This window comes from Rubrobacter sp. M3-4, assembly GCF_059772285.1.
Genome location: NZ_JCBAJP010000007.1, coordinates 107,930 through 162,799 on the forward strand (window position 1 = coordinate 107,930; position 54,870 = coordinate 162,799).

The window sequence follows — 54,870 nt, forward strand, 5'->3', positions numbered from 1 at the left end:
CTCGGCCCGCTTGCGGTAGATGCGGCGCCCGGGGCGGCTCATACGCCGCAGCCCGGTTATCGCGGATCTGCCGTCCGGACCGTACTTGAGCTCGATCACGAGCCGCGCCTGGGCCCCGGCACCCTTCTCGGAGTAATCCTTTATGTAGCCTTCCTCCTTGAGGATGCGGGCCAGCTCGCGCTTGAGCCTGGAGTACGGTATCTCCACCGTCTCGTGCCGGGCCATCCCGGCGTTGCGTATGCGGGTGAGGAAATCTGCTATCGGATCGTTGACGGACATCTCTATAAGCCCTACCAACTCGCCTTCTTTACCCCGGGGATCTTCCCCTCGTGCGCCAGCTGCCTCAGGCAGATCCTGCAGAGCCCGAACTTCCTGTAGTAGGCGCGGGACCTGCCGCACCGCTGGCATCTGTTGTACTCCCTGGTGGAGTACTTCTGCGGCTTCCTCTGCTTCACCAGAAGCGCTTTCCTGGTCATCTCTCCAAAAACCTCTCTTCTCCCTTAGCTCCTGAACGGCATGCCGAGGAGCCTGAGAAGCTCCCGGGCCTCCTCATCGCTGTCGGTCGTGGTGACGATCACCACATCCATCCCGCGCGTGCGGTCTATCTCGTCGTAGGGGATCTCCGGGAAGATGAGCTGCTCTCTGAGCCCCAGCGCGTAGTTCCCTCTCCCGTCGAAGGAGTCGGGGTTCACCCCCCGGAAATCCCTCACCCGGGGCAGAGCAACCGAGATCAGGCGGTCGAGGAACTCCCACATCCGCTGCCGCCGGAGCGTCACGCGCACCCCCACGGGCATGCCCTCGCGGATCTTGAAACCCGCGATGCTCTTCCTGGCCCGGCGCACCTGCGGTTTCTGCCCCGAGATGCGCGCCAGATCGTTCATCGCCCCGTCCAGCGCCCGGGAGTCCTGCGCGGCCTCCCCGACGCCCATGTTGATCACGATCTTCTCCAGGTTCGGCGTGCGCATCACGTTCTCTATGCCGAACCTGTCGCGCAGCGCCGGGGCTACCTCGCTCACGTAGTAGTCCTTCAGCCTAGCCATCTATATCCCTCCCGGACCGCCTGGCGACCCGGACCTTCTCCCCGCTCTCGGTGAAACGGTAGCCGACCCTGGTCGGCTCCCCGGAGGCCGGGTCGACGAGCATCACGTTCGAGACGTGTATCGGGGCCTCGAACGTGTAGAGCCCCTCCTGGTTGTTCTGGCTCGGGCGCGCGTGGCGGGTGCGGACGTTGACCCCGCTCACCACCACCCGGTTCTCGCGGGGCAGGACGCGCTCGACCTCACCCCGCTTGCCCTTCTCCTTGCCGGAGATCACCACCACGGTGTCCCCGCGTCTTATCTTCTGCCCCATCGCTACAACACCTCCGGTGCGAGCGAGATTATCCTGGTGTAACCCTTGTCCCTGAGCTCCCGGGCGACGGGCCCGAAGATGCGGGTACCGCGCGGGGCGCCGTCGTTGTTTATGATCACGCCGGCGTTCTCCCCGAAACGGATGTAGGAGCCGTCGCTGCGCCGGGTCTCCTTCGTGGTCCTGACCACCACGGCCCGGACCACGTCCCCCTTGCGCACCGCCCCGCCGGGCGCGGCCTCCTTCACCGAGGCCACTATGACGTCGCCTATCCCCGCGCTGCGCCGCTTGCTGCCGCCGAGGACCCTGATGCACAAGAGGCTTCTCGCCCCGGTGTTGTCCGCAACACGCAGCCTGGTCTCGTTCTGGATCATCCTGCTACTCCGCCCTCGAGATAATCCGCGCCACCCGCCAGCGCTTGCGCCGGCTGAGCGGCCTGGTCTCTATGATCCTGACCGTATCCCCGACGCGCGCCTCGTTGTTCTCGTCGTGCGCGAGAAACTTCTTGGAGCGCCTGATGCGCTTCTTGTAGCGAGGGTGCTCCACCAGCGTCTCGACGGAGACGGTGACGGTCTTGTCCTGCGCGTCGGAGACGACCATGCCGACCCTCTCCTTGCGCCGTCCCCTCCCGGAGTCGGCCTTCTGTACCTGGCCCTGGTCCCGGTCGAGCCTCGGGCCACCCGAGGTGGGGGACGGCTCCTCCACGAGCTCCTGGTTTTCCGGTTCCTCTGTCATCTTCGGCTCACTTCTCCTGCTTCTTCTCGTTCAGCACGGTCAGAAGGCGCGCGATGTTCTTGCGGACCTCCTTGAGCTGTCCCGTGTTCTTGAGCTGCCCCGTAGCATGCTGGAAGCGGAGGTTGAAGAGCTCCCGGCGGGCCTCCGCGACCCGCTGCTCGAGCTCCTCGACGTCCAGCTCCCGTATCTCGGCCGTCTTCATCCTCTGATCAACCTCCCCGGACGACGAAACGGCTCTTTATCGGAAGCTTCTGCGCGGCGAGCATCATGGCCTCCCGCGCGAGCTCCTCGCTCACGCCGCTCATCTCGAACATGACCCGCCCGGGCTTCACGACCGCGACGTACTCTTCCGGACTGCCCTTGCCGCTGCCCATCCGGGTCTCGGCTGGCTTCTTGGTGATGGGCTTGTGCGGGAAGATGTTGATCCAGACCTTCCCGCCACGCCTTATCTTGCGGGTCATCGCGATACGCGCGGCCTCTATCTGCCGGTTGGTCACCCAGGCGGGCTCGAGGGCCTGCAGCCCGTACTCGCCGAACTGCACCTCGGTCTGCCCCTTGGATTTGCCCCGCATCCTGCCCCGCTGGGGCTTGCGGTACTTGAGCTTCTTGGGTACGAGCATCGCCTACCCCTCGCCTCCATCCTCGTGGATACCGTGGTTGATCCAGACCTTGACCCCGATCTGACCCATCTTGGTCCGGGCCTCCTTGAACCCGTAGTCGATGTCGGCGTCGAGCGTGTGGAGCGGCACCCTCCCCTCGGAGATGGTCTCCTGCCGGCTCATCTCGATGCCGCCGAGCCTCCCGGCGCACTGTATGCGCACGCCCTCGGCCCCGCTGCGCATCGCGCTCGTGAGCGCCCGCTTCATCGCCCGCCGGAAGGAGGCCCTCCCCTCGAGCTGCTCGGCGATCGACTCGGCGACGAGGTAGGCGTTGAGCTCGGGCCGGGAGACCTCCCGGACGTTGACCTGCACCCGCTTGTTGGTGAGGCGCTCGAGCTCGGCCCTCAGGGCATCCACCTCGCTGCCGCCCTTGCCGATCACGATCCCCGGACGCGCCGTGTAGATGTCCACCGCGATCTCACCCTGCTCCGCGGCCTTTCGGATCTGGATGTCCGCGATCCCGGCCCGCGTGAGCTTCTTGGTTATGTGGTCGCGGATCTTGAGATCCTCGCCGAGGAGCTCGGCGAAGTCCCTGTCCGAATACCAGTTGCTCTTGAAGTCGAGCTTCTCGCCCCTGCGCCTGACGCCGAGCCGGAAGCCCTCGGGATGTATCTTCTGCCCCATAAGCCTATCCTTCCTCCTCGCTTCCGGGCGTGCCCACGGCGACCGCGGCGGGCTCCCCGAGCACCACGGTTATGTGGCTGGTCCTCTTGCGGATCATGGTCGCCCGGCCCAGGGCCCGGGCCCTGTAGCGCTTGAGGGTGGGACCTTCGTCGACCCGGATCTCGCGCACGACCAGCTCGTCGGGGTCGGTGGCGTGGTTGTTCTCGGCGTTGGCGCCGGCGCTCCTGAGGACCTCGTCGATGATCCTGGCGGCCTTCTTGTTCGTGAACTGCAGGATGGAGAGCGCCTCCGGGTAGCTCTTGCCGCGCACCTGGTCCGCAACGAGCCGGGCCTTGCGCGGCGAGATGCGCACGTATTTCGCTACGGCCTTCATCCCTAGCGCCTCCTCGCGGTACGGTCGCTCTTTATGTGGGTGCGGAAGGTACGGGTCGGGGCGAACTCGCCGAGCCGGTGGCCCACCATGCTCTCGGTGATGTAGACCGGCACGTGCTTGCGTCCGTCGTGCACCGCGATTGTGTGCCCGACGAACTCCGGATAGATCACGCTCGCCCGGCTCCAGGTTTTGAGCATCCTCTTCTCGCCCCGCTCGTTCATCCGCCTGATGCGCTCCATCAGGCGCTCCTCGACGAAAGGCTCCTTCTTGGCGGATCTCGTCATCTCTCCTAACGCCTCCTTCCCTTGCCGCGTCGGCTAACGATCATGGCGTCGGAAGGCTTCTTCTTCTTGCGCGTGGGCTGCCCCTGGGTGATCTTGCCCCAGGGCGTGACCGGAGCCCGCCCGGGACCGGCCTTGCCCTCTCCTCCTCCGTGTGGGTGGTCGACGGGGTTCATCGCCGTGCCGCGCACCGTCGGCCTCACGCCGAGGTAGCGCTTGCGGCCGGCCTTGCCCCAGCGCACGTTCTGGTGCGACTGGTTGCCGACCACCCCGACGGTAGCCCGACACTCGGCGCGTACCATCCGTCGCTCCCCCGAGGGAAGCCGCAGCGTCACGAGCGAACCCTCGCGGGCGATGATCTGCGCGCTGGTCCCGGCCGAGCGCGCCAGCTGCGCGCCCTTTCCGGGCTCGAGCTCGACCGCGTGCACCACGGTGCCGACCGGGATGCGGTTGAGCGGCAGCGCGTTGCCCACCTCGATCTCGGCCTCGGGGCCGCTCATAACGACCTTGCCCACCTCGAGGTTGCGCGGCGCCAGGATGTAGCGCTTCTCGCCGTCGTGGTAGTGCAGGAGCGCTATGTTCGCCGAGCGATTGGGGTCGTACTCTATCGCCGCCACCGTCGCCGGCACGCCGTCCTTGTCGCGCTTGAAGTCTATGAGCCGGTAGCGCCGCTTGTGCCCGCCCCCGATGTGACGCGTGGTGATGCGCCCCTGGTTGTTGCGTCCACCGGTCTTGTGCAGCTTCTTCAGCAAAGACTTCTCGGGCTTCTCACGCGTCACCGACTCACGCGTGAGGACCGAGGAGTTCCTGCGGCCTGCGCTCGTCGGCTTGTAGCGTATTGCAGGCATGTGCTAGACCCCCTCGAAAAGCTCTATGCGGTCGCCCTCGGCCAGCTTCACGACGGCCTTCTTCCAGGTGGAAGTCCGGCCGCGGGTGAAGCCCTGCCGCTTGGGCTTGCTCTTGACGTTGACCGTGTTCACCTTCTCCACGCTCACGTCGAAAGCTTCTTCCACCGCCTTCTTGATCTGGTTCTTGTTCGCCCGGCGGTCCACCTCGAAGGTGTACTGGTTCTGGTTCTCGATCAGGTTGTAGCTCTTCTCCGAGATGACCGGGCGTATGATGATCTGATGTGGGTCCATCAGCTCCCTCCTTCTCCGGCGAGCCTGGTATAGGCGGCCCGCGAGAAGACGACTTCCTTCGCCCGGAGCACCTCGTAGACCCCGTACTCGTGCGGCCCGACGACCGTCACCTCAGGGAGGTTCCTGAACGAGAGCGCCGCGTCGTCCTCGCCCCGGTCGAGCACGAGGAGCACCGGACCCGAGAGCCCCATGCCCTCGAGGACCTTCCTGGCCTCCTTGGTCGAGGGCTTCTCGAACTCGAGCGAATCCAGCACGTAGAGCTCGCCCTCGCGGGCCTTGGCCGACAGCGCCCCGTAGAAGGCGGCCTTCGCCTCCTTGCGGTTTATCCGCTTGCCGTAGCGGGGGCCCTTCGGCTTCGGACCGCCCCAGGTGCCGCCGCCGACGCGCACGGGCGTCTTGATGTCGCCGGCTCGCGCCCGTCCGGTTCCCTTCTGGCGGTAGAGCTTGGCCCCCGAACCGCGCACCTCGCTGCGGCCCTTCGTCGAGGCCGTGTAGCGCCTCCTGGCGTCGAGCTCGGCCACCACGGCCCGGTGTATGACGTGCTCCTTGGGCTCCACCTCGAGGCGGGGGGCCAGCCCGACCGAAGAGCGCTCGCCGCTTCTCGCGTCGAAGATCTGCGCCTCGGCCAACCTAATCACCCGCCTTCCGGATCCTGACTATCGTCCCCCGGCCTCCGGGCACGCCACCGCGCACCCAGATCTCGTTCTTCTCCGGATCGACCCTCACCACCCGCAGGTTCTTGATGGTCGCGGTGCGGTCGCCGGTGTGCCCCGGCATCCGCTGACCGGGGAAGATGCGCGAGGGGTCCGCCGAGGCCCCGACCGAGCCGGGCTGACGGATGTTGTGCGAGCCGTGCGTCACCGGTCCGCGTCCGAACCCGTGGCGCTTGACGGTCCCCTGGAAACCCTTGCCCTTGCTCGTCGCGCTCACGTGCACCCGCTCGCCGACCTCGAAGACCTCGACCCCGATGGTCTGGCCCACCTCGGCCTGCGCCCCGCGCACCTCCTTCAGATGGCGTCGGGGAGGGGTCTCGTGCTTCTCGAACTGCCCGGCGTGGGGCCGGTTCACCTTCCGGGAGGGCACCGTGCCGAAGCCGAGCTGCACCGCCTGGTAGCCGTCCTTCTCCGGGGTCCTGACCGCGGTGACGAAGTTGGGCTCGACCTCGATCACGGTGGCGGCAACCAGCGTGCCGTCCTCCTCGAAGGCCTGCGTCATGTGCTTCTTGCGTCCGAATACTGCCGTAGCCATCAGGTCGCCTTTATCTCGATGCTCACGCCCGCCGGGAGATCCAGCCGCTGCAGCGAGTCCACCGTCCTGGGGGTGGGCTGCTGGATGTCGATGAGCCGCTTGTGCGTGTGCAGCTGGAAGTGCTCCCGCGAGTCCTTGTCCTTGAACGGGCTCCTTATCACCGTGTAGCGGCTGCGCTTGGTCGGCAGCGGAACGGGGCCGAAGACGAAGGCCCCGGTCCGCTCGGCCGTCTCCACGATCGACTTGGCCGTCTTGTCTATGACCTCGTGGTCGTAGGCCTTGAGTTTGATCCTTATCTTCGATACGGCCATGGTCCCCGCTCTACTCTATTATCTGGGTGACCACACCGGCTCCAACCGTCCGGCCACCCTCCCTTATCGCAAAGTTGAGCCCCTCATCCATCGCTATCGGTGAGATCAACTCCACCGTCATCACCGTGTTGTCCCCAGGCATCACCATCTCTACCCCCTCCTCCAGCGTGATCTCCCCAGTCACGTCCGTCGTCCGGAAGTAGAACTGCGGCCTGTAGTGAGAGAAAAACGGCGTGTGCCTGCCTCCCTCCTCCTTGCTGAGTACATACACCTCAGCCTTGAACTTCGTGTGCGGCGTTATCGTCCCAGGATGCGCCAGTACCTGCCCTCGCTCTACCTCGTTGCGCCTCACGCCCCTCAGAAGCGCCCCTATGTTGTCCCCCGCCTGCGCCTCGTCCATGCTCTTGTTGAACATCTCTATGCCCGTAACCACCGTCTTGCGCGTCGGCCTTATCCCTACTATCTCTACTTCCTCGTTGAGTCGCAGCCGCCCGCGCTCCACTCGCCCGGTCGCTACCGTCCCGCGTCCCTGAATCGTGAACACATCCTCTATCGCAAGCAAAAACGGCTTGTCCACATCCCGCTTGGGCTCAGGGATGTACTCGTCTACCGCCTCCATCAACTTGAGAATCGACTGCTCCCCAAGCTCCCCTTCATCCCCCTCAAGAGCCCTCAGGGCACTGCCTACCACTACCGGTATCTCATCCCCAGGAAAGTCATACTCGCTGAGGAGCTCCCTTACCTCCATCTCTACCAGCTCCAACAGCTCCGGGTCGTCCACCATGTCCGCCTTGTTCAAAAACACAACGATCGACGGTACCCCTACCTGACGCGCAAGAAGAATGTGCTCCCGCGTCTGCGGCATCGGCCCATCCGCCGCAGAAACCACCAGTATCGCTCCATCCATCTGGGCCGCACCCGTGATCATGTTCTTCACGTAGTCCGCGTGCCCAGGACAGTCCACGTGCGCGTAGTGCCGCTTGGGCGTGGCGTACTCCTGGTGGGAGGTCGCTATCGTTATCCCCCGCTGACGCTCCTCAGGGGCGTTGTCTATCTGCTCAAAGGCCACCTCGTGGTTGGCCGGATCATCCGGGTAGTGCTTGGCCAATACCTTCGTTATCGCCGCCGTAAGCGTCGTCTTGCCGTGGTCTATGTGCCCTATGGTCCCCACGTTTACGTGCGGCTTGGTCCTCTCAAACCTGCCCTTGGACATCTCGTTCCTCCTTCCTTACTCCGAAGCGATCTCGGCCGCGATGTTCTTCGGCACCTCGGCGTAGTGGTCGAACTGCATGGTGAACGTCGCCCGTCCCTGGGTTCTACTCCTGAGCGACGTGGCGTACCCGAACATCTCCGCGAGCGGCACCATCGCCCGGATGACCTGCCCGCCACCGCGGCTGTCCATGCCCTGGATCTGCCCGCGCCTCGCCGAGAGGTCGCCCATCACGTCCCCCATGAACTCCTCGGGTACGGTGACCTCCACGGCCATGATCGGCTCGAGCAGCACCGGGTCGGCGCGCCTCAAGGCCTCCTTGGCGGCCATCGAGCCGGCGATCTGGAAGGCCATCTCCGAAGAGTCGACCTCGTGGTAGGAGCCGTCCACGAGCTCCACCTTCACGTCGACGACCGGATAGCCCGCCACCACGCCGGACTCGAGCGCCTCCTGGATGCCCTTGTCGACGCTCGGTATGTACTCCCTGGGAACGACCCCACCGACGATCCTGTCCTCGAACTCGTAGCCACCTTCGTCGTTGTGCTCGAGGTTGATGATGACGTGCCCGTACTGACCACGCCCGCCGGTCTGCCTCACGAACCTTCCCTCGACACCCTCGACGCGCCTCCTGACCGTCTCGCGGTAGGCGACCTGCGGCTTGCCGATGTTCGCATCGACCTTGAACTCCCGGGTGAGCCGGTCCAGGATGATCTCCAGGTGCAGCTCGCCCATCCCGGCGATGACCGTCTGACCGGTCTCCTCGTCGGTGCGCACCCGGAAGGTGGGATCCTCCTCGGCGAGCCGCTGCAGGGCCTGGCTGAGCTTCTCCTGATCGGCCTTGGTCTTGGGCTCGATCGCCTGGTCTATGACCGGCTCCGGGAAGGTCATCTGCTCGATGACGATCTTCTCCGGATCGTCGGCTGCGACCAGCGTATCCCCGGTGCTCGTGTTCTGCAACCCGATCGCCGCCACGAGCTCCCCGGCGTACACCTCGTCGCGCGGCTCGCGCGAGTTCGCGTGCATCTGCAGCAGCCGCCCCACGCGCTCACGCACCCCCTTGGTGGTGTTGTACACGTAGGAGCCGGCCCTGAGCGTACCCGAGTAGACCCTTATGTAGGTCAGCTTCCCGACGTGCGGGTCGGCCTGGATCTTGAACGCCAGCGCCGCGAGCGGCCCGTTCTCGTCCGCCTCGCGCACGACCTCCTCGCCATCGGGGGTCTGCCCCCTGAGCGGCGGCACGTCCAGCGGGCTCGGCAGGTAGTCTATGACCCCGTCCAGCAGCGGCTGTATGCCCTTGTTCTTGAACGCCGAACCGCAGAAGACGGGGGTCATCTGGATCGCGAGCGTCCCCTTCCTTATCGCCGCCCGGAGCTGATCGGGATCTATCTCCTCCCCCTCGAGGTAGGCGACCATGAGATCCTCGTCATACTCCGCCGCGGCCTCGATGAGCTTCTCCCGATACTCATCGACCTGCGCCCGCATGTCCTCCGGGACCTCGGTCTCGTCCCACTCGGCCCCCAGATCGTCCTTGTAGATGATCGCCTTCATCTCCACGAGGTCCACGATCCCCGTGAACTCGGCCTCCTTGCCGATCGGGAGCTGCACCGGAACCGCGTTCGCCCCGAGCCTCTCCTTCATCGTCTCGACCGCATGGTAGAAGTCCGCCCCGATGCGGTCCATCTTGTTGACGAACGCGATCCTCGGCACGTGGTACTTGTCCGCCTGCCGCCACACCGTCTCCGACTGCGGCTCCACACCCGCAACCGAGTCGAACAACGCGATCGCACCGTCCAATACCCGCAGCGACCGCTCCACCTCGACCGTGAAGTCCACGTGTCCGGGCGTGTCTATGATGTTGATGCGGTGCTGTTCGGGGATGCGGCTGTGGGAACCTTTCTGGGTCTTACCGTTTCTGGAGTCTCCCTCGATCCCGCCCCAGAAGACGGTGGTCGCGGCGCTGGTTATGGTGATGCCGCGCTCACGCTCCTGCGCCATCCAGTCCATGACGGCGTTCCCGTCGTGGACTTCGCCCAGCTTGTGGGTCAGTCCGGCGTAGAGCAGGATACGCTCGGTCGTGGTCGTCTTACCAGCGTCTATGTGAGCCATGATCCCGATGTTTCGGACCCGGCTCAGGGGTGTCTTTCTAGCTACGGATACCGCCATAGGTCAAAGTACCTCGTCTACCATCTGTAGTGTGCGAATGCCCGGTTGGCCTCCGCCATCCGGTGGGTGTCGTCCTTGCGCTTGACGCTCGCGCCGACGTTGTCGTTCGCGTCGAGTATCTCGCCGGCGAGACGCGCCCCCATGGTCTTTTCACGCCGGGTACGGGCGTAGCCCACCAGCCAGCGCAGCGCCAGCGTGTTCGCCCGGCGGGGCTGCACCTCCATCGGCACCTGATAGGTGGCCCCACCGACCCGCCGCGAGCGGACCTCGAGGCGGGGCTTGACGTTCTCGACCGCGTTGTTGAGGACGCTCACCGGGTTGTTGCCGGTGCGCTCCTCGACCCGCGCAAGAGCGTCGTAGACTATCTTCTCCGCCTTGCTCTTCTTCCCGTCCACCATGACCTTGTTTATGAGCTGCTGCACGAGCACGCTCCCGTAGACGGGATCGGGTGGGATCTTCCTCTTCGGCGGCGCTGCACGCCTGGGCATCTCTCAGAAACCTCCTAAGACTTCTTGGTCCCGTACCTGGATCGGGCCTGCTTGCGGTCGCTGACCCCCAGCGCGTCCCGGGAGCCCCGGATCACCTTGTAGCGCACCCCCGGCAGGTCCTTCACGCGCCCCCCGCGCACCAGAACCACGGAGTGCTCCTGCAGGTTGTGCCCCTCCCCGGGGATGTACGCCGTGATCTCGTTGCCGTTGGTCAACCTCACCCGTGCGATCTTGCGCAGCGCCGAGTTCGGCTTCTTCGGCGTCTGCGTCGAGACGCGGGTGCACACACCCTGCCGCTGAGGCGCCCCGCCCAGCGCCGGGGTGGCCGTCTTCTTGGTCTTTCTCACCCGCTTTTTGCGCACAAGCTGGTTGATCGTCGGCACGACCGCACCTCTCCTTTCTCTCCGTGGAAAAGGGGGTTTGCACAAAGTCACGCGCCGCGGCAGGCACCGCGCCCGCCCTGGAGCGAGCGCACACCGCACCGCGACGCGCTATTTTAGGCTTAAGAAGCCGCTATGTCAAGCTCATCGACATCGTCGGTCCTGTGTCCGTCCACGGTCACGGTGAGCCTGCGGTACTTCGGCAGACCCGTCGCCGCCGGGATGAGCTTGCCGATGATCACGTTCTCCTTGAGCCCGGAGAGCTCGTCCACCTTGCCCTCTATGGCCGCGTCGGTCAGCACGCGCGCGGTCTCCTGGAAGGAGGCCGCCGAGAGGAAGCTGTCGGTAGCGAGCGACGCCTTGGTTATGCCCATGAGCACCCGGTGGGCGCTCGCCGGCCGGCCGCCCTCGGCCTCGACCCGCTCGTTCTCCTTCTCGAGGGTGAAGCGATCCACCACCTGCTCGGGCAGGAAGCTGGTGTCGCCGGGATCGTCGACGACCACGCGCCGCAGCATCTGACGCACCACGATCTCTATGTGCTTGTCGTGGATGTCCACACCCTGCGCCCGGTAGACCTTCTGCACCTCGTCGACCAGGTAGCGCTCGGTGGCGGTCGTTCCCCGGCCGTAGCGCAGGTCGTTCTCCAGGATCGCGTGCGGGTAGAGCGCCGTGTTCTCCGGGTCGGTGAGCGGTGTGTTGGCCCTTATCTCGGCCCCCTCCATCACCTCGGGGTTGAGGAGCTGGCGCTCGACCCGGTACTCCCGGCTCTCGGAGCCGTCGGAGGAGGTGACGACGACCTTCACGGTCCTCTCGCCCTCGTCCTCGATGCTCACGGTGCCGTCGATCTCGCAGAGGATCGCCTCGGCCTTCGGGTGACGCGCCTCGAAGAGCTCGACCACCCTCGGCAGCCCGGCGGTGATGTCCTCGCCCGCGACGCCACCGCTGTGGAAGGTACGCATGGTGAGCTGCGTCCCCGGCTCGCCGATCGACTGGGCCGCGATGATCCCGACGGCCTCCCCGATGTCCACCGGCTGGTAGGTGGAGAGGGCCCTGCCGTAGCACTTGCGGCACACGCCGTTCGGGTCCTCGCACTTGGTCGGCGTCCGGACCGGGACCATCGTCTCCTTGGGCAGCTCCTCACGCCAGCGCGCCAGGATGTCCGGGGTGACGTCCGTACCGGCCTCGGCCACCACCTCGCCCGTCTCTGGGTTGACCAGATCGCGCGCCAGGTAACGGGCCGCCACCGAGTCGTTCGGGTCGCCGTTCTTGAGGTAGAGCGGGATCTCGACGTACTCGTCGGTGCCGCAATCCTCGCTGGTCACGACGATCCCCTGCGAGACGTCGACCAGCCTTCTCGTCAGATAACCAGAGTCGGCGGTCCTGAGAGCGGTGTCCGCCTGCCCCTTGCGCGCCCCGTGGGTCGAGGTGAAGTACTCCAGGACCGAGAGCCCCTCCATGAAGTTGCTCTTGACCGGCTCCGGGATGATCTCACCCTTCGTGTTGGTCATCAGACCGCGCATCCCGGCCAGCTGCGTGATCGCCGAGTAGTTGCCCCGGGCACCGGAGTGGGCCATGATGTGCATCGGGTTGAGGCTCCAGAAGTTCTTCTTCATCGCCTCCTCGACCTCGTCCCGGGCCCGCGTCCACAGCTCGATGATGCGCTCCATCCGCTCGTCGTCGGAGATGAAGCCCTGGTCCCACTGCTCCTCGACCTCGGCGACGAGGCTCTCGTACTTGGCGACGATCTCCGGCTTCTCCTGGGGCACGACGATGTCGTTCTTGCCGATGGAGATCCCGGCCCGAGTCGCCGTGCGGAACCCGACCTCCTTCAACGTGTCGAGCAGCCGGCTGGTCAGGTCGGTCGGGTAGCGGCTCACGTACTCGGCGACGAGGTTCTTGATCTCACCCTTCCTGAGCTCGTAGTTGACGAACTCGTAGGAGGAGGGATCGTAGGAGTCACCGAGGTAATCCCTTAAGGTCTCCTCTATGCTCTCGTTGAAGATGACCCGTCCGAGGGTGGTCTCTATCCGCTCGCCCTCGCGCCGGAAGATGACCTTGTCGTGGACCTTGAGCGCATCGTTCCTGTAGGCGACCTCCGCCTCCTCGTAAGAGGTGAGATAGGCCTTGGGCTCCGCCTCCTCGTAGCCCTCCGGGGCATAGGTGATGTAGTAGAGCCCGAGGACCATGTCCTGCGACGGGACCGCGATCGGGAACCCGTTCGAGGGCTGCAGGATGCTCTGCGTCGAGAGCATCAGGATGCGCGCCTCGGCCTGCGCCTCCGGCGAGAGCGGCACGTGCACCGCCATCTGGTCGCCGTCGAAGTCCGCGTTGAACGCCGCGCACACCAGCGGGTGCACCTGGATCGCCTTGCCCTCCACCAGGACCGGCTCGAAGGCCTGGATGCCGAGGCGGTGCAGCGTCGGGGCCCGGTTCAGGAGGACCGGGTGCTCCTTGATCACGTCCTCGAGCACGTCCCAGACCTCGGGCCTCAGGCGCTCGACCATCTGCTTGGCGCTGCGGATGTTCGGCGCGAGAGCCCGGTCCACCAGCACCTTCATCACGAACGGCTTGAACAGCTCGACGGCCATCAGCCGCGGCAGACCGCACTGGTGCATCTTGAGCGAGGGCCCGACCACGATCACCGAGCGTCCCGAGTAGTCGACGCGCTTGCCCAGCAGGTTGCCGCGCAGCCGGCCCTGCTTGCCCTTGAGCATGTCCGAGAGCGACTTCAGCGGCCGGTTGCCCGCGCCGGTCACCGCCCGGCCCCGACGCCCGTTGTCGAAGAGGGCGTCGACGGCCTCCTGCAGCATCCGCTTCTCGTTGTTGACGATGACGTCCGGCGCCCCCAAGTCCAGGAGCCTCTTCAGGCGGTTGTTGCGGTTGATGACCCGGCGGTAGAGGTCGTTCAGGTCGCTCGTGGCGAACCGTCCGCCGTCGAGCTGCACCATCGGGCGCAGGTCCGGGGGGAGGACCGGGATCACGTCCATGATCATCCACTCCGGCTTGTTGCCGCTGGTGCGGAACGCGTCGACGACCTTCAGGCGCTTTATCGCCTTCTGGCGCCGCTGCCCCCTGGAGGTGTTGATGATCTCCCGCAGGTTCCGGGCCTCCTCGTCGAGGTCGATCTGCTGGATGAGATCGCGGATCGCCTCGGCGCCCATCCCGCCCCGGAAGTACACGCCGTAGCCGTACTCGTCCCCGAAGCGGTCCTTCATCTCGCGGAAGAGCTCCTCGTCGTCCACGATCTGCCGCGGCTCGAGCGTCTGGAACTCCTCCCACGCCCGCCGGACGAGGCTTATCTGCTCGTCGATCGAGCGCCGGATGTCGGCGATGTCCTCCTCGGCCTGCCGGTGCACCTTCTCGATCTCAGCCTCACGCTCCTCCTCGGGAACGTCGGCGTACTCCTCGGTGAGCTCGTCCGGGGAGCTCTCGCCCCGGATCACGCTCTCCCGCTTGGTGCGCAGCGCCTGTATCTGGGTGATCTCCTCCTCGCGCTCCTCCTCGAGCTGCCGGATCTCGTCCTCGACCCGCTGACGCAGGGTGTCTATGTCGTTCGCCCGCGCCTCGCGGTCTACCCAGGTGACGATCGAGGAGGCGAAGTAGAGCACCCGGTCGAGCTCCTTGGGGCTTATGTCGAGCAGGTACCCCATCCGGCTCGGCACGCCCTTGACGAACCACACGTGCGCCACCGGGGCGGCGAGCTCTATGTGGCCCATCCTGTCGCGCCTGACGCGCGCCCGGGTGACCTCGACCCCGCACCGCTCGCAGATGATGCCCTTGAAGCGGATCCTCTTGTACTTCCCGCAGTAGCACTCGAAGTCCTTCGAGGGCCCGAAGATCCGCTCGCAGAACAGCCCGTCCTTCTCGGGCCTGAGCGTCCGGTAGTTGATGGTCTCGGGCTTGGTCACCTCGCCGCGGGACCACTCCCGGATCTCCTCAGCGGAGGCGAGACCGATGGAGATCTTCTCCAGCTTGTTTATGTCTATGTCGCGCTCTAGGCTCTGCAACCCTTACATCCCTCCTCTGGAAACATCCGGGGTGTCGTCCAGGTTACCGGTCGGCTCCTCGCGGCTCAGGTTTATACCGAGCGCTCTGGCCGCCTCGTCCCAGTCTCGCTGATCGGAGTCCTCCGCCGCGGCCTCGGCGTTGTAGACCGGCTTGACCGAGAGCCCCAGCGCCTGCATCTCCTTCAGGAGCACCTTGAAGCTCGCCGGCACGCCGGGCTCGGGGATGTTCTCGCCCTTGACGATCGCCTCGTAGCTCTTGACGCGCCCGATCCGGTCGTCGCTCTTTATCGTGAGCAGCTCCTGCAGGGTGTGCGCCGCGCCATAGGCCTCGAGCGCCCACACCTCCATCTCGCCGAAGCGCTGCCCGCCGAACTGCGCCTTGCCGCCCAGGGGCTGCTGGGTCACGAGCGAATACGGTCCGGTCGAGCGGGCGTGGATCTTGTCGTCGACCAGGTGGATCAGCTTCATGATGTACATGTAGCCGACCGTGATCTTGCTGTCGAACGGCTCGCCGGTGCGCCCGTCGTAGAGGGTCACCTTGCCCCCGCCGGTCATCTTCACCTTCGAGCCGCCGTCCTGGCGGACCTTGTCTATCACCTTGTTTATGTCCTCGACCCGCGCACCCTGGAAGACCGGCGTGGAGACGAAGACCGGCTCGCCCCCGTTCTCCCCGAGGCCCTTGCTCGCGGCCCACCCGAGGTGCGTCTCGAGTATCTGACCGATGTTCATCCGGCTCGGCACCCCGAGCGGCGAGAGGATGACGTCGACCGGCGTGCCGTCCTCCATGTACGGCATGTCCTCCTCGGGCACGATCTTGGAGATCACACCCTTGTTCCCATGCCGCCCGGCGAGCTTGTCGCCCTCGGCGATCTTGCGCTTGGAGGCGACGAAGACTCGTACCATCTCGTTGACCCCGGGCGGGAGCTCGTCCCCGGCATCCCGCGAGAAGCGCTTGACGTCGATGACGACCCCGCCCTCGCCGTGCGGGACCTTGAGCGAGGAGTCCTTGACCTCCTTGGCCTTCTCCCCGAAGATCGCCCGCAGGAGCTTCTCCTCCGGGGTGGGCTCGCTCTCGCCCTTCGGAGTGACCTTCCCGACCAGCACGTCCCCGCTCCCGACCTCGGCGCCGATGCGGATGATCCCGTCGGCATCGAGGTTCATCAACACGTCGTCGGAGGCGTTGGGGATGTCGCGGGTGATCTCCTCGGGCCCGAGCTTGGTGTCCCGCGCCTGTACCTCGTACTCCTCGATGTGGATGGAGGTGAGCACGTCCTCCTTGACGAGCCGCTCGGAGATGATGATCGCGTCCTCGAAGTTGTACCCCTCCCACGGCATGAACGCGACGAGCAAATTCTTGCCCAGGGCCAGCTCGCCCTGATCGGTGGAGGAGCCGTCGGCGAGCACCGTCCCCGCCTGGACCTCCTCACCTTCCTTCACCAGCGGCCGCTGGTTGACGCACGTGCCCTGGTTTGAGCGGGCGAACTTCTTGAGCCGGTACTCGTCGAGCTCCCCGCTCTCCCGGCGCACCGTGATCACGTCCGCCGACACCCGCTCGACCCTTCCGGCCTCCCGCGCGAGCACCACGTCCCCGGTATCCGTCGCGGCCCGGAACTCCATCCCGGTCCCGACGTAGGGCGCCTCGCTCCTCAGGAGCGGCACCGCCTGCCGCTGCATGTTCGCGCCCATCAGAGCCCGGTTGGCGTCGTCGTGCTCGAGGAACGGGATGAGCCCGGTCCCGACCGAGACCGTCTGCAGCGGGGCCACGTCCATGTAGTCGACCTCCTGCGGGGAGACGGTCGTGACCTCCCCGCCCCGGGCCCGCGCCAGGACGTGCTCGGCGGTGATCCTGCCGCTCTCCGGGTCGACCGGGGTGTTCGCCTGCGCGATGATGAACCCTTCCTCCTCGTCCGCGGAGAGGTACTCGATCTCGTCCGTGGCGACCCCGTCGACGACCTTCCTGTACGGCGTCTGGATGAACCCGTACTCGTTGACCTTGGCGTAGGTGGCCAGCTGTCCGATGAGCCCGATGTTCGGCCCCTCCGGCGTCTCTATCGGGCACATCCGACCGTAGTGGGTCGGATGGACGTCGCGCACCTCGATCGGCGCGCGCTCCCTGGAGAGCCCGCCCGCACCCATCGCGTTGAGACGCCGCCTGTGCGAGAGGCCGGCCAGGGTGTTCGTCTGGTCCATGAACTGCGAGAGCTGGCTGGAGCCGAAGAACTCCTTGATCGCGCTCGCCACAGGCTTGGTGTTGACCACGCTCTGGGGCGTTATGCTCTCCTCGTCCTGCGTGGTCATCCGCTCGCGCACCACGCGCTCCATCCGGTACATCCCGATCCGGAACGCCTCCTGCACCAGCTCGCCGACGGTCCTGAGACGCCGGTTCCCGAGGTGCTCGTACTCGTCGAGCAGGTGCCGGTAGCGCTCGTAGTTGATCCTGCCGAACTCCTCGTCCTCGGCGAAGCCCTCCGCGATCTCGATCAACCGCCCGAGAAGCGCCTCTATGTCCTCGTTGGTGAGCGTGCGTACCTCGAGCGGCACGTCGAGCTTGAGCTTCTTGTTGACCTTGTAACGCCCGACCTCGGTCAGGTCGTAGCGCTTGGGATCGAAGAAGAGCCCCTCCACCAGGTTGCGCGCGTTCTCCAGGTTGACCGGCTCGCCGGGCCGCTGTCGCCGGAAGACCTCCAGCAGCGCCTCTTCCCGCGAAGTGGTGTCGTCTCGCTCCAGCGTGTTGCGCACCAGCCAGGAGTCACCGAAGCGCCCCATTATCTCCTCGGGCCCGCCGAACCCGAGAGCTTTCAGGAGCACCGTAACCGGCAGCTTCCTCTTGCGGTCTATCCTGACCGAAACGTACCCCTTGGACTCCACCTCGAACTCGAGCCAGGACCCACGACCCGGCATCAGGCTCGCCGTGAGAACCTGCTTGCTCGGGTCCTTGGGCTCCATGATGTACGCGCCCGGAGAGCGCACGAGCTGGGTGACGACCACCCGCTCGGTCCCGTTTATTATGAAGGTCCCCCAGTCAGTCATGAGCGGGAAGTCGCCCATGAACACGTCCTGCTCCCGGATCTCACCGGTCTCCTTTATGATGAAGCGGACCTTCACGAACAGCGGGGCCGCATAAGTCTTGTCCTTCGAGACACACTCCTCTATGGAGACCTGCGGCTCCTCGAAGTAGAAATCCCCAAACTCCACGGCATAAGACCCGGTGTAGTCTTCTATCGGAGAGATCTCCTCGAAGACCTGCCTTATCCCCTCATCCAGGAACCTCCTGAACGAGCCGAGCTGGATGTCCACCAGCCCCGGCATCTGAAAGTCCAGAGTCTGCGTCCGCGAGAAGGGACGCCGCTTGCGGCGCACAATAGGGGTTACCAAATCGGCTCTCCTCCACGCTGAATCGTTGAAGAACGGCTAAGCACGCGAACGGATATCCTACCCCGCTTCCCCGTATAAGTCAAGGAGATCCGGGGCAGAATATCCCGAACAACAAGTATGGGCGTTGGTTTTGTGTCCAACGCCCGGAAGTTTAGCACACCCTGGGGCTGCGCGCCACAGAGGCTACTTGAGCTCGACGGTGGCTCCGGCCTCCTCTAGCTTGGCCTTCAGAGCCTCGGCGTCCTCCTTGGAGATGCCCTCCTTGACCGGCTTGGGCGCCTCGTCCACCAGCGCCTTGGCCTCCTTGAGCCCGAGCCCGGTCGCGGCCCTTATCTCCTTGATGACCTGCAGCCTCTTGTCCCCGGCCGCCTGCAGGATGACGTCGAACTCGGTCTTCTCCTCCTCGGCCGCGGCGGCCCCACCGTCACCCGCGGCGGCCCCGGCGGCGGGGGCGGCGGCCACGGCGGTGGCGGAGACCCCGAAGCGCTCCTCGAGCGCCTTGACGAGCTCGGAGAGCTCGAGCACGCTCATGTTCTCGATCGTCTCTATCAGTTCCTCTTTGCTTACGGCCATGAACCAAAACCTCCAGTTCTTCTTTTCTTTTGCGTCGTGTACCTGCTACGACTCCTGCGCGCGCTTCTGCTCGGCGATCTGGTTCAGCGCGATCACGAGCCCCTGCACCGTGTTGTTGAGCACGTTCACCAGAGCGGAGATCGGGGCGGCGAGCCCGCCGACGACCTGGGCGATGAGCTGCTCGCGGCCGGGCAGCTTCGAGAGCGCGACGACCTGCTCCGCGTCGAGGACCTGCCCGTCGTCGAGCCTCCCCCCTTTCAGCGTGAAGGTCTCTATCTGGTCGGCGAACTCCGCCAGAAGCTTTGCCCCGGCGACCGGATCCTGCGAGAAGGCTATCGCCGTCGGGCCCGTGAAAAACCCGGAAAACTCACCGTCTATGCCGGCTGCGTCCGCGGCCCTGCGCGCCAGGGTGTTCTTCGCCACCACGAACTCCACCCCGAGCTCCCGGCTGCGGCGACGCAACTCGGTGCTCTGGGCCACGTTCATGCCCTGGTAATCCACCACGAGCGCCGAGCCGCTCCTCAGCTTCTCGGCCAGCTCTTCTACTACCTTCGCTTTCTCCTCGCGTCTCACCTCCGACTCCTCTCCTGAAAAGAGAGCCCCGGGGCCGCGTAGAGGCACCCGGGACTCTCTATCCCGAAATCTTCTCTCTGCGCGGCCTCGGCCGGGTCACCCGCTGGGTTTGAGCTCCTTGCCGGAGCCCCGGCTGTCTCTGGCCTCTCTCTTTTGTCGTTCTTGGGTCCGCGAAAGATACTAATCGCTCGTCGCGGCGGGGTCAACCTTCACCGAGGGCCCCATCGTGCTGGTTATCGCCACCGACTTGAAGTAGCGTCCCTTGACCGCCGAGGGGCGCACCCTCTGCAGCTCGTCGCGCAGCGCGTAGTAGTTCTCGAGCAGAGAGTCGGTGTCGAAGGACTTCTTGCCGATGATGCTGTGGATTATCCCGTAGCGGTCCACCCGGTACTCGATCTTGCCCTGCTTTATCTCGCGCACGGTCTTTCCGACGTCCTGCGTTACGGTGCCGCTCTTCGGGTTCGGCATGAGCCCGCGGGGACCGAGTATCTGCCCCAGCCGTCCGACGATGCGCATCTGGTCCGGGGTCGCCACCGCGACGTCGAAGTCGAGGAAGCCCTCGTCGCGGATGCGCGCGACCAGATCTTCGGACCCGACTATGTCCGCCCCGGCCTCCTCGGCCTCCCGGGCCGCCTCACCCTCGGCGAAGACCGCGACCCGCTGCGTCTTGCCCGTGCCGTTGGGCAGCATCAGCGTCCCGCGCACCATCTGATCCGCCCGGCGAGGGTCGACGTTGAGGTTTATGTGCACCTCGACGCTCTCGTCGAAGTTCGCTCCGTCGAGCCCCTTCAACAGCTCTATCGCCTCCCTGGGCGAGTAGAGCCTCTCCCGGTCTATCCTGTTCTTCTGCTCGAGCAGCCTCTTACCCATTTACCGTGATCCCCATGCTCCTCGCCGTACCCTCTATTATCTTCACCGCACCCTCCAGGTCTGCGGCGTTCAGGTCCGGCAGCTTCGTCTTCGCTATCTCCTCTATCTGCTGCCGGCTAACCGACCCGACCTTGTCCCGGTTGGGCTCGCCGCTCCCCTTCTCGACCCCGGCGGCCTGCCGCAAAAGAAACGCCGCCGGCGGCGTCTTGGTGACGAAAGAGAACGAACGATCCTCGTACACCGTTATCTCGACCGGGATGATCTGGCCCATCTGGTCCCGGGTGGCGTCGTTGAACTGCCGCACGAACTCCCCGATGTTGACCTGGGCCTGCCCGAGCGCCGGCCCAACGGGGGGAGCCGGGTTCGCCTGCCCACCCGGTATCTGGAGCTTCAGCTTCCTTACGACCCTTCTTCCACGTCCTCTGCCCATGATGCTACGAACTCCCTCTTCTTCTGACTGTGCCCGAAACGAACAACGGCTAGAGCTTGGCGACCTGGTTGAAGGAGAGCTCGACCGGTGTCTCCCGCCCGAAGATCGAGACCATCACCTTCAACCGCGACTGGTCGACGTTTATGTCGGAGATCTGGCCGGTGAAGTCGGAGAGCGGACCGCTCACCACGCGTACGGTCTCCCCGATCTCGTAGTCCACCGTCGTCTTGACCTTCTCCCGGGTCTCCACCTCGCCCGGATGCAAAAGCCGCTCGACCTCGGCCCGGCTGAGAGGGACCGGCTTGTCCCCCGCCCCGACGATCTGCGTGACCCCAGGCGTCTGCCTCACCACCTGCCAGGTGTCGTCGTTCATCTCCATGTTCACCAGTATGTAGCCCGGGAACTGCCGCTGGACCGTAGGCACCTTTTTGCCGTTCTTGATCTCGACGACGTTCTCGGTGGGGATCCTGATCTCCCCGAAGTACCGTCTGAGCCCCAGGGACTCTATCCTGCGCTCGAGCGTCGTCTTGACCTTGTTCTCGTGCCCGGAGTACGTGTTGACGACATACCACTTCTTCAAAGCAACCAACTCCCCAGCCGCTACAGCACTAGAAGAAGACCAGCCGCGTCAGGTTCTGGAAGATGTAATCCCAGAACGTGACGTAGATGCCGAGCACGACGACCACGATGATCACGACCGCCGTACTCTGCTTGAGCTGCTCGCGGTCGGGCCAGCTCACCCGCCGTATCTCGGCCCGGGCCTCCTTGAGGGAATCGACTACCCCCGACCCGGCCCTGCGCCGCTTGCCGCTCTGCTGGGCCTTCTTGCCACCGGCCCGGCGCTGCTGAGCCGTAGAGCCCCGTCTCTTAGACATCGTTTCCTCGCCTCGCCTCGCAGATGAAAGCAGGGCAGGAGGGACTCGAACCCCCGACCTGCGGTTTTGGAGACCGCTGCTCTACCAACTGAGCTACTGCCCTCTGCTTCGCCGCCATTTATCTTACTACCTGGTCTCCCTGTGCGTGGTATGACGGCGGCACCACGGACAGTATTTTCTGAGCTGAAGACGATCGGGCGTGTTGCGCCTGTTCTTGCGGGTGTGGTAGTTGCGCCTCCTGCAGTCCTCACACGCCAGTGTTACCAGCTGTCTCATCCTTCTCCTCTGAAACTACCCGGGGAGAGGCGGGATCCACCCGCCTCTCCACACGCCAAGTATCGGCTCCTACTCTATTATCTGGGTGACCACACCGGCTCCAACCGTCCGGCCACCCTCCCTTATCGCAAAGTTGAGCCCCTCATCCATCGCTATCGGTGAGATCAACTCTACCGTCATCACCGTGTTGTCCCCAGGCATCACCATCTCTACTCCCTCCTCCAGCGTGATCTCCCCAGTCACGTCCGTCGTCCGGAAGTAGAACTGCGGCCTGTAGTGAGAGAAAAACGGCGTGTGCCTGCCTCCCTCCTCCTTGCTGAGTACATACACCTCAGCCTTGAACTTCGTGTGCGGCGTTATCGTCCCAGGATGCGCCAGTACCTGCCCTCGCTCTACCTCGTTGCGCCTCACGCCCCTGAGAAGCGCCCCTATGTTGTCCCCCGCCTGCGCCTCGTCCATGCTCTTGTTGAACATCTCTATGCCCGTAACCACCGTCTTGCGCGTCGGCCTTATCCCTACTATCTCTACTTCCTCGTTGAGCCGCAGCCGCCCGCGCTCCACTCGCCCGGTCGCTACCGTCCCGCGTCCCTGAATCGTGAACACATCCTCTATCGCAAGCAAAAACGGCTTGTCCACATCCCGCTTGGGCTCAGGGATGTACTCGTCTACCGCCTCCATCAACTTGAGAATCGACTGCTCCCCAAGCTCCCCTTCATCCCCCTCAAGAGCCCTCAGGGCACTGCCTACCACTACCGGTATCTCATCCCCAGGAAAGTCATACTCGCTGAGGAGCTCCCTTACCTCCATCTCTACCAGCTCCAACAGCTCCGGGTCGTCCACCATGTCCGCCTTGTTCAAAAACACAACGATCGACGGTACCCCTACCTGACGCGCAAGAAGAATGTGCTCCCGCGTCTGCGGCATCGGCCCATCCGCCGCAGAAACCACCAGTATCGCCCCATCCATCTGGGCCGCACCCGTGATCATGTTCTTCACGTAGTCCGCGTGCCCAGGACAGTCCACGTGCGCGTAGTGCCGCTTGGGCGTGGCGTACTCCTGGTGGGAGGTCGCTATCGTTATCCCCCGCTGACGCTCCTCAGGGGCGTTGTCTATCTGCTCAAAGGCCACCTCGTGGTTGGCCGGATCATCCGGGTAGTGCTTGGCCAATACCTTCGTTATCGCCGCCGTAAGCGTCGTCTTGCCGTGGTCTATGTGCCCTATGGTCCCCACGTTTACGTGCGGCTTGGTCCTCTCAAACCTGCCCTTGGACATCTCGGCCGTTCCTTTCTCTCTGAAACCTCAAAACCCGAGGTAGCGGTGGCAGGACTCGAACCTGCGACACGCGGATTATGATTCCGCTGCTCTGACCAACTGAGCTACACCGCCACATCAACTTCACCCGACACCCGGGCAGAGGCCCGGACGCCGAGAGCCCCCGACCGGACTTGAACCGGTGACCCCTTCCTTACCATGGAAGTGCTCTACCGACTGAGCTACAGGGGCACGTCGTCATGGGGGCGGGAGGATTCGAACCTCCGTAGGCAATGCCGGCAGATTTACAGTCTGCTCCCTTTGGCCGCTCGGGCACACCCCCGACACGCTTTTTCGGTGCTCTCTCGAGCACCTCGCTATGGTAGCAAACCATAACGAGTTTTCAACGCGTCTTCGGTCCTTCCGCTGAGCCCGGAAAGGGATTCGAACCCCCGACCTGCCGCTTACAAGGCGGCTGCTCTACCGCTGAGCTACCCGGGCCTCTCCCGGGGATTATAGCTCACCCCTCCCTCAACTCACGCCGCCGGACCTCTTCCAGGGAGCGCAACGTCTCGGCGGAGAGCCGGTCGGAGAGGCGCATCCTCCTCCCCCTGCGAGGGCTGCGCGCCAGCGCCGGTAGCTCGTCGAGCAGGGCCTGAAACTCACGAGGCGTGGCGCGGGTGGCACCGCGGATGAGGGCCGTACGCTGCAGGGCGAAGTCAGCCGTGAAGACCGTCGCGGGCCCATCGAGGGTCTCTATGAGCCGTTCGATGACGTCGTCGGCGGTCTCGCCGGCGGAGCTGTAGATCACGCGCACCGCGCCACCGGCGAGCGTTTCTTCCCTGCGGGGCTCCGGGGTCCCGTGGGCATCGAAGACGACGATGACGACGCGGTCGGTCCACCCGGCGGCCTTGAGGGCGTCGTTCACCAACAGATCGCGGCGCTCCTCGAGCCCGGCCTCCTCCCTCCCTCGCCGGTAGCGATCCAGCGCGGCGATAAGGTTGTAACCGTCGAGGATCAGGTACCGCGCCATCCGCGCTGCCTGATGGCCTCGTAGAGCACGACCGCCGCGGCGGCCGAGACGTTGAGGGAATCCACGGCGCCGAGCATGGGGATGGAGAAGATCCCATCGCAACCCTCCCGAACCAGGCGTCTGATCCCGGACTCCTCGCCCCCGAGTACGATCGCCACCGGATCGTCGAAGTCGAGATCGGTGTAGAGGGTCTGCTCTCCGCTCTCGGCCGCATAGACCCAGATGCCGGCCCGTTTCATCCTCTCGATGGCCCGGCGCAGGTTCGTCTCCCTTGCCACCCGTACGTGCTCGCTCGCCCCGGCGCTCGCCTTGACGGCGGCCGGGGTGACCGGGGCGGCGCGGTCCTTCGGTATGACGACGCCGCTCGATCCGGTACCGTCGGCGGCGCGCAGCACGGCCCCGAGGTTGCGGGGGTCCGTCACCCCGTCGAGAACGACGACGAGGGGGCTCGGGGTGTCGAGGATCTCGTCAAGGTCCGAGTAGGGATATTCACCCGTGCGGGCGATGACTCCCTGATGCACCACCCCGGAGGCGAGGCGATCTATCTCTCGACGCGGCGCCTCGCTCACCGGCACCTTGCGCGAAGCCGCGAGAGAAGAGATCTCCGGGTTGCGGACCGCCATCAGGACCTCCAGGACCTCCCGACGGCCACTCCGCAACGCCTCGAGCACCGGGCGCACGCCGTAGATCAGCTCGGAGCCCACTACTTCAACGGGTTCAGGACGGGTCCGGCCGGGGTGTCCTCGAGTGCCCAGCCGCGTCCCCTTATCTCCTCGCGCAGCCCGTCCGCGACGGGCCAGTTCCTCTCGCGACGCGCTGCCTCCCGCTCGGCAACCATCCGCAGAAGCTCCTCACCAGGCTCCCCTCCGGCATAGCGGATGGTGATGCCGTCCACCTCCGCCGTCCGTTCCTCCGAGAGGTCGAAGCCGAAGACGTCGAATATCTCGCGCATCGCCTCCGCGAGTGCGGCGAACCGGGTTGCAGACTCCCTGCGTTCGGCCACCTCACGGCCCGCGGCTCGGGCAGCGTCGAAGAGGGCCGCGAGAACCTCCGGCGTGTTGAGGTCGTCGGCCATCGCCGCGTGGTATCGCTCGCGCAGCTCCGCAGCGAGGCTCTCGGAGAGAGGAGAGGAATCGCGCGAGTCGGCGATCTCCCGGTAGAAGCGGGACAGCCGCTCGAAGGAACGCCCCTTCTCCAAGAGGATCTCCTCCGCGTATTCCACCGGCTGCGAGTAGTGGCTCTGCAAAAGCCACATCCTGATGGCGTTCCTGCCGTGGCGACCGACGGCCTCCATGACGTCCACGACGTTGCCCACGCTCTTGGCCATCTTGTCCTCGGCGAAGTTGACCATCCCGTGGTGCGCCCACGCCCGCACGAAGGTGCGCTCGGGGTAAGCGCCCTTACTCTGGGCGAGCTCGTTCTCGTGGTGCGGGAAGCGCAGATCGGTGCCGCCACCATGGACGTCCGCACCATCCGGCAGGTGCTTCAGGACCATTGCAGAGCACTCGATGTGCCAGCCCGGCCTCCCCGGCCCCCACGGGCTCTCCCAGGAGGGTTCTCCCGGCTTGGAGGCTTTCCACAGCGCGAAGTCGAGCGGGCTCTCCTTGTAGCCTCTGGCCCCTTTTTCGGTCTCGCGCATCTCCTCCGGACGCTGATGTGAGAGCCGGCCGTACCCCGGACAGCTCCTCACCCGGTAGTAGACGTCGCCGTTACCCGGGGCGTAGGCGTGTCCCCTCCCGATGAGTGCCTCTATGAGAGAGATGATCTCCGGTACGTGCTCGGTGGCCCTGGGCTCCACGTCCGGCAGGCCCACCCCCAGCGCCGCGAGCCGCTCGTGGTAGGAGCGGGTGTAGCGGCGTACGATCTCCTTCCAGGAGACCCCTTCGGCGTTGGCCCGGTTTATGATCTTGTCCTCCACGTCCGTTATGTTCTGGACGAAGGTGACGCGGTACCCCCTGCTGCGCAGATACCTGACGACGACGTCCCAGAAAAGGGGCGCCCGGGCGTTTCCTATGTGTATGTCGTTGTATACGGTGGGACCGCAGACGTAGATTCCGACGTGCCCCCTCCGCAAGATGTCCACCGGCTCCCCGCTCAGGGTGTCTCTCACCATCACGCTCATGATGCCCTTAGTCTAGCTTCTCTCGCGGCTTCTATCCTCCTCGCCGCCTCCTCCGGCCCGAGAACAGCGATGATACAGGGTATCTCGGGGCCTCTCTCCCGGCCGGTGAGCGCGAGGCGCAGCGGGTGTAGCAGCTCCCGGGCGCTCATTCCTTCCTCTCTCGCCCGGCTCCGGAGGCCTCCGACGAACTCCCGGGCATCCTCCACGCCCTCGATCTTCCGCTCTCTCAACGCCGCCGCCACCCACCCATAGACCTCCGCGCTCGAGCGCGGAAGCTCACGTACGAACCCCTCCGGGTCGACCGGAGATGTGATCGCACCCAGAAGCCCGGGAGCTTCGGAGAGGGTGCGCAGCTCGCTCCTTATGGCCTCAACGGCGGCGGACCTGCGCCCGGGGGGGATGCCCGCCCCGTCGAGCGCGGGCGCGAGCAGCCTCTCCAACTCTTCCACAGGAAGCGCACGGAGGCGGCGGGCGTTGACCGCAAGGAGCCTCTTCGGGTCGAAGATCGCCGGGCTCGCGTGCAGCCGGGAGGGGTCGAACTCCCGCACGAGCTCACCGAGGTTCCGGAAGTCCTCCCGGCCCTCGGGATGGGACCACCCGAGGAGAACCAGATAGCTTACGAGGGCCTCGGGCAGGTATCCTTCCTTCCGGTAATCGGAGATGCTCCTCGCCCCGCTGCGCTTGCTGAGCTTCTTCCCGTCGGGTCCGAGGACCACCCCGAGGTGGATGAACTCCGGCTCCTCGAAACCCAGGGAGCGGTAGAGCAACGCCTGCCGGGCCGTATTGGAGAGGTGCTCCTCACCACGGATCACGTGGGTTACACCCATCTCGGCATCGTCGACCACGCAGGCGAAGTTGTAAGCGGGCATCCCATCCGACTTCATTATGACGAAGTCTTCGAGCCCCGAGAAAGGGACCTTCCCCCGCAACCCGTCACGGAAGCTTCCCCGCCGCAGGGGCGGGCGAAAGTAGAGCGCCCGCCTCCCGGCCTCGTCCTGCTTTTCGTAGGCGAGCCCCGAACGCAGGAGCCTCTCCGCAACCTCCCTGTACAGCGCACCCCGCCCGCTCTGGCGGACCGGGCTCCCGTCGAACGTGAGCCCCAGCCAGGCGAGATCCTCGAGCTGCCCCTCCTCGAAACGGCGCCGGCTGCGGGCCCGGTCGGTGTCTTCGATCCGCAGGAGTACCTCGCCGCCCTCGTGCCGGGCGAAGAGGTAATTGAAGAGCGCCGTGCGGGCCCCACCCAGATGGAGCATCCCGGTGGGGCTCGGGGCGAACCTCGTCCTGACCTTCACGGCCCGCCCGGATGTCTCCGTACGAAAGGCCCTGGCAGCCCGCGCATCTAGAGGATGTCCTCCGAGCGGTCGAGCTCCCGCTGCCTCCTCAGACCCCGCCTGATGGCCCGCGCCCGGGCCTGCCCCACGCCTTCCACGTCGTCGAGCTCGTCCTCGGAAGCTTCCAGCAACCCCTTCAAGGAGCCGAACTCGCTGATGAGGCGCTCGGCGACCTTCCTCGGCAGACGCGGCACGCGCGCCAGCTGCCTGTAGCCCCGGGGTTTGACGAAGAAGTCCTCGGTCTGTCCGACCGAGCCGTAACCGAGAGCCTGGCTTATGTGCATCGGCTCGGAGAGCTCCTCCGGAGTGAGCTCGTGCAGCGCCGCGAGGGCTTCCTCGTAATCCACCCCTTCGTCCACGTAATCCCGGAGCAGGGCTTCGTACTGATCCGGGACGTCGTGGAAGGCCTGCTCGAGCTGCATCTCCACCAGCCGCCCCTCGCTGCCCAGCTCCCTGATGTACGCCCTTATCTCCTCGGCTATCCTCACCGAGGTCTCGAACGTGCTTATCGCCCCTATCACCTCGCGCAGCGTCACGACCCCGTCGTACTCGTGCAGCGTGAGTATCCTCGCCTCATCCCTGAGCCGTCGGGTGAACTTCTCCAGGGTGGCGAGCGCGGAGTCCGCCTTGGAGAGCATCACCCCGATGTCCTCCAGCACGTGTGGTCCGTAGGAGCCCTGATAGAGGCTGACGACCCGCCGGCGCTCGGAGACCACGATCACGAGATCCCCGGTCTGCTGCGCGGTGCGGTGACCGGAGAGATGTCGCATCCCTGTCTCCTCGGAGGGAAGCGAGGGGTCCGGGTTGAGCTGGACGTTGGCGTAGTGGATGACGGAGAAGTCCGGTGAGACGACGAGCGCGCCGTCCATCTTGGCCAGCTCGTAGAGGCGCATCGGCGTGAAGGAACAGTCTATCTTCATGCCGCCGGAGATGATGCCGAGCCGCTTGAGCTTCTCCGGGTTGGAGACGACGATGAGGGCCCCGTTGTTGGCGTGGATGATGTTGTCTATGCCCTCCCTGAGCTCGGTTCCGGGGGCCACGAGCGCGAGCGCCTCGGCCAGTTCGGGAGGCATCTCACGGTGCCGGCCGCTCACGAGAGCGCGGCCTCTACCGCCTCCTGCAGCGTCCTTACTTCCACCGGGCCTGGATCTCTTCCTGCTCGACGGGCACCTCCGTCTGCCGCACGACGCCTGGAACGAACCTCGGGCCTAATTATACGCGTGAAGCCCATCTTCAGAAGCTCCCTCTCGCGGCGCTCGGTCCCGGAGACGGCCCTGAGATCCCCGGTCAGCCCCACCTCGCCGAAGCACGCGGTCCCCGCCCCCACCGGGCGGTCCCGAAGGGCCGACGCTATGGCCAGCGCCACCCCGAGGTCGGCTGCGGGCTCCTCGACACGCACCCCTCCGGAGACGTTGACGTAGACGTCCTGAGAACCGAGGGAGAGGCCGGCCCGGCGCGAGAGCACGGCGCAGAGCATGCTCACCCGACCCGCGTCCACACCGCCCCCCATGCGGCGCGGCACGGCGAGGTGACTGGGAGAGACCAGGCTCTCTATCTCGACCAGCATCGGCCTCGTGCCCTCCATGAGACAGACCGTCACCACCCCCGGCGGCGTCCCTCCCTCCCGCTCGGAGAGGAAGAAGGCCGAAGGATCCGAGACCTCGACCATCCCCCCACCGGTCATCTCGAAGACGCCGACCTCGTTGGTCGAGCCGAAGCGGTTCTTCAACCCCCGCAGCACGCGGAAGGTCTGGAAGCGGTCCCCCTCGAACTGGAGCACGGTGTCCACCATGTGCTCGAGCACCCTCGGCCCGGCGATCGAACCCTCCTTGGTGACGTGCCCGACGAGAACGACCGCGATTCCCTCGCTCTTGGCCACACGCATCAGCCTGGCGGCGCTCTCTCGCACCTGCCCGACGCTCCCCGGAGCCCCGGCGAGATCGGGCGAGTAGAGCGTCTGGATCGAGTCGACCACCACGACCTCGGGCCTCTCCTCGAGGATGGTCGCCTCTATCACGCCGACGTCGGTCTCGGCGAGCACCCGGAAACCGGACTCCCCGACCCCTATCCTGCGGGCGCTCATCGCGACCTGCCGCGGGGATTCCTCGCCCGAGACCATGAGGCACCTCCCCCCGAGGTGTCCCATCATCTGCAGAAGCAGCGTGCTCTTGCCCACCCCGGGCTCCCCTCCGACGAGCACCAGAGACCCGGGTACGAGACCGCCCCCGAGCACCCGGTCGAGCTCGGCCATACCGGTCTTGAGACGTCTCTCCCGCTCCGCCACCACATCCCCCATCGAGAGCGTCGGAGCGGCCGTACCACGCCTCGCGGCCCGGCTCGCGAAACCCGTGGCCGATCCCTTTGCGGAATCCCTCAGCTCCTCGGCGAACGTGCTCCACTGCCCGCACTCCGGGCAGCGCCCGAGCCACTTGGGCTCCTCGTGACCGCAGTTAGAGCAGACGTAGACGGTCTTCGAAGGCATGATGTGATTGTAAGGTATCGTCGATCCTTCTCCAGAAGGAAACCGTAAAAGAAAAGAAGAGCTGCGCCCCCACTCGAGTGGGGGCGCAGCTCCCCGGCAGAGCCTGCTCTCGCAGAGAGAGCGGCTACTCGGCCTTCACGACCTCCTTGGGTTGGATGACCTTGAAGTCCACGATGGACTGGTCGTCGGTGGCATCGTCGGCCGAGATGTCGTTCGCCTCGACGATCACCTTCGATCCGTTGGGGACCTCACCCCGCAGGATCATCTCGCTCATCGGATCCTCGACCATCCGCTGCAGGACCCGCTTCAAGGGCCTCGCCCCGAACGCCGGGTCGTAGCCGGCCTCGGCGAGCTTGTCCAGCGCCTCGGTGGTGAACTCCAGGGTCACGTCGCGCTCGGCGAGCTGGTTGCGCAGCCGCTTTATCTGGATCTCGATGATCTGTCGCACGTGCTCCCGCTCGAGCTTGTGGAAGACGATGACCTCGTCGATCCTGTTCAAGAGCTCGGGCCGGAAGATCTTCCTCAGCTCGCTCGTCACCCGGGACTTCATCTCCTTGTAGGAGAGCCCCTCTTCACCGGCGCCGAACCCGAGCGTCTTGGTCTTGTTGATGTGCTGCGCCCCGACGTTGGAGGTCATGATCAGGACGACGTTCTTGAAGTCGACCTTGCGCCCCTGGGCGTCGGTGAGCTGCCCGTCCTCCAGGATCTGCAGCAGGATGTTGAACACGTCCGGGTGGGCCTTCTCGATCTCGTCGAAGAGCACCACCGAGTACGGCTTGCGCCGGACGGCCTCGGTGAGCTGTCCACCCTCGTCGTAGCCGACATACCCCGGAGGCGAGCCGACCAGCCGGCTCACGGTGTGCCGCTCCATGTACTCGGACATGTCGAGCCGGATCATCGCGTTCTGGTCGCCGAAGAGGTACTCGGCGAGCGTGCGGGCGAGCTCGGTCTTCCCGACGCCGGTCGGCCCGAGGAAGACGAACGAGCCGCTCGGGCGGTTCGGATCCTTGAGGCCCGCCATCGTGCGCCGGATGGAGCGGCTGACGGCCTTTATGGCCTCGTCCTGCCCCACGACGCGCCCGTGCAGGGCCTCCTCCATGTGCAAAAGCCGCTCGGACTCCTCCTCGGTGAGCTTCTTGACCGGGATGCCGGTCCACATGGAGACGATCTCCGCGATCTCGTTCTCCCCGATGGAGACCTGCTTCTCGCCCTCGCCCTGCCGCCACTGCCGGTCGAGCTCGCGGCGCCTGAGCGCCAGCTCACGCTCGCTGTCCCTCAGCCGCGCCGCCTTCTCGTACTCCTGCGCGTCGATGGCGGCCTCCTTCTGGGCCCGAACCTGCGCGAGCTCCTCGTCGACCTCCTTGTAGTACGGAGGCTGCGACATCGTCTTTATGCGCATCTTCGAGGCCGCCTCGTCGACCAGGTCTATCGCCTTGTCCGGCAGGAACCGGTCGGAGATGTAGCGGTCGCCGAGCTGCGAAGCGGCGCGCAGCGCCTCGTCGGTTATGTGCAGCTTGTGGTGCGCCTCGTACTTGTCCCTGAGCCCCTTGAGGATGAGCTCGGTCTCCTCGACGCTCGGCTCGCCGACCTGGATGACCTGGAAGCGACGCTCGAGCGCCTTGTCCTTCTCCAGGTGCTTGCGGTACTCGTCGATCGTCGTGGCGCCTATCACCTGCAGCTCGCCCCTGGCGAGAGCCGGCTTGAGGATCGAGGCGGCGTCGATCGCCCCTTCCGCCGCCCCTGCTCCGACGAGGTTGTGGATCTCGTCGATGAAGAGGATGATGTCACCGTGGTCGGTGATCTCCTTCATTATCTTCTTGAGGCGCTCCTCGAATTCGCCGCGGTACTTCGAGCCCGCGACCAGCGCCCCCAGATCGAGCGTGTAGACCTCCTTGTTGGCGAGCAGGTCCGGAACGCGCCCGGCCGCGATTTCGTTGGCCAGCCCCTCGACGATCGCGGTCTTACCGACCCCCGGCTCGCCGATGATCACCGGGTTGTTCTTGGTGCGGCGCACCAGGATCTGCATGATCCGCTCGATCTCCTGCGTGCGTCCGATGACCGGGTCGAGCTTGTCCTCCATCGCGAGCGCCGTGAGGTTGCGCCCGTACTGGTCGAGCTGGCGCGTCTTCGGCCTGCGGGCCTCGGCCCCACCTCTCCCGACGGCCTCGCGCCCCCTCTGCGCCCGACCGCCGCCGAGGAGCTCCACCACCTTGCGCCTGACCTTGTCCGGATCGACGTCGAGGTTGGAGAGCACCCTCGCCGCCACCCCCTCGGACTCGCGCACGAGCCCGAGCAGGATGTGCTCGGTGCCGATGTAGTTGTGCCCGAGCTGCAGCGCCTCCCTCAGCGCGAGCTCGAGAACCTTCTTCGAGCGGGGCGTGAACGGAGCCTGACCACCGGTCCCCTCCTCGCCGTAGCCGACGATGCTCTCGACCTGCTCTCTGACATCGTCCAGCGTGACCCCGAGTGAAGTCAGCGCCCGGGCGGCGACGCCCTCGTCCTCGCGCAACAGACCGAGGAGCAGGTGCTCGGTCCCGATGTAGTTGTGGTTGAAGTGCCTGGCCTCCTCTTGGGCCAGGACGACGACCTTGCGGGCCCTCTCCGTGAATCGTTCAAACATCAGCGGGAGCCTCCTCTATAATCCCGAGGGTCCTTCACGGTATAGGGTACAGTTGCTCTGTATATACGGTTTGGTTTATATAGCCTGCACATCGGTGAGAGCTTGCTCTTCGGGGTCACCTGCGGAACCTCTTTCTTATCACACCAACCACCTTGAAGTATACAAGGATTCGGCCGCGCACATTTGACTTTTGCCGGCCTTTACGCTAAGAGCGCTACGGAGATCTCTACTTCGACCCCTGAGCGCTCGCATCTTGCGAGTCTAGCACCCCGGTAGTCCGGGCTGGTGATAAATATTACACCGCGAAACGTTCCTTCACGACCTCGGTGGGGAGAGAGGCCAGGAAGGGCCCGGCCTTGGGTCCGCTCTGCCTGCCGAGCAGCACGGTGTAGACCGCCGCGAAGGCCTTCTTCGGCTTGATCCCCATCTCTCTGGCCGTCGAGTAGAGCAGGTCCTGTATCTCTTCGGCTTCCGACTCGTCGGGCAGCCTGTCCCGCACACGCCTGAGATACGACCGCTGCTCCTCGTCCAGCTTCCCGACGGCGGAGGGCAGCTGCGCGGGGTCGAGCAACTCGTAGCGCAGCGACGCGGGTGCCCACCTCGCGGCCCAGTTGCGAGCATAGCCGAGGTCCTTCGCCAGGTTCCCGGTGTCCGCTGCAGCCTCCCCGTACCCTCCCCGGCGCAGCATCGCCGCGGCCGCCTCGACGTCCTCCCCGACGGTCTGCGCGACGATGGCCAGATGTGTGAACGGGACGAACGGACGTCCACCTTCCCGCCTGTATTCGTCCATGAAACGCGGCAGCCCGTTCTCCAGATCCAGGTCCAGGGCCCGCGAAGGATCTGCACCGAGCACCATGGCCCTGAGCGCATCGGGCGGCATCACCTCGAGCAGTTCCTTCGGGAGCAGAACCACGCCCCTGGAGCTGCTCATCGCTCCCTGGCCCCGGATGTTGATCCACTCGTACTCGTAGCGGCCCGGCACCGGGTAGCGGAAGACCTCCCGGGCCATCCTGTCCGCCGAGTCGGTGGAGCCGCCGCGGCTGGTGTGGTCCTTCCCGAAGGGCTCGAAGGTCACCCCGAGCGCCTTCCAGCGCGCCGGAAGCTCGACCCTCCAGCCGAGCTTCCCCTCGCCCTTCGAGTAGTCCGCCACCCCCTTGCGCCCCTCCTCGTCCACGTAGACGACCCGGCTCTCCTCCGGCAGGTGTTCCACCACCCGGTTGCCGGTGAGGCGTCCGGAGGCCGCACGCGGCAGAAAGGGCGACCACCCTTCGGGCATCCTCCTGCCCGTGACCTCCTGCAGGATACGCCGCAGCTCCTCCGTGTGCTCCAGAGCCTCGCGGATGACGTCGGTGTAGACCCCGCTCTCGTAGAGCTCGTGCGAGCGCAAGACCTCTATCTCCATCCCCATCTCCTCGAGCGCCTCCTCGAACGGGGAGAGGAAGTGCTCCGCGTAGGAGGGATGGCAGTCCCCGGCGGGGTCGGGTACGTGCGAGAGGCTCTGCCCCAGAAACTCACCGAAGCTCTCGGGGATACCCGGTGCGATCTTGCGCAGCGGGTCTATCGTGTCGGCGTGGAAGATGAAGCGCGTCCTCTCCCCCCGCTCGCGCAGCGCCCGCGCCACCGCCTCGGCGACCAGAACCTCCCGCAGGTTGCCGACGTGGATGTTGCCGGAGGGGCTGATCCCGGAGACGACGACGTGGGGGCCCTCACCGAGGGCCCCTGCCACCTGCGATGCCCATCCGGGTGTCGTGACGTGCACCATGCTGTTCAAGATCTCACCGTCCGCCGAAGGAGGGCCGGGTCGCAAAACCGGTATACAGACCCTTCCTAACCAGCGTCCTCGACGCTCACGATCTCGTATTCCGTCGAACCGCGCGGCGTGGAGACCACCACGCGTTCTCCCGGGCGGCGCTTGAGTACGGCACGCCCCACCGGGGAGGCGTGGGAGAGCTTGCCGCTCGTGGGGTCGGACTCGTTGGCACCCACGATCTCGAAGGTGCGCTCCTTCCCCTCGCCTACGGCCCGTATCGTGACCCGGCTGCCCAGCTCGACCGCTCCTCCGTTGGAGGCGGAGCGCTCGACGACCCGTGCGTTGCGCAGCCGGCGTTGGATCTCGCTGATCCTTCGCTCGAGCAGGTACTGCTCGTTCTTCGCGTCGTCGTACTCCGAGTTCTCGGAAAGATCCCCGAACTCCCGGGCCTGGCGTATGCGGTCGGCAACCTCCTTGCGCCTGTGCTCGGTCAGGTAGGCGAGCTCTTCCTGCAGTTTCTTGTAACCTTCCGGAGTCAGCAGTTCCTGGTTCTTCTCGCTCATAAGCTGGGAGAGTATAAGAGGGCAACCGGCAAGTTTCAACGAAGCCGCGGGAACTTTTCGAACGGTCTCACACCGCGTTCATCTCGTAGAGCAACTTGAGTCCCTTGAGCGTGAGGGCGGGATCGAAAACCTCTATCTCCCGACAGTGATCGACGATGACCGGGGCAGGTCCTCCGGTGGCCACCACCTTCGTCTCTTCTTCGGCGCCGAGCTCCACCTTGAAACGGCGGATGAGCGAGTCCACGGCCCCTGCGTACCCGTAGACGAAACCGCTGCGGATCGAATCCGGGGTGTTGGTCGCGATGGCCTTGGGAACCTTCTCCTCCAGATCCACGCTGGTGAGCTTGGCGGCCCGAGAGACGAGAGCTTCGAGCGAGACGTAGATGCCGGGCATGATCGCCCCCCCAAGGTAGCTCGAACTGGTGTCTACGGCACAGACGGTCGTAGCCGTGCCGAAATCCACGATTATCACCGGGGTGCCGTAGAGACGGCTCGCGGCGACCGAGTTGACTATCCGGTCGGAACCGACCTGCGCCGGGTTGTCGTAGCGATTCTCGAGCCCGGTCTTCATCCCGGCCGAGACGGCGTAGAAGGGAATTCCCATCAGGTCTTCGGCGAGATGCTTGTAGGAGCGGACGAGCGGCGGTACGTCGCTGGAGATGATCATGGCGCTCACGTCCTCCAGCCTGACCCCGCGCAACGCGAACAGCGAAGCACAACTCGCCCCCACCTCGTCGGCCATGCGGTGGGGCTCGGTCGCCATCCTCCACGTCGCGCGCAGCTCATCCCCGTCGAAGATGCCGAGCACGGTCTGGGTGTTGCCCACGTCAGCCGCCATCAACAACGCAGCTCCACCCCCTCTACCTCCCTGATGCCGCCCCGGTCCGAACGTCGCAGCAGATCGACGACCAACCCAGCACCGGGAATGCGCAACCCCGCGTCTATGTCCGCGATCCCCACGAGGTTGAACGCCCGGAGGATGCCCGGGTGCGGGAGCGAGAGCTCGGGCCACTCGCCGACCACATCATCGAAGAGCAGGATGTCGATGTCGATCGTGCGCGGCGCCTTCTCCCCCTTCCTCCGCCGTCCGAGCCCGGCCTCCACACCCTGGCAGAAACGCAGAAGCTCCATCGGAGATATCCGGGAGTCGACCTCCACGACGAGGTTGAGATAAGGGGGCTGGGGTCCCGAGACCTCCACCGGCTCTGTCTCGTAGAGGCGGGAGATGTCCTTAAGGGCCGTGGGGTAGCCCAGATCAAGCGCGTCGAGCGCCGCGCGCAGGTGCCCCAGGCGATCTCCGAGGTTGCTTCCCAGGCTGAGGAAGACCCTCTCACCCACCCCGCTCACCGATCAGAAGCATCCTCGCGACGTCCAGCGCCTCCCGGTTGGCGCGCACGTCGTGCACCCGGAAGATGCTCGCGCCGCGCTCGTAGGCCAGCACGGTGGTCGCCACGGTTCCGAACAGGCGCTCCTTCGGGGTCTGCACGCCCGTTATGGTCCCGATGAAACGCTTGCGGGAGGTCCCCACCAGGACCGGGAACCCGAGCTCGCAGATCTCGTCCAGCCGGCGCAAGAGCTCCAGGTTGTGCTCCACGGTCTTGCCGAACCCGACGCCGGGATCGAGTATGATCCTGCCGGGATCGATGCCGCACCCGACCGCGTAATCCACCCGCTCGCGCAGGAAGTCCCTCACCTCGCGCACCACATCCTCGTAGCGCGGGTCCCGCTGCATCGTCCTCGGCTCCCCGAGCATGTGCATGAGCACGACCTCACAGCCAGCCCCGGCGACCACCGAAGCCATCCGCTCGTCCCCCCGCAACGCGGTGACGTCGTTGACGATGCTCGCCCCCTCCTCGAGAGCGGCCTCCGCGGTTTGCGCGTGGTAGGTGTCGATGGAGATCTTCGTTCCCGGCCGAGCGTCGAGGACGGCACGGATGGCGGGCAGCACCCGCCTCTGCTCCTCCTCCTGCGGTACGGGCTCGGCGCCGGGGCGGGTGGACTCGCCGCCTACATCGAGGATCTCCGCCCCTTCGTCGAGCAACGCAAGAGCGTGCTCCAGAGCGGACTCGACAGAGAAAAACTCCCCCCCGTCGGAGAAGGAGTCAGGGGTGACGTTCAGTATCCCCATGAGGCGGGGCGAGGAGCCGGATACCCCGCACTCCCCGGCCCCGCCGGGTGCCTCTCGCGTGACCTGCCAGACCAAAACCCGAGGTCTCCTAGTGGCCGTTTCTCGCCGACGGGCCCTCGAAATGGACCTCGTCCACCGCGTACTCCTCGACCAGCCTCCTGAGGTGCTCGGAGTCGACGGTCTCGTACTCGATGAGCGCCTGGGCCAGCTTGTCCAGAAGCGTCCGGTTGCGGATCAGGATATCCTCCGCCGTGTCGTAGGACTCGTCGACGATGCGCCTTATCTCCTTGTCGATCTGGAAGGCTATCTCGTCGGAGTAATCCGGCTGGTGGGAGGCGAAGTCCCTCCCCAGGAACACCTGCCCGTCGTTGCGGCCAAGCGCGAGGGGGCCGAGCTTGTCGCTCATGCCGTAGCGGGTGACCATCTGCCGGGCGGTCTGGGTGACCCGCTCGAGGTCGTTGGAGGCACCGGTGGTTATCTCGTCGAAGACCACCCGCTCGGCGGCCCGCCCCCCGAGCATCTGCGCCAGATGGGCCATCATCTGCTTGCGGCTCATCATGAAGCGGTCCTCGGCCGGCAGGCTCATCGTGACGCCCAGCGCCTGCCCGCGCGGGATAATCGTTATCTTGTGCACGGGATCGGCGTCCGGCAGGAGCGCCCCGACTATCGCGTGACCGGCCTCGTGGTAGGCGGTGATCTCCTTCTCCCTCTCGGAGATGATGCGGGTCTTGCGCTCCGGCCCGGCTATCACCCGGTCTATGGCCTCCTCCATCTCGGCCATGCTGATCTGGTCCTTGTTGTGCCGCGCCGCAAGCAGCGCCGCCTCGTTGACCAGATTGGCCAGGTCAGCCCCGGTAAAGCCCGGCGTGCTGCGCGCGATGGTGGAGAGGTCCACGTCGTCGGCGAGCGGCTTGCCGCGGGTGTGCACCTGCAGGATCTTCTCCCTCCCCGGCAGATCGGGCCTATCCACCACTATCTGCCGGTCGAAACGTCCGGGCCTCAGAAGCGCCGGGTCGAGGATGTCCGGCCGGTTGGTCGCCGCGAGCATGATGATCCCGCTCTTGGTGTCGAACCCGTCCATCTCGACCAGAAGCTGGTTAAGGGTCTGCTCCCGCTCGTCGTGGCCGCCGCCCATCCCGGCCCCACGCTGGCGTCCCACGGCGTCGATCTCGTCCATGAAGATTATGCACGGGGAGTTCTGCTTGGCCTGCTCGAAGAGGTCGCGCACCCGGCTCGCCCCAACGCCGACGAACATCTCGACGAAGTCCGAGCCGGAGATGCTGAAGAAGGGCACGCCGGCCTCCCCGGCGACGGCCCGCGCGAGCAGCGTCTTGCCGGTCCCCGGAGGCCCCACCAGGAGCGCCCCCTTCGGGATGCGCGCCCCGAGCCGCTGGAACTTCTGCGGGTTCTCAAGGAACTCCTTGATCTCGGTGAGCTCCTGGACCGCCTCGTCGGCCCCGGCCACGTCCTTGAACGTCACCTTGGGCTGGTCCTTGCTCATCCGCTTGGCCCGGCTCTTGCCGAAGCTCATCACCCGGTTGCCCCCACCCTGCATGCTGCTCATGAACAGGACGAAGAGGATCAGGATGAGAATCGCAGGAGCGAGGTAACTGAGCAGGTTGAGCCAGAAGCCGGACTTCTGCACGTCGGTGACGAACGCTATGCCGTTCTGGTTGAGAACGTGCGCCACGTCGTAACCGCTCGGGTAGGAGTACTGGAAGTGCCGGCCGTTCTTCAGCTTGCCCGTCACCTTCTGCTCCTGGTCATGGACCGTGAGCATGTTGCTGCTGTTGTTCGGAACGTTGGTGACGAACTCGTGCTGCTTGACGGCCTTGATCCACTGCTGGGAGTTGAGTGTCTCTACGTTCTGGTTGCCCGTGGAGAGCACCCGTACCAGGATAACGGCGAAGACCAGCAGTATGATGAAATACAGTAGTCCGCCGTTTCTCAAGAATCTGCCCAACTCTCTAACCTCTCACGAAATACGGCAAGGGACACCGGAATTATACTACCCGGCCCGCTCCGGCAAGCGGAGGCTCTCCGCGACTCTAGCGCTCCCCGTCTCCCTGGAACACCTCGGGCTTGAGCACGCAGATGTCGGGGAGGTTGCGGTACGCCCCGGCGTAGTCGAGTCCGTACCCGACGACGAACTCGTCCGGCACCTCAAAGCCCAGGTACTTCACCTCTATCTCAACCCTCCTGCGGCTCGGCTTGCTGAGAAGCGCAAAGATCTCCAAAGACGCCGGGTTGCGCGCAAGCAGCGACCTCCTCAGGTAGGAGAGGGTCAGCCCCGTGTCGATTATGTCCTCCACGATGAGCACGTGCCGGCCGGTTATATCCTCTTCGAGGTCTTTGAGGATGCGCACCACCCCGCTGGAGGAGGTGCCCGTCCCGTAGGAGGAGATGTCCATGAAGTCTATCTCGCACGGCAGGTCGATGTAGCGCATGAGGTCCCCGAGCACGATCACCGCCCCGCGCAGGATACAGACGAGCAGCGGGCTCTTGCCCTGGTAATCCTCGGTGATCCTCTCCCCCAGCTCGCGCACCTTCTGCTGGATCTCCTCGGAAGGGATGAGGATCTTCTCCACGTCGGGCATCATGCTCTTCATCTCCATGGGCTCCCCTTCACCTCCAGCCTGAGCGCTTTGCGTGTCCTGCGGCCGACCTTGAACTCCTCACCAAGCTCACCGAGGAAGATCCAGGCCACCTCCCCACGTTCGTCGACCACGACGGGGGTCCTGCGCCTGCGATCTCTGGGCACTTTGCGGTCCATCATGGCCCGCATGACCTTCTTGCTCCCCCCGAGCCCCAGCGGTTCGATGACGTCTCCCTCGCGTGCCATCCTCAGCCTGTAGGGGCCGAGGGAGGCGTCCAGGTAGGCGACCTCCGGACGGGCGGCATCTTCTACATTAAAGCCGGAATCTTCCCTCACTTCCAAGGTCCACCCGCAGAAAGAGACGATGCCGGGACGCAGCGCTTCCTCTCGTTCGTCCGGCACGGGCCTGCGGTAGAGGGCCACATCTCCACCGGGACGGCTGGCGGCCACGATACCACCGGGGAGATCGAGGGTCTTCGTGGGCCCTCCCCACCGCGACAGACTGAGTACATCATCGACCGCCCTGGCCTCCGGGGGCGGAGACCCGGGACGGAGTCGGGCGTACGCCATCCTGACCGCGTGGCGCCGCAGAGCGGGATGGGCGGCTTCGATCTCCTCCCGGACCAGGAGCACCTCTTCCCCGCGCACCTCCAGCAGGCTGCCGGAGATCTTCTCCAGGGCCTCGAGATCCTCGCGGACGAGGGCGGCCATGCGGGCGATGTTCGCGGCCGCGCCCGGGTACAGCTCCTCCAGCACCGGCATCACCTCCAGGCGCACCCGGTTGCGGGCGTACTCCGGGAGCAGGTTGGTGCTGTCCGTCCGATACGGCTGCCCGAGCCGCTCGAGGTAGGCGAGCACCTCGCTGCGGCGGCAGCCGATGAGCGGCCTCACGACCCGACCCGCGATCGGCGGGATGCCGCCGAGCCCGCGCAACCCCGCGCCACGCGAGACGTTGAGCAGCACCGTCTCGGCGACGTCGTCCGCCGTGTGCCCGGTGGCGATCGTGCGCATCCCGAGCTCCGCGGCCACCTCCCGGGCCAGCCGGTAGCGCTCCCTGCGCGCCCGCTCTTCGATGCCGCTCCCGCCGCGCAGTTGCAGGCGTCTCACCTCGCAACGCACCCCGAGTTCGGTGCACAGCCCGCGCACGAACTCCGCGTCCGCCCGCGACTCCTCACCCCTCAACCCGTGGTCCACGTGCAGCACGGCCGGGTCTCCTCCAAGATCGAGCAAGACCCTCAAAAGCGCCACCGAGTCCGGCCCCCCGGAGACGAGCACCAGCGGGCGCGAGAGGTCCATCCGGTAGCGTCGCGCCGTCTGGCGAACCCTGTCTGCGAAATGGTCGGGGAGACTGTCGTTCACGGAACGAGTATACGGGGTAGACGAAGACCCCGGGATCGCCCCGGGGCCGTGTAGTAGCGGGGGCGGGATTCGAACCCGCGACCTTCGGGTTATGAGCCCGACGAGCTACCAGACTGCTCCACCCCGCGTCGCGGGAGATAGTTTATCATCGGGTCGGGGTTTGTAAAGTCTCAGAGGCCGCGTACACACGAAGGATGGAAGGATCTTGAAGCAGGGTCGTGGGACCAGAGACCGGGAGCAGATCGAGGGGGCCTCGGGCCGGGAGGAAGCCGACGAGATCCGGTGCGAGGTCTGTGGGACGGAGATGTACGAGCTCCACTGCGAGCTCGTCTGCCCCAACTGCGGCTACCGTCGCGACTGCTCGGACCCCTGAAGGACGGAGGGAGTGACCTCGTCGTGAAGAGGCGCACCGAACGGTGAAAGAGACCGGCCAGGAGAAGGTACGCATAAGACGCGCCTGGGAGGGTGACGCGGAAGATCTGCTGAGGCTCCAGAGACGTCTCGACCGGGAGACCGCCTTCATGCTCCTAGAACCCGGGGAACGAACCACCACCGTACGCCAGGAGACCGAACAGATAAGGCGATCCTTCGACACGGGCAACCGCACGATCCTCGTCGCCGAGGCCTCCGGCCGGATGGTCGGATACCTGGAGGCGCGTGGCGGAGACTACCGACGCGACAGACACACGGCCAGCATAAACATGGGCATCCTCCAGGAATTCGTCGGGCGCGGGATCGGGACTGCCCTGATGTCTGAGGCCGAACGCTGGGCCCGCCAGCACGGGATACACCGTCTGGAGCTCACGGTGATGGAGCACAACGAGGCCGCGATCTCGCTGTACAAGAAGATGGGGTTCGCCATCGAGGGTCGCAGGAGGGAATCGCTCTTCGTCGAGGGCTCGTTCGTGGACGAGCTATACATGGCGAAGCTGCTGGGGCGCCAGGAGGAGCACGAATGAACGGTCCGTCCACACGAAACATATGAGCGTGCTTCGCCTGCGGGATCCTAAGCCCGTACCCACCGCCGGACCACGGCAGGATCAAAGCTCCTCGAAGGCCTTCTGCTCGGGGAGACTGGCGCAGTGAGCACGCAACACACCATCACCAACCTGCAGAACCTCATCGAAGGGCTGCCCGAAGAGGAGCGGGATCTGGCCCGGCGCATCTTCGAGGTCGACGTCTCGACCGGGAGGCTGATCGTCCCCGAAGGAATGCGAGCGTGGGTCGAGAAGACCTTCGGGTCGGTGGAGGCCGTCGAAGAGCAGCGCATCGTGCGGGTCACGAACAGGGTCACGCTGGAGGGGACGCTCTTCAACGGCCTGCGCGCCTCCCGCCCGCTGGATACGGGCGTGGACCCACGCCTCTCCGAGGAGATAGCGCGCACCGAGGGTGACCCCTTCTGCCGTCCGGAGGAGGGTACGCCGAAGGACGTCTTCGGACGCATCCACGGGGATCACGCGGTAACCGCCTCGAACGTGGCCAAATACGACGCGTTCCACGGTGTGATCGTCTTCGACGAGCACGACCCGCTGCAGCTCACGCCCGAGAGGGTCGAAGACTACTTAGCGGTCGGGATGGAGTGGGGGAAAAGCGCCCTCCGGACCGACCCGGAGGCACGCTACTTCTTCCTGATGTGGAACTGCCTGTGGCGCGCCGGGGGTTCGATCATCCACGGCCACGCCCAGGTGATTGCGGCCCGCTTCTCCCACTACCCAAAGGTCGAGCACCTGAGAAGGTCGGCGCTGGCCTACGGCCCCTCCTACTTCGACGACCTCTACCGCGTCCACGACGCTCTGGGGCTCTCGGTACCGGCGGGCGCCCGGGCTTTCGCGAGCCTCACGCCGGTGAAGGAGAAGGAGGTGATCCTGCTCGGAGAGAGCCTGGAAGACGGCAGCCTGCGCCGCGCCTTCGCCCGGCTCCTCACCGCCTTCACGCGGGAGCTCGGCGTGAGCAGCTTCAACGCCGCCTTCTACCTGCCCCCCCTGGCCCCGGTGCAGGAGGACTGGTCTTCGTTTCCGGCCGTGGTGCGCCTGGTGGACCGGGGCTCGCCCGCGAACCGCACCTCGGACGTCGGGGCGATGGAGCTCTATGCGGCGCCGGTCGTCGCTTCCGACCCGTTCGCGGTCGCCGAAGCGCTGAGGGGTGTCCTCTAGCGGGTTATCGTCTCGTCGTCGGGGACGAACTCGACGGCCTCGGGGTCAGTATGGAAGACCCGGACCCTGACGGTGGTGGCCGCGAGAAGCATCCCGAGGATCCCGGCGTGCAGATCCTGCGGGCGGGCGGGCTCGACCCAGCCGACCTCGGCGTTGGAGAGATCGGCGTCGGTGGTCACGAACCGTTGCAGGAAGAGGCTGAACGGAACCCTGAGCAGGAAGGAGAGCAAGACCCCGAGCACGATCATGGCGTAGAGTCCCTGGCCACCCAGGTATATGCCCACGCCGAGCGCGATGAGGAAGAAGACCGCGGCGAGCAGGTTCGCCGCGACGATCGTAGTGCCGCAGTTGCGGTGGATGGCGAGCCTCCTCTCGCCCCGCTTCAGGCGCTGGAGCGCCTCGCGCGCGGCGCTCTCGACTTCCTCGATCGAGCGCACGCCCTGAACGAAGAACCCCTCGTCGGTGGAGAAGCCGTTGAGCCTGCGCCCGGGCTCGCGCTCCATCATCACCGCTATCGTGGCGTGCTCGAGGGCGTGGTTGCGCCTCAGGATCCTGTTCCCGAACATCGCGGCGAGCTGTCTGGGGTAGACGAAGAGGCTGCCCAGGGCCTGAAGCGAGAAGATCACGGGCAGCAAGAACAGGAAGGACACGGCCAAAAAGGCCACGAAGAAGAGTAATATTATGCTCACCTTCTCACTCTCACCTTTGCGCTACGCATCTACGTCCGGCAATGAGTATACTCCCGCGCCACGCCGGGGGACGGTAAAGTTCTCACGGCCCGCTCCACCGGAAAGGGAGCCGGACCTCGCCGGGAACGTCGAGCTCGTGCAGGAGGGCGAGCGCGGCGAGAACGACTTCCCGGTGCCTGCGCGCGTCGTGGGGTTCCCCCGCCGGGAACCCGTAAGGGAAGGGCACCCGGGCCACCCTGGGGGCCTCGACCCCGTCCTCCATCGCGAGGGTGACCGTCGGGATCCCGCACCCCTCTATCGTCTGAGCTACCAGCCCCACGGACCGGTGGCACAGCGGTCAGGAAGGGGTCAGGAGCACGGCGTCGACCGCATCCCGGAGCAGTCTCCCGGCCACCTCGGGAGCGGTCTCCTCCGCGAGCGGTGCGGGATCGTGGATCGCCCCCATGAAGCTGAAGTGTCTCCGGTTGAGCTCTCCCACCACACCCTCCTCCGCGAGCTTCCGCAGGGTCCAGAGCGGGAAGACGCTGTCGAGGTCCTCCGCGGGCCGTCCCGGACGCGGGTAGTAGGCGTGGGTCCAGGTGAGCTCTTCTGCCCCGGCCGGGATCTCGCGGTACGAGCAGTCGCCCGCGGGGTCGTCTATGTCGAAGCGGGGCTGCTCCGGCAGGTGCACCCCGCCGGTCGAGACGAGAGCGACCCGGCATTCGGAGAGCGGCTTCTCCGGCCGCGCGAACGGCACCATCACGCGTTGAAGCGAACCAGCATCACGTCGCCGTCTCTCACGACGTAGTCGCGGCCCTCGAGACGGACCTTCGCCTCCTCGCGGGCCTTCGCCCACGAGCCGGCCTCGACGACCTCGTCCCAACGACCGACCTCTGCGGCGATGAAGCCCTTCTCCATGTCGGAGTGGATCCTGCCTGCGGCCTCCCTGGCGGTCGCCCCCTCGCGAACGGTCCAGGCCCGGCTCTCCTTCTCCCCGGCGGTGAAGAAGGTTATGAGGCCGAGCAGCCGGTACGCCGCCCGCACGAACTCCTCGAACCCACTGGATCCGACGCCGAGCATCGCGAGGTACTCCCCGGCCTCCTCCGGCGAGAGACCGGCGATCTCGTCCTCCAGCTTCGCCGAGAGCCGCACGGCCTCCGCACCCTCGCGCGCCGCCACCTTCTCCACCTCGGCGCTGTAGGCATCCCCCTCCGCGAGCGAATCCTCGTCCACGTTGGCCACGTACAGGGTGGGCTTGGCGGTGATGAGCGTCCTTAACGCCTCCTCGACGGGCTCCCGCTCCGGGAAGGTGCGCGCCGGGTTGCCCTCGGAGAGGTGCTCGCGCAGCCGCTCGAGCGCGGCGGCCTCCTCGACGAGGCTCTTCTCGCCGCTCTTGGCCGCACGCGAGACGCGCTCGATCCTGCGCTCCACGGTCGCGAGATCGGCGAGCAGAAGCTCGGTGTTTATCGTCTCTATGTCGTCCCCGGGATCCACACCCGCGTGCACGTGGGAGACGTTCTCGTCGGCGAAGCAACGTACCACGTGCGCTATCGCGTCACACTCGCGGATGTGTCCGAGGAACTGGTTCCCGAGCCCCTCACCCCGGCTCGCCCCGCGCACGAGCCCGGCTATGTCGACGAAGTCGACCGTCGCCGGGACCTTCCGTCGGCTCCGCATGACCCCGGCGAGCGCGTCGAGCCTGTCGTCCGGCACGGCGGCGACGCCCAGGTTGGGCTCTATCGTGGTGAACGGATAGTTCTGCGCCTCCGCCCCCGCCCGGGTGAGGCTGTTGAAAAGCGTGGATTTTCCTACGTTGGGAAGACCTACTATCCCTACTTTCATGAACCTATTGTATCCGCAAACGAGCCGCGGCACGCCCGCTCGGAGCGCGGTAAAATCGTGCATTGCGAGAGCGAGCAGCGAAGAGGTAGGGAGTCTTGGACAGGCAGCTCCAGATACAGATCCTCACCGACCACTATCAGAGGCCGCGCCACCGGGGACCCCTCGAAGAGGCCGACGTCACGATGCCCGGGGGCAACCCCGGCTGCGGCGACGTCGTCACGATCTACCTGAAAGGCGCAGAGGACGAAAAGCACCTCGAGGACGTGACCTTCGAGGGAGAGGGCTGCACGATAAGCATGGCGGCCGCGAGCATGCTCCTCGAGGAGGTCCACGAGAAGAACCTGACGATGGACGAGATCCTCGAGATGGACTACAACGAGATGATCGAGAAACTCGGCCGCCAGATCGTCGCCTCCCGCCCGAGGTGCGCCACCCTGGGGCTCGGTACGCTCAAAGCCGCGATCCGGCGTTACCAGCGAGACCGGCGGCTCGACGCGGCGGGGGTCGGCCGCGAGGAGAGCGAGGGGCTGGTCTTCGGCGAGGGCGCCGAGGAGGCGGCCCGCAGAAAGTAGCGCTCTTTTGTTTTATCCTTACTTCTGAGAACGAACCGCACCAGCGGTCCGTCCATGGAGTCTGAGCGGGGAGGAACAGATGAGAAGGCTTGCTTTGACGGTCTTTACCGTCCTCGGGCTGGCTCTGATCGTAGCGGCGTGTGGTCAGAGCAGCCAGACGGGCAGCAAACAGCGGAGCTCGACCGGCACGCAAGCCGTGTCCTCTTCGTCGGCATCCTCCATGAGCACGGGCTCGGGGCAAAGCTCCGGCAAACCCGGCGGAGATCGTGCGAGCTCCGGCACCGCGGCGAAATCCAAGCCCACGAAAGGCGGTGCGAAGCGGTCATCCGGTACGGAGCGGGGCAACCTCCCGGGCTTCACTGCGGCGCCGCAGGCGCAGGGAGGTACGCCGGGAGCAGCCGACAGCATCCGAAACGTCAGGTTCGGCCGCCACGGGAACTACGAGCGGCTGGTCATAGACTTCGGCAAGAACGGGGGGGCGGCGACCTCGGTCCCACGCTGGAGGCTCTCGAGCCCCGCGGGTGAGGGCTACAGCCGCATCTACCTCCCCGGGGTCAGGTCCACTTCCGCCTCCGGCAGCAATCTGGGCGGCTCCATCATGGACGACTACTACGTGGTCCGAGCCCCGAACGGGGGGCTCTTCGTAGACGTGTTCGCGACCGGAGGGTTCCGCTACCGGGTGTTCGGCCTGGACAACCCGGGACGTCTGGTGATCGATTACCAGCCGTCGGGCTCTGCTCTGGGACGCCCGCTCCCGGTGCGTGGCAAGCAGGTCGTCGTCATGGAGCCCCGCAAGGGTGAGTCGGTCTCGAGCCCGCTCACCGTGGAGGGCTACGCCCGCACCTTCGAGGGTCAGGTCACGGTCCTGCTCAAGAACTCGAGCGGAGCCGTCATCGCCCGCAAGAGCACGAAGGCCAACGACTGGTCGAGCACCTGGGGTTACTTCAGAACGACCCTCACTTTCCCGGCCTTCAACGGAAGCGGAACGCTCGAGGTAGGCTCCGCGAGCGCGAAGACCGGCCAGTTCGAGGGCGTGAGCGTCCCGGTCTCCGCCGGGAGATAGGAGGCTACCCCCTCCTGCAGGCGAGGGCTCCGGCGGCGACCGAAGCGACGAGGAAGATCACGGCCTCGAAGAACGCGGCGAGGGCGATGGAGAGCAGGAAGATCTGCCAGGCCTCGCCGGGGGTGAGGTGCAGGCCGGTGGCGTCGGAGAGTGCTGCGGCGATCCTGCGGGAGCCCAGGCTGCTCGCGGAGAGCAGCGCCCCCGCGGCGCTCCCCACGACGAAGACGGGCATCGCCACGAGCCCGGCGGCGAGCCCGGCCCTGGCTCCATCGGCGGGTCGGCCGCCGTGTTCCGTGGATCGAGCCACCCGCCGTCCACAGATCACGCCGACGAAACCGGCAGCGATAACCCCGGCCAAAGCGCCGAGAAGGGAGACTACGAACCCGACGACGCCGCCGGTTATCCCCCACCGTACGCCGGCACGAGCGGCCTCTCTCCAGAGCTTACCGTGATTCACGGGACGGCATTCTACAGCCTACCAGGCCCCTAACGCACGAACAGCCAGCCCGCGATCGCCACGCCGTAGATCACGATGGCAATCCTGAGCACCCGGTCGCTGAGCCGCTGGGCCGCCCACGCCCCGAACCTCCCCCCGACGATCGAGGCCGGTGCGACGATAGCCACCGCTCCCCAGGCGACCGGCGTGAGGATTATGAACCCCACCGCTGCGACCCCGCCTATTACGATCTGCAAAAATGCCTTCAGAGCGTTTATCCGCTGCAGGCTGTCGTCTATGGCTATCCCGAGCAGCGCCAGCACGGCCACACCGAGCGCAGCCCCGAAGTATCCTCCGTAAACGGCGGCGAGGGTCTGAGCGGCGAGGACGCCCAATCCCGGCCGCGTGCTCCGGCGCTTCTGGAAGCGGACGAGCAACTTCCCCACATAGGGCTGGACCGCAAGAAGAGCGCAGGCCAGCAGAACGAGGAACGGCACCACCCCCTCGAACTGGGCCCGAGAGCTCTTCAGAATCAGGAAGACCCCGATGGCGCTGCCCACCGTGCTCGCTATGGAGAGAGGGATGATCCTGCCCTTCTGCCCCGAGAGGTAGCGGCGATATCCCCATCCCCCACCCACGTATCCCGGCACGGCGGAGACGTTGTTGGTGACGTTGGCGACTATCGGTGGATACCCCACCCACAAAAGAGCGGGGAAGCTGATCAGAGAACCTCCCCCAGCGGCGGCGTTGAGCGCCCCGGAGAGAAACCCCGCACCCGCAAGCACCACCCCCTGCCACAGATCAAAACTCAAAACACCCTTCCGCTCTCGTCAAACCCTCCGGCAAAGATCAACCCTCAAAAACCTCCTCTGCCTTCAAACATCCTAAAAGCGTATATCCCACACAGGCCATTAAAACAACACCCCACCGTAAAGTCCTTCCCGATCCTTCGCTCATTTTTGCTCATATTCGACTTTATTTGACAATATATGACCGACACTGGTAAATTGTTCGTATCGGTGGGGAGAGGCGGATGAAAGGCAAGAGCGGGGACAGGAGCATACCGGCGGAGCGCAGGGCGCGGGTTCTGAGCCTGCTACGGTCGCGGGGGGCGGCGTCGGTGGCCGAGATCGCGCGGGAGACGGGGGTTTCGGAGTCCACGGTGCGCAGGGATCTCAGGCTGCTGGAAGAAGAAGGTGGCATACGCCGCTCGCACGGGGGGGCGGTGACGTCCGAGAGGGCGACCTTCGAGCCCCTCTTCGAGGACCGGCGTCGCAGCCACGCGGAGGAGAAGGCGAGGATAGGCGGGCATGCCGTCTCGCTCCTGGAGGAGGGGCAGAGCGTCATCTTCGACTCCTCATCGACGGTGGTCGCGGCGATAGAGGCGTTCGCGAGGCGGCCTCTCCGGATCACCGCGGTCACGAACGACGTGTATGCGGCCTCGCTGCTCGCGTCGGTCTCCGGGGTGAAGGTCCTGGTCTCAGGAGGGGTGGTGAGGGAACGTTCGTTCACGCTGCTCGGGCCCGAGACCCAGGCGTTCTTCGAGCGGCTGCACGCGGACGTCGCGCTCGTCGGGATACACGCGATCGCGGGCACGACGCTCACCGAGGCCGGGTTGGAGGTCGCGGCGGTCAAGCGGGCGATCATCCGCGCCGCGCGGAGGGTCGTGCTGCTCGCCGACCACAGCAAGTTCGGGCCCCCGGCCTTCTTCGACGTGTGCGCCCTGGAGGAGGTGGACGATCTGGTAACCGGCTCTTCGCTGTCAGAAGCGAAGCTGCGGGAGATCTCGAAGATCGGAGGATTGGAAGTACATCTCGTGTGAATGAAGCGTGGGGTAGGCTCCACGAAAACAAACGGGGAAAGGGTAAGGAGGATGAACACCGATGACCATGCAAAACGAAAGCATACTCGGCAGCACCGAAGGAGGTAGAGCATACACCCTTTATCTGATAACAATAGCGCTCGCCGGCTGGTCGCTCGCATCGTACGACCTCAACCTCCTGGTCCTCACGATCCCGAACATCTCACAGGATCTCGGGCTCTCGGCCTCGCTGGTGGGAACCCTGGTCTTCTTCGTCTCGGCCGCGCAGTTCGTGGTCACGCTCTTCGTCGGCTACGGGATGGACACCCTGGGGCGCAAGAGGATGTGGATGATCTGCCTCGCTGCGGCGGCGGTCTTCACCGGGCTCACCTTCTTCGTGCAGAACTTCTGGCAGCTCGTCGTGATCCGGATGCTCGCCTCGGCCTTCGCCCAGTCGGAACTCGCCGTCTCGATCACGCTCGTGAACGAGCAGGTTACCGCGCGTCGGCGGGGGCTCCTGTACTCCATCGTGCAGGGAGGCTGGCCGCTTGGTGTCTTCCTCGCCTCGGCGGTCTACACGCTGTTCGTCGGCTACGGCTGGCGCTTCGTATTCCTGTTCGGCGTCATCCCGATCATCGTCGTCATCATCGGCCGGGCCTTCATAAGGGAGAGCGACCGTTTCCGGCACCTGCAGGAGGTCAAGCGAGCCAAGAAGGCCGGGGACGAAGAACGCCTCGCCCGTCTACTCGAGAAGTACGAGGTCAACGTCGAAGAGGTCGAGGAGGTCACGCTCAAGCAGCTCTTCGCCCACCCCGGGCCGGTACGCCGCCAGCTGTTGCTCCTCACGGTCGTCTGGCTGTTCTACTCGAGCTCCTTCGCCGCCTCGAACCTCTACATCACCGACTTCCTCACCCGGGTCAAAGGGTTCACCGGAGGAGAGGCCGGGGTATTGCTCCTGATCTCCGGGGGGATAGGGTTCTTCTTCTACATCCTCGGCGGATGGCTCGGTGAGAAATGGGGCCGGAGGGAGGTTCTGATCCGGACGGCCATGCTCGTGGCACCGCTCAACCTGATCTTCCTGCTCGTGCACGGCACCGTGCTCGCCGGCATAATCTACTTCCTGATCTACCAGGTCACCAACGGAACCTGGTCCGGAGCAGGCTACGCCTACCAGGCGGAGAGCTTCCCCACCCGCGTGCGCGGCACGGCGGTGGGCTTCCTCGGAGCCATCTTCGCCGGCGGGCTCCTGATCGGGGCCGGCATCTGGACCATCCTCACCACCTTCACCACGGAGACCACGGCCTGGGTCGTGGTGGCCGTAGTGCTCGCTCTCGGTCAGCTGCTGACGCTCGCGCTGCGCAGGATACCGCCCGGGCAGGAGCTCGAGGCGATAAGCACCTGAAATGCGACCGCCCGCGCAACCGGCAGTCGCCATCGTCGCCGACGACCTCACCGGGGCGGCGGACTGCGGGGTGCAGTTCGCCCGCTCCGGGTACCGTACGGCCGTGCTCTTCCAGGACAGCACCACCCTGCCGGAGGCCGACGCCCTGGCGCTGGACGCCGGCTCCAGGGAACTGGGGAGAGAAGGAGCCGCGGGCAGAACCACCGAGGCTACAGGGCGCGTGCGGCACGCCTCCATCCTCTACAAGAAACTCGACTCCACCCTGCGGGGCAACGTCGCCGCGGAGCTCGGCGCCGCGCTCGAGACCTCGGGACGCCGGGCCTGCCTCCTCGCCCCCGCCTTCCCGGAGATGGGCCGCACGACCCGTGAGGGGACGCAGGTTCTCCACGGAGAGCCGCTACCCGGGGGGCACCTCCCGACCCTGCTCGAGAGAGCCGGGCTCGGTCCGGTGGAAGTGCTGGCGGCAAGAGCCCGCCGCGAAGACGCAGTCCGGTCACTCGCGCGGGCGCGATGGATCGTGGCGGACGCGGAAGAGCAGAAACATCTCGAGCACCTGGTACGCTGCGTTCGAGACCCCGCCTCCGTACTCTGGGCCGGCTCGGCGGGGCTCGCCCGGGCGCTCGGCTCGGTCCATCCCGGCCCACGGAAGGTGCCGGGCCCGCCCACCTTCTCCGCCCGCAGGGTGCTCGTCGTCGTGGGGAGTACCAGCGCCACCTCCCGTGAGCAGCTCGACGTCCTCAAGCAACGCGGCCTGGAGGTCGTCCCGCTCGCAGAAGACGCGACCGATGGCCTGCGCCGCGTCCTCACGGCCGGTCGCAGCGCCGCTCTGTGCTCCGCCCCGCAGAGGAGCGCGGGGGCGGAACAGAGGATATCCGCCGCACTCGCGCGGGTCGTGGTCAGCCTGGCCGGGGAAGACCTCTTCGACGCGCTGGTGCTCACCGGAGGGGAGACGGCCCGCCGGATCGCTTCGGCGCTCGGAGAGCGCGGTATCCTGTTGAGAGGAGAGGTGGAGCCCGGCGTTCCAGCGGGCACCCTGATCGGGGATCGCCCGTACCCGGTCGTGACCAAGGCAGGGGGCTTCGGCGGGCCCGAGACGCTCTGGAACGCGCTTCTCACCCTGACCGGAGGAGGACGATGACCGAGGACAGAAGAACACTTCCCATCGTCGCGGTCACGATGGGAGACCCGGCGGGCGTCGGCCCGGAGGTGGTCGCCAGGACATTCGCCGAGGAGGACTTTCAGCGAGAAAACCACGCGGTCATCGTCGGGGACGCGGGTATTCTCGGGCGCGCGATAAGCCTCCTCGGGCTCCCCCTGAGCATGAACGTCATAGGAGGGGTCTCGGAGGCCCGCTTCGAGCCGGGCATCGCCGACGTCATCACCCGGAGCGAGCTGCCCATGGACCTCCCGTTCGGCAAGCTCGACGCCCGGGCCGGGGACGCCGCCTTCGAGTACGTCCGCCACGCGACCTCCCTCGCGCTGGAGGGAGAGGTGGACGCGGTCGCCACCGCGCCTTTGAACAAGGAGGCGATGCACCTCGCCGGGCACGAATACCCCGGTCACACCGAGATCCTGGCGAAGCTCACCGGCACCAGAGACTACGCGATGATGCTCGTCGCGGAGGATCTGCGCGTCATCCACGTCTCGACCCACGTCCCACTGAGAGAGGCCATAGATCTGGTGCAGCCGGAGCGGGAGCTCACCGTCATCCGGCTGGCACACAGGACGCTGGAGAGGCTCGGCATCGAGGAACTCAGGATAGCCGTCGCGGGCCTCAACCCCCACGCCGGGGAGAACGGCCTCTTCGGCGAGGAGGACGAAAGGCTCATAAGGCCGGCGGTGGAACGGGCACGGGAGGAGGGGATCGACGCGAGCGGTCCCTACCCGCCGGACACGATCTTCTCGCGGGCCAGGAAGGGGGAGTTCGACATCGTGGTCGTGCAGTACCACGACCAGGGCCACATCCCGGTGAAGCTCTCTGGATTCGAAACGGGGGTGAACGTCACGGTGGGCCTGCCGTTCTTCCGCACCAGCGTCGACCACGGGACCGCCTTCGATATCGCGGGTACGGGTATGGCGGACCACCGCAGCATGAAGGCCGCGATAGAGCTTGCCCGCGAGCTGAGCGGCCGGATGGCGAGGAGGTGATGGAGGTGGAGTTTCCGAAGGTGGCGCTCGTGCGCCGCGAGTTCCCACGGCCGCGGGTGGAGGAGGTGGAGGATGAGCTGCGCAGGCAGTGCGCGCGCCCGGAGATCCGGAAGAAGCTCCGACCGGGGATGAGGGTGGCGATCACCGCCGGGAGCCGCGGCATCTCGGACATCCCGAAGGTGCTCGAGACGCTCGTCGGCATCGTGCGAGGGGCCGGGGCGGAGCCGTTCATAGTCCCGGCGATGGGCAGCCACGGCGGGGCCACCGCCGAGGGACAGCTCGAGGTGCTCGAGAGCCTGGGCGTCACCGAACGGAGCGTCGGAGCACCGATCCGCTCCTCGATGGAGACCGTCGAGATCGGACACACCCCACACGGTATCCCGGTCTACATGGACCGGCTGGCCGCGCAGGCGGACGGCGTGGTCGTCGTGGGCCGGATCAAGCAGCACACCGACTTCCACTCGGAGATAGAGAGCGGGCTCCTGAAGATGGCCGCGATCGGGCTCGGCAAGCACGCCGGGGCCCTGGAGCTGCACGCCCGCGGCATCCCAGGCATCCGCGACCACATGGTCGAGGCCGGAAGCCTCGTCTTCTCCTCCGGCAAGATCCTCTTCGGGGTCGCGCTCGTCGAGAACGCCTACGAGGAGACCGCGATCCTGGAGGTCATCCTGCCGGAGGCCGTAATCGAACGCGAGAAGGCGCTGCTGCGGCGGGCGAGAAACCTGGCCCCGAAGCTCCCCGCAGAGGAGATCGACGTCCTCTTCGTCGACGAGCTCGGCAAGAACTACAGCGGGACCGGGATGGACACCAACGTCATCGGCCGCTACCGCATCCCGGGCGTCGAGGAGCCGGAGAGCCCGAAGGTCAGGTACATCATCGTGGGTGACCTCAGCGAGGCCTCGCACGGCAACGCGCTCGGGGTGGGGCTCGCGGACTTCACTACGAAGCGGCTCTTCGAGAAGATGGACTTCGCCGCGACCAACCAGAACGTCCTCACCAGCACGTTCGTCGAGCGGGGTAAGATCCCGCTGATCCTGGAGAACGACCGCGAGGCGCTCGAGGCCGCCGTCCGCTGCAACTGGGGTGTCCCGCCGGAGAGGGCGCGCTTCGTGCGCATCCCGAACACGCTCGACCTCAGATACGCCCTCGTCTCGGAGAACCTGCTCGAAGAGGTGCTCGCGGCGGGCGACGCGGAGATCGTGGATGGACCCGCAGAGCTGAGCTTCGATGGATCGGGGAACCTGAGGCCGCTGGCGGAATCGAGCCGACTCCTGTGATCCGGGACCCCGCAGGCGCCGTATACGGCGTATCCGAAACCGGTCTCTGGAGAAAGGAGCGGTAATGGTCCAGCAGTCGTTCACGGAGGAGGCCCTCTCGCGGCGCGGCTTCCTCTCCGGCTCGGGCAGGCTGCTCGGCGGCGGGGCGCTGGCGCTCGCGCTCGGCGGCGGAGCCCTGCTCCCGAAGACCGCCGAGGCCGCGAACACGGCGGGGGACATCGCCGTCCTCAACTACGCGCTCACGCTGGAACATCTGGAGTACACGTTCTACAGGGAGGGCCTGAAGAGGTTCACCACCCAGGACTTCCGGCTCGCGTTCCTCAGGTACCGTCGCTA

Annotated in this window: 62 protein-coding genes and 6 tRNA genes (2 of these 68 only partly in view); 11 read left to right on the forward strand and 57 right to left on the reverse strand. The window is 65.9% G+C overall.

What is annotated here, in order from left to right:
- The 51 genes from rpsH to AC6EKW_RS10050 form a co-directional block, all read right to left on the reverse strand.
- A protein-coding gene (gene rpsH, locus AC6EKW_RS09800; RefSeq protein WP_273887792.1) for a 30S ribosomal protein S8 crosses the window boundary here: on the reverse strand, positions 1–279 show its 5' portion. Its footprint begins 120 nt before the window's first position; only the first 279 of its 399 coding nucleotides appear in the window; its start codon is at positions 277–279; the stop codon falls past the left edge of the window.
- An 11-nt stretch (positions 280–290) separates the two neighbouring features.
- Complete coding sequence (locus AC6EKW_RS09805; RefSeq protein WP_273887727.1) at positions 291–476, reverse strand: type Z 30S ribosomal protein S14; 186 nt, start codon at positions 474–476, stop codon at positions 291–293.
- A gap of 24 nt (positions 477–500) precedes the next feature.
- A complete protein-coding gene (rplE, locus tag AC6EKW_RS09810; protein ID WP_273887729.1) occupies positions 501–1,040 on the reverse strand; it encodes a 50S ribosomal protein L5 in 540 nt (179 codons plus the stop codon).
- The gene (rplX, locus tag AC6EKW_RS09815; RefSeq protein WP_273842340.1) at positions 1,033–1,350 is read right to left on the reverse strand and encodes a 50S ribosomal protein L24; all 318 of its coding nucleotides are present in this window, start codon (positions 1,348–1,350) and stop codon (positions 1,033–1,035) included. The genes rplE and rplX overlap by 8 nt, the downstream gene beginning before the upstream one ends.
- Positions 1,351–1,352: 2 nt before the next feature.
- On the reverse strand, positions 1,353–1,721 hold the full coding sequence (gene rplN, locus AC6EKW_RS09820) for a 50S ribosomal protein L14 (RefSeq protein ID WP_273887730.1): 369 nt from the start codon (positions 1,719–1,721) through the stop codon (positions 1,353–1,355).
- A 4-nt stretch (positions 1,722–1,725) separates the two neighbouring features.
- On the reverse strand, positions 1,726–2,052 hold the full coding sequence (gene rpsQ / locus AC6EKW_RS09825; protein WP_420542046.1) for a 30S ribosomal protein S17: 327 nt from the start codon (positions 2,050–2,052) through the stop codon (positions 1,726–1,728).
- Between the two features lie 37 nt (positions 2,053–2,089).
- Positions 2,090–2,284 carry a 50S ribosomal protein L29 gene (gene rpmC, locus AC6EKW_RS09830; RefSeq protein WP_273887731.1) on the reverse strand — a complete coding sequence of 65 codons (195 nt, stop codon included), beginning with the start codon at positions 2,282–2,284 and terminating at the stop codon, positions 2,090–2,092.
- Between the two features lie 7 nt (positions 2,285–2,291).
- Entirely contained in the window at positions 2,292–2,702 is a 411-nt protein-coding gene (gene rplP / locus AC6EKW_RS09835) for a 50S ribosomal protein L16 (protein ID WP_273887732.1), read from the reverse strand.
- Between the two features lie 3 nt (positions 2,703–2,705).
- On the reverse strand, positions 2,706–3,365 hold the full coding sequence (gene rpsC / locus AC6EKW_RS09840) for a 30S ribosomal protein S3 (RefSeq protein ID WP_273887733.1): 660 nt from the start codon (positions 3,363–3,365) through the stop codon (positions 2,706–2,708).
- Between the two features lie 4 nt (positions 3,366–3,369).
- Positions 3,370–3,738: a 50S ribosomal protein L22 gene (rplV, locus tag AC6EKW_RS09845; protein ID WP_273887734.1), complete on the reverse strand. Its 369-nt coding sequence runs from the start codon at positions 3,736–3,738 to the stop codon at positions 3,370–3,372.
- A 2-nt stretch (positions 3,739–3,740) separates the two neighbouring features.
- Entirely contained in the window at positions 3,741–4,022 is a 282-nt protein-coding gene (gene rpsS, locus AC6EKW_RS09850; protein WP_273887736.1) for a 30S ribosomal protein S19, read from the reverse strand.
- 5 nt (positions 4,023–4,027) lie between these two features.
- Positions 4,028–4,867: a 50S ribosomal protein L2 gene (rplB, locus tag AC6EKW_RS09855; RefSeq protein ID WP_273887737.1), complete on the reverse strand. Its 840-nt coding sequence runs from the start codon at positions 4,865–4,867 to the stop codon at positions 4,028–4,030.
- Positions 4,868–4,870: 3 nt separating this feature from the next.
- Entirely contained in the window at positions 4,871–5,158 is a 288-nt protein-coding gene (rplW, locus tag AC6EKW_RS09860; RefSeq protein ID WP_273887738.1) for a 50S ribosomal protein L23, read from the reverse strand.
- On the reverse strand, positions 5,158–5,787 hold the full coding sequence (rplD, locus tag AC6EKW_RS09865) for a 50S ribosomal protein L4 (RefSeq protein WP_273887739.1): 630 nt from the start codon (positions 5,785–5,787) through the stop codon (positions 5,158–5,160). The genes rplW and rplD overlap by 1 nt, the downstream gene beginning before the upstream one ends.
- Position 5,788: 1 nt before the next feature.
- Positions 5,789–6,406 carry a 50S ribosomal protein L3 gene (gene rplC, locus AC6EKW_RS09870; protein WP_273887740.1) on the reverse strand — a complete coding sequence of 206 codons (618 nt, stop codon included), beginning with the start codon at positions 6,404–6,406 and terminating at the stop codon, positions 5,789–5,791.
- A complete protein-coding gene (gene rpsJ, locus AC6EKW_RS09875) occupies positions 6,406–6,717 on the reverse strand; it encodes a 30S ribosomal protein S10 (protein ID WP_273842318.1) in 312 nt (103 codons plus the stop codon). The genes rplC and rpsJ overlap by 1 nt, the downstream gene beginning before the upstream one ends.
- A 10-nt stretch (positions 6,718–6,727) precedes the next feature.
- Positions 6,728–7,930 (reverse strand): elongation factor Tu, encoded by a 1,203-nt coding sequence (gene tuf / locus AC6EKW_RS09880; protein ID WP_273887742.1) that lies wholly within the window; start codon positions 7,928–7,930, stop codon positions 6,728–6,730.
- A gap of 15 nt (positions 7,931–7,945) precedes the next feature.
- Positions 7,946–10,090 (reverse strand): elongation factor G, encoded by a 2,145-nt coding sequence (gene fusA, locus AC6EKW_RS09885; protein ID WP_273887743.1) that lies wholly within the window; start codon positions 10,088–10,090, stop codon positions 7,946–7,948.
- 17 nt (positions 10,091–10,107) lie between these two features.
- The gene (gene rpsG, locus AC6EKW_RS09890; RefSeq protein WP_273887744.1) at positions 10,108–10,578 is read right to left on the reverse strand and encodes a 30S ribosomal protein S7; all 471 of its coding nucleotides are present in this window, start codon (positions 10,576–10,578) and stop codon (positions 10,108–10,110) included.
- Between the two features lie 14 nt (positions 10,579–10,592).
- On the reverse strand, positions 10,593–10,961 hold the full coding sequence (gene rpsL, locus AC6EKW_RS09895; protein ID WP_273842311.1) for a 30S ribosomal protein S12: 369 nt from the start codon (positions 10,959–10,961) through the stop codon (positions 10,593–10,595).
- 119 nt (positions 10,962–11,080) lie between these two features.
- The gene (locus tag AC6EKW_RS09900) at positions 11,081–14,965 is read right to left on the reverse strand and encodes a DNA-directed RNA polymerase subunit beta' (protein ID WP_498514293.1); all 3,885 of its coding nucleotides are present in this window, start codon (positions 14,963–14,965) and stop codon (positions 11,081–11,083) included.
- A 3-nt stretch (positions 14,966–14,968) separates the two neighbouring features.
- On the reverse strand, positions 14,969–18,340 hold the full coding sequence (gene rpoB / locus AC6EKW_RS09905; RefSeq protein ID WP_273887745.1) for a DNA-directed RNA polymerase subunit beta: 3,372 nt from the start codon (positions 18,338–18,340) through the stop codon (positions 14,969–14,971).
- Positions 18,341–18,523: 183 nt separating this feature from the next.
- The gene (gene rplL, locus AC6EKW_RS09910) at positions 18,524–18,913 is read right to left on the reverse strand and encodes a 50S ribosomal protein L7/L12 (RefSeq protein WP_273842307.1); all 390 of its coding nucleotides are present in this window, start codon (positions 18,911–18,913) and stop codon (positions 18,524–18,526) included.
- A gap of 45 nt (positions 18,914–18,958) precedes the next feature.
- Complete coding sequence (gene rplJ, locus AC6EKW_RS09915; RefSeq protein ID WP_498514294.1) at positions 18,959–19,486, reverse strand: 50S ribosomal protein L10; 528 nt, start codon at positions 19,484–19,486, stop codon at positions 18,959–18,961.
- A gap of 180 nt (positions 19,487–19,666) precedes the next feature.
- Positions 19,667–20,356, reverse strand: coding sequence for a 50S ribosomal protein L1 (rplA, locus tag AC6EKW_RS09920; RefSeq protein ID WP_273842302.1), 690 nt, complete (start codon positions 20,354–20,356; stop codon positions 19,667–19,669).
- On the reverse strand, positions 20,349–20,786 hold the full coding sequence (rplK, locus tag AC6EKW_RS09925) for a 50S ribosomal protein L11 (protein ID WP_273887747.1): 438 nt from the start codon (positions 20,784–20,786) through the stop codon (positions 20,349–20,351). Before rplK ends, rplA begins: the two co-directional genes overlap by 8 nt.
- 49 nt (positions 20,787–20,835) lie before the next feature.
- Complete coding sequence (gene nusG / locus AC6EKW_RS09930) at positions 20,836–21,366, reverse strand: transcription termination/antitermination protein NusG (RefSeq protein ID WP_498514295.1); 531 nt, start codon at positions 21,364–21,366, stop codon at positions 20,836–20,838.
- 28 nt (positions 21,367–21,394) lie between these two features.
- Positions 21,395–21,661 (reverse strand): preprotein translocase subunit SecE, encoded by a 267-nt coding sequence (gene secE, locus AC6EKW_RS09935; RefSeq protein ID WP_273887749.1) that lies wholly within the window; start codon positions 21,659–21,661, stop codon positions 21,395–21,397.
- A gap of 30 nt (positions 21,662–21,691) precedes the next feature.
- Positions 21,692–21,764 (reverse strand) — tRNA-Trp (locus AC6EKW_RS09940).
- 23 nt (positions 21,765–21,787) lie between these two features.
- Positions 21,788–21,937: a 50S ribosomal protein L33 gene (gene rpmG / locus AC6EKW_RS09945; protein ID WP_273842295.1), complete on the reverse strand. Its 150-nt coding sequence runs from the start codon at positions 21,935–21,937 to the stop codon at positions 21,788–21,790.
- A 69-nt stretch (positions 21,938–22,006) separates the two neighbouring features.
- Positions 22,007–23,209 (reverse strand): elongation factor Tu, encoded by a 1,203-nt coding sequence (gene tuf, locus AC6EKW_RS09950; RefSeq protein ID WP_273887742.1) that lies wholly within the window; start codon positions 23,207–23,209, stop codon positions 22,007–22,009.
- A 40-nt stretch (positions 23,210–23,249) separates the two neighbouring features.
- A tRNA-Met gene (locus AC6EKW_RS09955) sits at positions 23,250–23,323 on the reverse strand.
- 44 nt (positions 23,324–23,367) lie between these two features.
- Positions 23,368–23,440 (reverse strand) — tRNA-Thr (locus tag AC6EKW_RS09960).
- A 9-nt stretch (positions 23,441–23,449) separates the two neighbouring features.
- Positions 23,450–23,531: transfer RNA gene (locus AC6EKW_RS09965), tRNA-Tyr, on the reverse strand.
- An 86-nt stretch (positions 23,532–23,617) separates the two neighbouring features.
- Positions 23,618–23,689 (reverse strand) — tRNA-Thr (locus AC6EKW_RS09970).
- Positions 23,690–23,708: 19 nt separating this feature from the next.
- Positions 23,709–24,221: an NYN domain-containing protein gene (locus AC6EKW_RS09975; protein WP_273887750.1), complete on the reverse strand. Its 513-nt coding sequence runs from the start codon at positions 24,219–24,221 to the stop codon at positions 23,709–23,711.
- Positions 24,206–24,925, reverse strand: coding sequence for a 23S rRNA (guanosine(2251)-2'-O)-methyltransferase RlmB (gene rlmB / locus AC6EKW_RS09980; protein ID WP_273887752.1), 720 nt, complete (start codon positions 24,923–24,925; stop codon positions 24,206–24,208). The genes AC6EKW_RS09975 and rlmB overlap by 16 nt, the downstream gene beginning before the upstream one ends.
- Entirely contained in the window at positions 24,925–26,343 is a 1,419-nt protein-coding gene (cysS, locus tag AC6EKW_RS09985; protein WP_273887753.1) for a cysteine--tRNA ligase, read from the reverse strand. Before cysS ends, rlmB begins: the two co-directional genes overlap by 1 nt.
- Positions 26,340–27,635, reverse strand: a complete 1,296-nt coding sequence (locus AC6EKW_RS09990) for a glutamate--tRNA ligase (RefSeq protein ID WP_498514296.1) — start codon at positions 27,633–27,635, stop codon at positions 26,340–26,342. The genes cysS and AC6EKW_RS09990 overlap by 4 nt, the downstream gene beginning before the upstream one ends.
- 47 nt (positions 27,636–27,682) lie before the next feature.
- Complete coding sequence (gene disA, locus AC6EKW_RS09995; RefSeq protein ID WP_273887755.1) at positions 27,683–28,768, reverse strand: DNA integrity scanning diadenylate cyclase DisA; 1,086 nt, start codon at positions 28,766–28,768, stop codon at positions 27,683–27,685.
- Positions 28,765–30,156, reverse strand: coding sequence for a DNA repair protein RadA (radA, locus tag AC6EKW_RS10000; RefSeq protein ID WP_498514297.1), 1,392 nt, complete (start codon positions 30,154–30,156; stop codon positions 28,765–28,767). The genes disA and radA overlap by 4 nt, the downstream gene beginning before the upstream one ends.
- A gap of 124 nt (positions 30,157–30,280) precedes the next feature.
- Positions 30,281–32,776 carry an ATP-dependent Clp protease ATP-binding subunit gene (locus tag AC6EKW_RS10005; RefSeq protein WP_273887757.1) on the reverse strand — a complete coding sequence of 832 codons (2,496 nt, stop codon included), beginning with the start codon at positions 32,774–32,776 and terminating at the stop codon, positions 30,281–30,283.
- Between the two features lie 295 nt (positions 32,777–33,071).
- Positions 33,072–34,538 (reverse strand): lysine--tRNA ligase, encoded by a 1,467-nt coding sequence (gene lysS / locus AC6EKW_RS10010; protein ID WP_273887796.1) that lies wholly within the window; start codon positions 34,536–34,538, stop codon positions 33,072–33,074.
- A 65-nt stretch (positions 34,539–34,603) separates the two neighbouring features.
- A complete protein-coding gene (gene greA, locus AC6EKW_RS10015; protein WP_273887759.1) occupies positions 34,604–35,089 on the reverse strand; it encodes a transcription elongation factor GreA in 486 nt (161 codons plus the stop codon).
- Between the two features lie 67 nt (positions 35,090–35,156).
- Positions 35,157–35,927, reverse strand: coding sequence for a type III pantothenate kinase (locus AC6EKW_RS10020; protein ID WP_273887797.1), 771 nt, complete (start codon positions 35,925–35,927; stop codon positions 35,157–35,159).
- Positions 35,927–36,436, reverse strand: coding sequence for a 2-amino-4-hydroxy-6-hydroxymethyldihydropteridine diphosphokinase (gene folK, locus AC6EKW_RS10025; protein ID WP_498514298.1), 510 nt, complete (start codon positions 36,434–36,436; stop codon positions 35,927–35,929). The genes AC6EKW_RS10020 and folK overlap by 1 nt, the downstream gene beginning before the upstream one ends.
- Positions 36,420–37,292 carry a dihydropteroate synthase gene (folP, locus tag AC6EKW_RS10030; RefSeq protein ID WP_498514299.1) on the reverse strand — a complete coding sequence of 291 codons (873 nt, stop codon included), beginning with the start codon at positions 37,290–37,292 and terminating at the stop codon, positions 36,420–36,422. Before folP ends, folK begins: the two co-directional genes overlap by 17 nt.
- 13 nt (positions 37,293–37,305) lie before the next feature.
- Complete coding sequence (gene ftsH, locus AC6EKW_RS10035; protein WP_273887763.1) at positions 37,306–39,180, reverse strand: ATP-dependent zinc metalloprotease FtsH; 1,875 nt, start codon at positions 39,178–39,180, stop codon at positions 37,306–37,308.
- An 85-nt stretch (positions 39,181–39,265) separates the two neighbouring features.
- A complete protein-coding gene (gene hpt / locus AC6EKW_RS10040) occupies positions 39,266–39,817 on the reverse strand; it encodes a hypoxanthine phosphoribosyltransferase (protein WP_498514310.1) in 552 nt (183 codons plus the stop codon).
- 5 nt (positions 39,818–39,822) lie between these two features.
- Positions 39,823–41,172 (reverse strand): tRNA lysidine(34) synthetase TilS, encoded by a 1,350-nt coding sequence (tilS, locus tag AC6EKW_RS10045; protein ID WP_498514300.1) that lies wholly within the window; start codon positions 41,170–41,172, stop codon positions 39,823–39,825.
- A gap of 54 nt (positions 41,173–41,226) precedes the next feature.
- Positions 41,227–41,300 (reverse strand) — tRNA-Met (locus AC6EKW_RS10050).
- 77 nt (positions 41,301–41,377) lie between these two features.
- Here AC6EKW_RS10050 and AC6EKW_RS10055 point away from each other — a divergent pair.
- The 3 genes from AC6EKW_RS10055 to AC6EKW_RS10065 all read left to right on the forward strand — a co-directional run bounded on the left by AC6EKW_RS10055 (position 41,378) and on the right by AC6EKW_RS10065 (position 43,325).
- On the forward strand, positions 41,378–41,545 hold the full coding sequence (locus AC6EKW_RS10055; RefSeq protein WP_498514301.1) for an HVO_2523 family zinc finger protein: 168 nt from the start codon (positions 41,378–41,380) through the stop codon (positions 41,543–41,545).
- 43 nt (positions 41,546–41,588) lie between these two features.
- Entirely contained in the window at positions 41,589–42,131 is a 543-nt protein-coding gene (locus AC6EKW_RS10060; protein WP_498514302.1) for a GNAT family N-acetyltransferase, read from the forward strand.
- 123 nt (positions 42,132–42,254) lie between these two features.
- The gene (locus AC6EKW_RS10065) at positions 42,255–43,325 is read left to right on the forward strand and encodes a hypothetical protein (RefSeq protein ID WP_273887767.1); all 1,071 of its coding nucleotides are present in this window, start codon (positions 42,255–42,257) and stop codon (positions 43,323–43,325) included.
- Here the strand turns inward: AC6EKW_RS10065 and AC6EKW_RS10070 are convergent.
- From AC6EKW_RS10070 to ychF, 4 genes are all read right to left on the reverse strand, one after another.
- Positions 43,322–44,014, reverse strand: coding sequence for a DUF6391 domain-containing protein (locus tag AC6EKW_RS10070; protein ID WP_273887768.1), 693 nt, complete (start codon positions 44,012–44,014; stop codon positions 43,322–43,324). The genes AC6EKW_RS10065 and AC6EKW_RS10070 overlap by 4 nt on opposite strands.
- Before the next feature lie 82 nt (positions 44,015–44,096).
- Positions 44,097–44,333: a hypothetical protein gene (locus AC6EKW_RS10075; RefSeq protein WP_498514303.1), complete on the reverse strand. Its 237-nt coding sequence runs from the start codon at positions 44,331–44,333 to the stop codon at positions 44,097–44,099.
- An 18-nt stretch (positions 44,334–44,351) separates the two neighbouring features.
- A complete protein-coding gene (locus tag AC6EKW_RS10080; protein ID WP_273887799.1) occupies positions 44,352–44,753 on the reverse strand; it encodes a glycine/sarcosine/betaine reductase selenoprotein B family protein in 402 nt (133 codons plus the stop codon).
- Positions 44,753–45,835: a redox-regulated ATPase YchF gene (ychF, locus tag AC6EKW_RS10085; protein WP_273887770.1), complete on the reverse strand. Its 1,083-nt coding sequence runs from the start codon at positions 45,833–45,835 to the stop codon at positions 44,753–44,755. The genes AC6EKW_RS10080 and ychF overlap by 1 nt, the downstream gene beginning before the upstream one ends.
- A gap of 95 nt (positions 45,836–45,930) precedes the next feature.
- On the opposite strand from ychF, the gene AC6EKW_RS10090 reads away from it, so the two are divergent.
- Both AC6EKW_RS10090 and AC6EKW_RS10095 read left to right on the forward strand, forming a co-directional pair.
- Positions 45,931–46,407 carry an iron-sulfur cluster assembly scaffold protein gene (locus AC6EKW_RS10090; RefSeq protein WP_273887772.1) on the forward strand — a complete coding sequence of 159 codons (477 nt, stop codon included), beginning with the start codon at positions 45,931–45,933 and terminating at the stop codon, positions 46,405–46,407.
- 79 nt (positions 46,408–46,486) lie between these two features.
- Positions 46,487–47,470 carry a Gmad2 immunoglobulin-like domain-containing protein gene (locus tag AC6EKW_RS10095; protein ID WP_498514304.1) on the forward strand — a complete coding sequence of 328 codons (984 nt, stop codon included), beginning with the start codon at positions 46,487–46,489 and terminating at the stop codon, positions 47,468–47,470.
- 4 nt (positions 47,471–47,474) lie between these two features.
- Here AC6EKW_RS10095 and AC6EKW_RS10100 read toward each other — a convergent pair whose 3' ends face one another.
- Together AC6EKW_RS10100 and AC6EKW_RS10105 are read right to left on the reverse strand one after the other, a co-directional pair.
- On the reverse strand, positions 47,475–47,927 hold the full coding sequence (locus AC6EKW_RS10100; protein ID WP_273887774.1) for a hypothetical protein: 453 nt from the start codon (positions 47,925–47,927) through the stop codon (positions 47,475–47,477).
- A 29-nt stretch (positions 47,928–47,956) separates the two neighbouring features.
- Entirely contained in the window at positions 47,957–48,718 is a 762-nt protein-coding gene (locus AC6EKW_RS10105; protein WP_273887775.1) for a sulfite exporter TauE/SafE family protein, read from the reverse strand.
- 221 nt (positions 48,719–48,939) lie between these two features.
- Here AC6EKW_RS10105 and AC6EKW_RS10110 point away from each other — a divergent pair, with 221 nt between their 5' ends.
- From AC6EKW_RS10110 to AC6EKW_RS10135, 6 genes are all read left to right on the forward strand, one after another.
- On the forward strand, positions 48,940–49,728 hold the full coding sequence (locus AC6EKW_RS10110) for a DeoR/GlpR family DNA-binding transcription regulator (RefSeq protein ID WP_273887776.1): 789 nt from the start codon (positions 48,940–48,942) through the stop codon (positions 49,726–49,728).
- A 61-nt stretch (positions 49,729–49,789) separates the two neighbouring features.
- Complete coding sequence (locus AC6EKW_RS10115) at positions 49,790–51,109, forward strand: MFS transporter (RefSeq protein ID WP_273887777.1); 1,320 nt, start codon at positions 49,790–49,792, stop codon at positions 51,107–51,109.
- 1 nt (position 51,110) lies between these two features.
- Positions 51,111–52,247: a four-carbon acid sugar kinase family protein gene (locus tag AC6EKW_RS10120; protein ID WP_273887778.1), complete on the forward strand. Its 1,137-nt coding sequence runs from the start codon at positions 51,111–51,113 to the stop codon at positions 52,245–52,247.
- Entirely contained in the window at positions 52,244–53,257 is a 1,014-nt protein-coding gene (gene pdxA / locus AC6EKW_RS10125) for a 4-hydroxythreonine-4-phosphate dehydrogenase PdxA (protein WP_273887779.1), read from the forward strand. Before AC6EKW_RS10120 ends, pdxA begins: the two co-directional genes overlap by 4 nt.
- A gap of 5 nt (positions 53,258–53,262) precedes the next feature.
- Positions 53,263–54,534, forward strand: a complete 1,272-nt coding sequence (locus tag AC6EKW_RS10130; RefSeq protein ID WP_273887780.1) for a nickel pincer cofactor-dependent isomerase, group 22 — start codon at positions 53,263–53,265, stop codon at positions 54,532–54,534.
- Between the two features lie 64 nt (positions 54,535–54,598).
- Positions 54,599–54,870 carry the start of a ferritin-like domain-containing protein gene (locus AC6EKW_RS10135; protein ID WP_273887781.1) on the forward strand. It continues 418 nt past the right edge of the window, so only the first 272 of its 690 coding nucleotides appear in the window; it begins with the start codon at positions 54,599–54,601; its stop codon lies off the right edge, out of view.

What these genes read in the sequence shown, in the direction of transcription:
- AC6EKW_RS09805 (WP_273887727.1), bottom strand. Translation starts at nt 476, where the DNA reads ATGACCAGGAAAGCGCTTCTGGTGAAGCAGAGGAAGCCGCAGAAGTAC.
- rplE (WP_273887729.1), bottom strand. Translation starts at nt 1,040, where the DNA reads ATGGCTAGGCTGAAGGACTACTACGTGAGCGAGGTAGCCCCGGCGCTG.
- rplX (WP_273842340.1), bottom strand. Translation starts at nt 1,350, where the DNA reads ATGGGGCAGAAGATAAGACGCGGGGACACCGTGGTGGTGATCTCCGGC.
- rplN (WP_273887730.1), bottom strand. Translation starts at nt 1,721, where the DNA reads ATGATCCAGAACGAGACCAGGCTGCGTGTTGCGGACAACACCGGGGCG.
- rpmC (WP_273887731.1), bottom strand. Translation starts at nt 2,284, where the DNA reads ATGAAGACGGCCGAGATACGGGAGCTGGACGTCGAGGAGCTCGAGCAG.
- rplP (WP_273887732.1), bottom strand. Translation starts at nt 2,702, where the DNA reads ATGCTCGTACCCAAGAAGCTCAAGTACCGCAAGCCCCAGCGGGGCAGG.
- rpsC (WP_273887733.1), bottom strand. Translation starts at nt 3,365, where the DNA reads ATGGGGCAGAAGATACATCCCGAGGGCTTCCGGCTCGGCGTCAGGCGC.
- rplV (WP_273887734.1), bottom strand. Translation starts at nt 3,738, where the DNA reads ATGAAGGCCGTAGCGAAATACGTGCGCATCTCGCCGCGCAAGGCCCGG.
- rpsS (WP_273887736.1), bottom strand. Translation starts at nt 4,022, where the DNA reads ATGACGAGATCCGCCAAGAAGGAGCCTTTCGTCGAGGAGCGCCTGATG.
- rplB (WP_273887737.1), bottom strand. Translation starts at nt 4,867, where the DNA reads ATGCCTGCAATACGCTACAAGCCGACGAGCGCAGGCCGCAGGAACTCC.
- rplW (WP_273887738.1), bottom strand. Translation starts at nt 5,158, where the DNA reads ATGGACCCACATCAGATCATCATACGCCCGGTCATCTCGGAGAAGAGC.
- rplC (WP_273887740.1), bottom strand. Translation starts at nt 6,406, where the DNA reads ATGGCTACGGCAGTATTCGGACGCAAGAAGCACATGACGCAGGCCTTC.
- rpsJ (WP_273842318.1), bottom strand. Translation starts at nt 6,717, where the DNA reads ATGGCCGTATCGAAGATAAGGATCAAACTCAAGGCCTACGACCACGAG.
- tuf (WP_273887742.1), bottom strand. Translation starts at nt 7,930, where the DNA reads ATGTCCAAGGGCAGGTTTGAGAGGACCAAGCCGCACGTAAACGTGGGG.
- fusA (WP_273887743.1), bottom strand. Translation starts at nt 10,090, where the DNA reads ATGGCGGTATCCGTAGCTAGAAAGACACCCCTGAGCCGGGTCCGAAAC.
- rpsG (WP_273887744.1), bottom strand. Translation starts at nt 10,578, where the DNA reads ATGCCCAGGCGTGCAGCGCCGCCGAAGAGGAAGATCCCACCCGATCCC.
- rplL (WP_273842307.1), bottom strand. Translation starts at nt 18,913, where the DNA reads ATGGCCGTAAGCAAAGAGGAACTGATAGAGACGATCGAGAACATGAGC.
- rplA (WP_273842302.1), bottom strand. Translation starts at nt 20,356, where the DNA reads ATGGGTAAGAGGCTGCTCGAGCAGAAGAACAGGATAGACCGGGAGAGG.
- rplK (WP_273887747.1), bottom strand. Translation starts at nt 20,786, where the DNA reads ATGGGCAGAGGACGTGGAAGAAGGGTCGTAAGGAAGCTGAAGCTCCAG.
- secE (WP_273887749.1), bottom strand. Translation starts at nt 21,661, where the DNA reads ATGTCTAAGAGACGGGGCTCTACGGCTCAGCAGCGCCGGGCCGGTGGC.
- rpmG (WP_273842295.1), bottom strand. Translation starts at nt 21,937, where the DNA reads ATGAGACAGCTGGTAACACTGGCGTGTGAGGACTGCAGGAGGCGCAAC.
- tuf (WP_273887742.1), bottom strand. Translation starts at nt 23,209, where the DNA reads ATGTCCAAGGGCAGGTTTGAGAGGACCAAGCCGCACGTAAACGTGGGG.
- AC6EKW_RS09975 (WP_273887750.1), bottom strand. Translation starts at nt 24,221, where the DNA reads ATGGCGCGGTACCTGATCCTCGACGGTTACAACCTTATCGCCGCGCTG.
- cysS (WP_273887753.1), bottom strand. Translation starts at nt 26,343, where the DNA reads ATGAGCGTGATGGTGAGAGACACCCTGAGCGGGGAGCCGGTGGACATC.
- radA (WP_498514297.1), bottom strand. Translation starts at nt 30,156, where the DNA reads ATGCCTTCGAAGACCGTCTACGTCTGCTCTAACTGCGGTCACGAGGAG.
- AC6EKW_RS10005 (WP_273887757.1), bottom strand. Translation starts at nt 32,776, where the DNA reads ATGTTTGAACGATTCACGGAGAGGGCCCGCAAGGTCGTCGTCCTGGCC.
- lysS (WP_273887796.1), bottom strand. Translation starts at nt 34,538, where the DNA reads ATGGTGCACGTCACGACACCCGGATGGGCATCGCAGGTGGCAGGGGCC.
- greA (WP_273887759.1), bottom strand. Translation starts at nt 35,089, where the DNA reads ATGAGCGAGAAGAACCAGGAACTGCTGACTCCGGAAGGTTACAAGAAA.
- AC6EKW_RS10020 (WP_273887797.1), bottom strand. Translation starts at nt 35,927, where the DNA reads ATGGCGGCTGACGTGGGCAACACCCAGACCGTGCTCGGCATCTTCGAC.
- hpt (WP_498514310.1), bottom strand. Translation starts at nt 39,817, where the DNA reads ATGATGCCCGACGTGGAGAAGATCCTCATCCCTTCCGAGGAGATCCAG.
- AC6EKW_RS10080 (WP_273887799.1), bottom strand. Translation starts at nt 44,753, where the DNA reads ATGGTGCCGTTCGCGCGGCCGGAGAAGCCGCTCTCCGAATGCCGGGTC.
- ychF (WP_273887770.1), bottom strand. Translation starts at nt 45,835, where the DNA reads ATGAAAGTAGGGATAGTAGGTCTTCCCAACGTAGGAAAATCCACGCTT.
- AC6EKW_RS10095 (WP_498514304.1), top strand. Translation starts at nt 46,487, where the DNA reads ATGAGAAGGCTTGCTTTGACGGTCTTTACCGTCCTCGGGCTGGCTCTG.
- AC6EKW_RS10110 (WP_273887776.1), top strand. Translation starts at nt 48,940, where the DNA reads ATGAAAGGCAAGAGCGGGGACAGGAGCATACCGGCGGAGCGCAGGGCG.
- AC6EKW_RS10115 (WP_273887777.1), top strand. Translation starts at nt 49,790, where the DNA reads ATGACCATGCAAAACGAAAGCATACTCGGCAGCACCGAAGGAGGTAGA.
- AC6EKW_RS10120 (WP_273887778.1), top strand. Translation starts at nt 51,111, where the DNA reads ATGCGACCGCCCGCGCAACCGGCAGTCGCCATCGTCGCCGACGACCTC.
- pdxA (WP_273887779.1), top strand. Translation starts at nt 52,244, where the DNA reads ATGACCGAGGACAGAAGAACACTTCCCATCGTCGCGGTCACGATGGGA.